Here is a 57671-nt window from a genome sequence, read left to right on the forward strand (position 1 = left end):
GTGCGTCTTGGAAGAGCTTTTGGCTCGCGGCGAGAGGTGGTTCCCCGAAGAGTCTACTTTCAGAGAGGATATGCCCAAGCTGTGGGGTGATTGGGGGGTTGTTGGGTGGATAGGTTTATCAGTTTTGCCGACAAACTGAGCGAAGTTACCGCGAAAATTTTTGCGTGGCTTATCATTCCTCTTGTGTTGGGATTATTCTATGAAGTTATTGCTCGATATGTCTTTAAAGCGCCTACAGTATGGGCCTACGACCTGACTTACATGCTTTACGGCACGATGTTCATATTGGGCTCTCCTTATGCCTTATGCAAGGACAAACATATAAGAATAGACGTGTTTTACCAACGATTCTCTCCACGTCAGAAAGGGATTGTAGATGTCTGCCTGTATTTGATACTTTTCTTCCCTGCCATTATTGTTCTCTTTGTCAAAGGGATAGATTATGCGGCCTTCTCATGGCAGATGAGGGAAGTGAGCAGTGCAGGTGCGTGGCGACCCCCTCTTTATCCGTTGAAAACTGTACTTCCCGTGGCAATGTTCGTTATGTTGCTTCAAGGAATAGCTCAGTTCATTCGTTCTTTGCGTCTCGCTAAAGGAGGTAAATAGAATGGGCACGGAGATCCTTGCTATCTTAATGTTCCCTGCCATAGCAGTAGGCATTTTTTTGGGCTTTCCTGTATTTGTTGTCCTCATGGGTGTCTCTCTTTGGGTGGGGCTTATCGGTTGGGGCTCACCTATTATGGATCAGATGGCCAGTGCTGCTTTGTGGGTTCTTATGAATGATGCGCTTCCGGCTGTCCCGCTATTTGTGTTCATGGGTTGTATGATGGAAAGGGCAGGTATTGCCGAGCGATCATTCCATGTTCTTCAAGTCCTTTTTGGTCCAGTGAGAGGTTCGGTTGCTTTGGCTACGCTTGCACTGTGTACGCTCTTCGCTGCCGCTACTGGCGTAGTTGGTGCTCCGGTTACCGTAATGGGCCTCCTTGCTCTGCCGGTGATGTTGAGGCGCGGCTATGATATTCCTATGGCTACAGGAACCATCCTGGCAGGTGGAACGTTGGGCATCCTAATACCTCCCAGCATCATGTTAGTGTTATATGGACCATTAGCAAACGTATCTGTGGCGAGGCTTTATGCCGCAGCAATTATTCCTGGGCTCATTTTGTCGGGCTTATATATGGGTTATGTAGCTGTGCGCTGTGCCATTAACCCTAAGATGGGCCCCCCTTTACCGCCAGAGGAGAGAGCTATGCCAAAACTTCAACTCTTCTACGCGCTGGTGGTGGATATGGTACCGTTTTTCTTGATTATTCTCGCGGTTTTGGGGTCAATAGTCTTTGGCTTAGCCGCTCCGACGGAAGCAGCGGCAGTAGGGGCTGTGTGCGGTATGCTCCTAGCGGCTGCCCATAGGCAGCTCAATCTTAAGAACCTAAAGGATGCAGTTTACGATACGATGATGGCCTCTGCCTTCGTGCTCACTATAACTGTAGGAGCAAACATCTTTACCGGAGCTTTTCTGGCTTTGGGCGGTGGCCAGCTCATAACGGATTTTCTATTCTGGTTGCCGGTGGGCCGGTATGGCGTGCTTGCCGTTATACTTTTGATTATCTTTATAATGGGTTTCTTTGTGGATTGGATTGCCATTTTATTGATTTTCATTCCCATTTTCGCTCCTATAGTACCAAAGTTGGGATTTGATCCCCTTTGGTTTGCCCTCTTGGTGTGCATATGCCTTCAGACCGCATTTTTGACGCCACCATTTGCGACGTCTATCTTTTATCTGAAGGGAGTAGCTCCGCCCGAAGTGAAACTGATGGACATTTATAAAGGTGTTATACCTTATATCGCGTTGCAGCTGATTGGTTTGACTTTATGCATTATCTTTCCGCAGGTAGTTTTGTGGTTGCCGACGTTGGCTTATGGCAAGTAAGGAGTTGTCTCCATGAGCGACAAGTGACAAAAAAGGGGGTGATTTGGGTATACAAAAGCAAAGGCGTGGCATGATCAGTTAAACAAATATCTTAAAGTAGGAGGTGCAAGAGCGATGAAAAGATCGAGTATGTGGATGATCGGAGTTGTGATCATCACGACCCTTGTTTTTGCAGCTTATACTATAGACGCAGCAGCGCAGGAAAAGCCGATAAAGTGGAGGACGCAGAGCACATTCGGAGTGGGATCATGGGACTTTATCCACGGAGAGAGGGTAGTTAAGCGCATCGAGGCAATAAGCCAGGGCCGGCTGCAGCTTGGGCCATTGCTCGCCCCCGGCACGATAGTTCCGGCCTACGAGGTGCTCGATGCCGTAAATAGAGGTATCTTGGAGGCTGGGCAAGGCTGGTCCGGTTATTGGGTCGGCAAAAATTCCGCTTTTACGTTGTTTTCGTCTGCTACAGGTGGTCCATTTGGTATGGATGCTTGGGACTGGGCGGCATGGCTTCTCTTTGGAGGCGGTTATGATTTATGGAAGGAACTGTTTGAAAGTACCGGCTATACCAATGTTGTACCATTTATGATCAAGGGGGAACTCCCAGAGCCGCTTGGATGGTTCCCAAAACCCATAACGAGTTTTGAGGATCTTAAAGGCCTTAAGATGCGGGTAGCTGGTATGGCTGCCGACGTGTTCAAAGAGGCGGGCGTGGCAGTCGTCAATGTGTCAGGAGGGGAAATCCTTCCCTTGTTGGAGAGGAAGACCATAGACGCAACGGAATACAGTGATCCACATAGCGATCTATTGCTTGGGCTACCTGACATTTTGAAATTCTACGAGATGCCTGGAATACATCAACCTAGCGGATGCACTGAATTATTGATAAACAAAAAGAAATGGGAACAATTATCTCAAGACCTTAAAGATATCGTAGAAGTGGTTTGCAACGAGATGACCTTGAAGAACAACTTTGAAGAATGGATATATGGGCAAGAAGCGCTGGAAAAAATTGAGAAGGAATATGGTGTTCAAGTGGTTAGGACTCCCGATGAAGTGTTGATTAAATTCCTTGAGGCGTGGGATAAGGTTGCAGCCAGAGAGTGCGAAGCTAACCCTATGTTTAAGAAGATTTACGAGTCGCAAAAAGCATGGGCATCTAAATATGTTCCATATAGGACGCGGATCTATCCACCTTATTCCTTAATCGCTGACTACTATTGGAAGAAGTAACTTAGGGAGTTTTTGCGGATCCGGCATTTACTCGCATGTCCAGCGCCGCCAATGAGGGTTGACAAAGTTGGCGGCGCTGAGTCATTTAATGGGTTACAATAAAGTTGATAACGGTTCTCGGGGCCAGAGTCCGGTTTTTTCCTCGCGTTGACTTAAAGCCGACTTAAATTGGAGGCGATATAGATGAAGGCAGTGGTGAAGTTATCTCGCGGCAAGGGCAACATGAGCCTTATGGAGGTGGATAAGCCTACATGCGGCGAAAATGACGTGGTGATCCGCGTCAGAGCCGTAGGAGTTTGCGGCACGGATTATCACATCTATACCGACGAATACGCCACAACTCCGCCTATTGCGGTGGGGCATGAGTTTTCCGGCGAGATCGTGAAGGTTGGGGGCAAGGTTAAAGGATTAGCGGTAGGCGATAGGGTAGTCAGCGAGCTCTCCGTAGAGAGCTGCGGCGTTTGCAGGCTATGCAAAAGCGGCAACCCTCATATGTGTCCTCACAGGAGGTCGCCTGGCACGTTCACCGACGGCGCCTATGCAGAGTATATAAAGCTTCCGTGGCGCCTCATCCACAAAATCCCCGACAATGTTAGTTTTGACGAAGCGGCTGTGGCGGAACCCTCTGCCGTTGTGGCTCAAGGGTTGCTTGAAAGGGCGAGAGTAGAGCCGGAGGATTTTGTTGTAGTCATGGGCCCCGGGCCGATAGGGCTCCTTGCGCTTCAGATGGCAAAATTGTACGGCGCGAGAGCGGTAATGGTCGTGGGAACGGATGCTGACGAGAAGGTTCGTTTGCCGCTTGCCCGAAAGCTCGGTGCTGACTATGTAGTGAACGCATCTAAAGAAGACGCGGTAGAAAAGGTCCTTGGCCTTACCGAGGGTTTTGGAGCAGACCTCGTGATGGAGTGTTCGGGTTCCAGACAAGCCATAAACGCCGGCATTAAGGCTTTGAGGAGGCAGGGGCGCATGGGCGTTATAGGCATCCCTGGCCCTGAGGAACTAAACATAAACTGGAAAGAGGCAGTGCTTAAGGCTATAAATGTGGTTTTTAGCTTCGCCTCGTCGCCTTTGAGCTGGAACATGGTCCTTTCGATGCTCGGCAGAAAAGTATTGGATGTCGAAAGCTTAATAAGCCACAGGGAACCTTTAGAGAACTGGCAAAAGGTTTTCGAGGAGATAGAGAAAGGCAACGTGGTGAAAGCAATCTTGTATCCTTAGGTGAACAAGTGCATAAGCATTGCTGCATACAACAAGGCTTTCTGTTTTAAAGACAAACCACGCCGCGTTCCCCGGTTAGCTAGGGAGCTGAGCGTAAAGGCTTTCTCCCTGCGGGTGGTTTACATCCCGATCTCTTCGGCGCTCGCTCACTTGGAAGAGATGTAAAACCTTGGAAACTTGCCCGAAAGCCTACGACGCTATCCGCGGGGAGTTAAGGCGGTGGTTGTGTTACCATATTCGTAAATCCAAAGAAAGCGAGTTGATATTGTCTAAATGGGCGATATTCTCAAAGAGCATCTTGTAAGGGCTGTCATATTCGACTTCGGTGGCGTGATTGCAGAAGAGGGGTTTGTCAACGGTCTGAAAGTCATAGGCAGGCGCTACGGCAAGGACCCCGACGAAGTCTTGAAGCTGGGAAGCTCGCTTTCCTATGAAACTGGTTTCGTCAACGGCAAGGCGACGGAACAACAATTTTGGGATGCCTTCAGGCATTATACGGGCATATCTGCGCCCGACGAGGAACTGCGGGAGGTTGTTCTCTCTCGCTTTGTCCTTCGCCCACGCGTGCTCGAACTCGCGAGATCGCTCAAAGAGGCTGGCCTTACAACTGCTATTTTAAGCGATCAGACGAACTGGCTTGAGGAGATCAACGAGCGCACGCCGTTCTTTTATCTTTTTGACAGGGTTTTTAATAGCTACAGGATGGGCATATCTAAACGCGATACGGCGATATTTAATATTGTGTTGCGGGAACTCGGCTTAAGACCCCCTCAAGCCATCTTTGTAGATGACAGAAACGAAAACGTGGAGCGAGCCGCCTCGGTCGGCATAAAGGCCATACTCTATAGAGACGAAGAAAGCCTGATCGACGAACTCCTTTGCTTTCTCCCGCAATTAGCGACGTTTGTCCAAGAAAAACGAACATAGTAGCTTGCTTAGTTTGCAGGATCTACATGAAAGTTGAAAAAGGGGGTGGTTTTGAAAAGAAAAAGCGATTTTTGAGACAGGAGTGGCAAAAGTACGAGGGTAGATCGAGAGGAGGGCGAGGAAGGTGAGTGTCAAGGGAAAGCGTTATTTCGTTGTGTTTTTGATTTTAGCGGCGGTGCTTGTCTTGCAGCCATTAGCAGCGGTTGTCTTGGCAAGTGAGGCGACTGCTGCAAAAGAAACGGCCGTAAGCTGGGTGAAAGAAAACGCGCAGCACTTCGGTGATGTCTCCAGAAAACTTTGGGAATATGCCGAAGTAGGGCTGCACGAGTTTAAGAGTTCAGACCTGCTGGTAGGCGAGCTTGAGAAAAACGGTTTTAAGGTAGAGCGTGGACAAGCGGGCATGCCTACGGCATTTGTGGGCACATTTACGCGGGGTTCAGGAAAACCTGTGATAGGCATAATTGCGGAGTTTGATGCCCTGCCCAACGGACATTCCTGCGGCCATAACTTATTTGGCGCCGGTAGCGTGGCCGCTGCGATCGCGACGAAGGTGGCGATGGAGAAAAAAGGGATCGACGGCACCGTTAAGCTCTTTGGCACGCCGACCGAAGACACTCACGGCGGCAAGGTTTGGATGGCCAGAGAAGGCGTATTCGACGGTTGTGACGCCATACTCATTTGGCATCCAGGCACAAAAAATGAGGCCAAATACGGTTCGAACTTGGCGGTGCAGATTTTAGACGTTACGTTTACTGGAAAGAGTGCCCATGCAGGCGCCGCGCCCGAAAAGGGGAGGTCCGCCTTGGATGGCCTTATGATCGCCTCCATGGCTATGGAGTTTTTGAGGGAGCACATGATAGAACCCATGAGGATACACTACGTGATCTCTGCCGGTGGACAAGCGACGAACGTCGTCCCGGACCTCGCTAAAATGTCTTTGGGCCTGAGGGGTCCCAAGATGGCAGACATAGAATACCTGCGCAGCCGAGAAGGAGGTATCGATGACTGCCTACGCGCCGGGGCGCTGGCGAGTGGCACGGACGTCACTGCTCCCGTCGTTGGAGCCTTTTACAACTTGATACCCAACAAGACCGGCGCGTATCTCTTGTATGAAAACATGAAGGCCATAGAGCCGCCCAAGTTTACAGAAGAAGAGCAAGAGATGGCCAAGTCTTTGGCTCAAAAGTATAATCTTTCCTTAGAAGGGCTCGACAGCACTGTTTATGAACCTTCCTCTGAAATGAGCAAGGGATCGGAAGATACAGGCGACGTGAGTTATATAGCTCCTGTCTTAAAGCTTTACGCTGCATGTGCGGCCGTTGGTTCTCCTGGACATTCTCCGGTAAACGTAGAGCAATACGGCAGCTCCATTGGGCAAAAGGGTATGGTTTACGCCGCTGAGGTTTTGGCCGCTACTGCCTTAGATCTTTTAACCGACAAAGATAAGTTAGAAGCCGTGCAGAAGGAATTTGAGGAAAACCTGAAAGGGGCTGAATATCACCCTGTCATAGCAGAAGACCGTTGGCCGCCCATACCTGAGCAGAATCCGCCAGACTTCAAAGGACCGGCTCCGCAGATTCGCCCCGCGCCCAAAGCGCCGGAGTCTCTTCTGTATTGGAAGAAAAAGTAGAAACGTTGCGCGCCGCCGGATGGCCTTCGGGTTTAGGCGGCGCGCAATTTCGAAGCGACTCGTCAACTCGCAAAACTTGAGGCGCGGCTTCGGCGACCACCTGCACTCTTGATGACGGAACGGATCTCGTCGATCTTCCTTCGAGCCTCTTCTCTTCCCGCTTCCACGAAAGATCGCCATTGATCGAAATCCATCCAGTGCGCATCCCCGAGGTCAGGCTGAAGGGTCACATCCGCCTGGGCGAGCTGCATCGCCGATAAGCATAGCCCTCTTATAAAGTCGGCCCTCTTCAATACCTCCGCCACATGAGGAGTCTCGAGCGGCTTGAGCTTGGTCGGTTCGACAGATACGGCGATTACCACATCTGCCGCACGCCTGGCGAATTCCACAGGGACAGGGGCTGAAACACCGCCGTCGACGAGCATCATGTCTTCAACCACTTCTGGAGGAAAGAAGCCGGGCACTGAAGCGGATACGCGGACGGCTCTGACGGTGCTGCCCTCTGTCAACGTGACACTCCTGCCGCTGTTGAGATCGGTGGCTATGGCCAAAAAGGGGATCTGGAGCTCCTTCATATCGCAGTCGTCGATGACCGAAGAAAGGGCGCGCTCAAGCCTCTTTGCCTTAAGCAGGCTCAAGCGCGCCTCTTTGAAGCCAGACGTTACTATCATCGTTGCTACCTCAGTTATCTGCTGCAAGAGCGAAATTGCGCCGTTATTTTGTCTTTTAAGGTAACTTAAACCAAGCGATTCTAACGCTTGACCATCCAGAGCCTCTTCAACCTTCTCCGTCAGGGTGCAAGCGTCCGGGGCCTGGGCATACATAGCACCTACCACTGCCCCCATTGATGTCCCAGCTATGAAATCGATGGGGATTCCCTCTTCCTCGAGCACGGAAAGCACGCCTACGTGGGCAAGCCCTCTCGCTCCGCCGGCCCCCAAGGCGAGAGCTACCCTTTTCCTGCGCGGATGTAAGACCTCAGCTCTTGTTTCTTCTATCGCGAATTTTGTCGGCGTCGTCATATGTTTTGTTATCGTGTGGCTCGCTCTCTGACCTTGTCCATCAGCTTATCTTTGTTTATCACCACACGCTCATGCTTTGCGCGGCAGAATTCGCCCGTATCGTCCCATCCCGTCATAGAGAAAAGCAGCCTATTGCTGTCGATTTTGTCGAGGGTGATCTTGAAGTTCACTGTGGAGCCCATCAATACGGGGGCGTGATGTGTGGTCTCCCAATAGCGTCCCACGGTTATGTATCCTGGGGGAAGCTTGGGATCCACCATTTCTACTGCTGTTTTGATCATTATGTTGATACATGCGTTGGTAGAAAGGAGCTGTTGAAGGTGTGTGGAGCTGGTGCCCACCGTGTCCTCTGGTCCCACCACCTTCGTGATGGTGACCTCCTCGCCTTGCTTGACGAAGTCTTTCACGTCCAACATCGCACCACACCTCCTCCCTCTTTTTACCACCCGTTCATATGGAGACAACCCTCGTCTATGCCGTGGTGCGGCTCTTTTGTCTCGGCAGGGTAGCCTATGCTCGCTATGCCGAGCACCCTTATGTGATCCGGCATGGAAAGAATGTTCCTTACGGCTTGCTCTCTTCCGGCGTCAGGTTGCACGCCGAGCCATACGGCTCCAAGTTCCAAGGCATGCGCTGCGAGCAATATGTTTTCCATTGCGGCCGAACAGTCGTCAACCCAATGACGATGGGCGAAGGGGCTTTTGGTCGGATCGCCACAGACGACGATGGCAAGGGGGGCTTGAAAGAGCATCTTGCCGTAAGGGTGAGCCTCGGCAATGGCGTTGAGCTTGCTCCTGTCGTCGACTACAATGAAGTGCCATGGTCGGCTGTTGCCTGCGCTCGGCGCGGCACAGGCGCACTCCAAAAGCATATTGACCTTCTCTTTTTCTACAGCCTTGGGCTGGTATCTGCGGATGCTCCTGCGGCCTAAGATGGCCTGAATTACTGGGTTATTCTTGAGCGTCATTTCGTTCACCTCCGATGCCTATACGTCTTAAAAGTATTGTAGCATACCAAAGGCAAGATTGCGATACAACGTTTTACGACGATTTGTTTTTGATTGCTCAAGTATCTTGCCCTCATACTTAAATGACGATGCTTGTATGGCCTCGGTTAGTAATTAACGTTCAGCGATCAGCGATGCATCGCTGCGCGAAGCGCCGAACGCACTTCATGCGTTCAATAAAAAGCTTTATGAACTTGTGAAGCAAATTCGGGGTTGCGCGAAGCACAACCCAGCGATCAACAATAAGTGATACTCATCACTCATCACTCCATCCCAAGTTTGCCCAACGTTCCCTTGTCTCTGGCAAAGTCGAACATGCGAGAGAGAAGCCACGCAGAAAGGGCCAGATATAGCAGGTTTAATCCCGAAGCCAAGAGGAGCTCGCCCGAGGGAAGGTTACCGTTTCGTATCACCGCCCTCATGCCCTCGAAGACGTAACTTGTAGGCAAAAGCGAGGCTATATTTTTGAGGGCAGACGGTAGTACTTCTATCGGATAAAAGACCGCAGAGACTGGCTGAATTAGGAAAGGCAAAGCCCATACCAACGCCTCGGCTCCCTGGCCAAAGCGAAGCATTACGGACACGGCGAAAAGTCCCATGGTGAGGCCGAAGACCAAGAGGTTTGCCAAAAACGGCAAGAGGTACAACCCCATATCGAAAACGTCGAAGCGATATAAGACGAGGGCAACGAACGACATGAGGATAAACGTGGCGCCCACCCGCATCAGGCCAAATATGTAGGTGGCTGTTATGTACTCGGAGAGGCGAAGCGGCGAGCAAAATACATTTAGCAGGTTTCTGGCCCATACGTCCTCAAGAAACGATATGCTTATACCTTGCTGGCAACGGTAGAGGATGTCCCAAAATATCATTGCCCCTATGAGAAAGGTTATGAAGTTCGGCAGCTCGCCCCCGGCGGTGCGTTGGATGAAGATCGTCACGTATCCCCACACTAAAAGGTCCATGGTCGGCCAAAAGACCATCTCAAACTGCCTTACCCAACTGCGCCTGTAAACGTAGAGATAGCGCAAGACTACGGCCAAGATGCGGCGCATCTTCAACTTGCCGCCACTCCTTCTTCTCGGACTATGCGGATGAATAGTTCCTCTAAGTCTCGGCTTTCGTAGCGCGCGATGAGCTCCTTTGGGCTTCCGGAGGCCACCAGGCGTCCCTTGTGGAGGAATACGACGCGGTGGCAGATCTCTTCCACGTCGTGCATATTGTGCGACGTGTAGAGTATGGTCGTCCCCTCCTCCTCGCAAAGCCTCTTCAACGTGGTTCGCACCTTCTCGGCTATATCTGGGTCCAGATTGGCCGTCGGTTCATCCAAGAGCAACAACTCTGGGTGATTTATGAGGGCTTTGCAGAGGTTCAAGCGCGTCGTCTCTCCGCTCGAGAGAGCCCCGGTGAGGGCGTTTTTGAGGTGGCTTATCTCCATCAGCTCCAAGAGTTCGTCCACCCTGCGCCACGGGTCATTTACGCCGTATAGGCGGGCGAAGGTGGCGAGGTTTTCCCAGACGCGCAGGTTCATGGGCAGGTTAACATTTATCGAGACGAAGTTCATCCGTCGCAGGATGTCTACCCTGTGATGCTCCAGGTTCAACCCGAAGACGCAGATGTGTCCCTTTGTCGGCCTCACGGCCCCCAAGAGCATGAGAAGCAACGTGGTCTTCCCCGCGCCGTTGGCCCCCAATATTCCGAGCGTCTCCCCCCGCGGCACGGCTATAGTGACATCGTCTACGGCGCATCTGTCTCCAAAGCACTTAGTAACGCCTTCTACGCGAAGGACAATCTCATGCTCCATGGTAAAAGTGTGCGCACCTCCGATGGCCTCTCTGTCGACGACCAAGAGCCATTATAGCCGAAGGTGCCCACTCCGATGAGCATGTGCGTCTCGCTCTTTGTAAAATTTGCCTGTGTCTCCGGATGTTTTGCTTCACCGTGTCTGCTTGGTTTGCTCGCTGGATGCGTTCAAAAGGCCTTGACTTTGATGTCGCAAAGTTCTATTTTTAGTAGCGCTTAAGCCTTTCTGGCAATATTTGGGAGGGCGACAACAAAATAGTGAGGGGAAGTTCTTCGGGAAGCCGGTTAGAATCCGGCACAGCCCCGCTACGGTAAGGATGACGACGCATGCACATGCCACTGGCAAACTGCCGGGAAGGCGCATGCCGAGGATGACTCCGAGTCCGGATACCGAACCTTCTCCAGGCGCTTTTTCCTCCGCGAGGGCCAGGGGGAAGGCGTTAAATACGTTAGGCCCAAGAGGGCCTATTTTTTTGGCCCCAAATCAGCTTACGGGAGGGGCAAGAAGTGAAAGGAAAAAAGAAAGCGGCTTTACTGGTTTTGGCGTTTGCGATGGCGTTGTTCGGGGCGAGCGTGTCCGCTGCGGAGGAGGGGGAAGAAGTCATAACTCTTGAACCGGAGATAGTTACGGGTTCGCGAATTTATACGAGCCTTGAGGAGGTTCCAGCACCGACCTATGTTATAAACCGCGAAGAGATAGAAAAAAGCAACGCAAAGAAATTAAGCGACATCCTCTCGAGCGTCCCAGGGATTTATGTAACCTCGCGAAGCGGCAGGACAATGGAAGACAACATCAAAATGAGAGGGCTGGTAACCGAAGTTCTTATTCTGGTCGATGGAGTACCTTACTATAACGCTACATACGGTGCCGGAGCTGCCGCTTATGACTTAAGGTCCATACCCGTGGACGATATAGAGCGGATAGAGGTCGTTAAGGGCGCGGGGTCGGCTCTTTACGGCTCCATGGCTGCAGCTGGAGTTATAAACATCATTACCCGTAAACTCGAAGGCGAAGGCTTTTCGATCCTCGGCGAAGTCGGAGCTGACGATTGGAGGCGTGGCACGGCAAGCGCTTGGACTGCAAGCGGAGATTTTGGTGTGAGGGTTCGATACTCGAAATCGGAAGAAGGGGAAGCGCCTCTGTCTTTAACTGACGGCATGCTCGACAAAAGCCTTGATTACGACGAGGAATCAGCCGGCCTGACGCTGCAAAAAGGCCCTTTTACTTTCAATGCCTCCTGGGGTGAATATAGCTCAAATTGGACTTCTTCTTGGAGTGGATGGTCTTATAACGACAAAAACAGACAGGAAGATGAATATTCCAGATTTAATCTAAAATGGGAAGAAGTATCTAATAAATTTATAATTTATTATCATGATCAAGAAAAAGGTTACTGGTACAATTTAAATAAATATTTCTATGATAGCGAAGCTTGGGGATCGGAGTTTTCGCAAAAAGTTGCGTGGGAAGACACGCTTTTTTCATGGGGGTTATCCTTCCGTAAAGAGGATATTTACTTTGACGAAGGCGTCCCAACAGATCGAACTCGCGAAAATTATGCCCCCTTTGTTGAATTGTCCAAACCCGTGGGTGATTTTATCTTAAACTTGGGGCTCAGGTATGAAATGTGGGACCAGGACGAAGCCGATGATTACGACGAGCTGATGCCTAAATTTTCGCTTCTCTATCAGACGCTTGGCGGAACTACCTGGTATCTATCGGCGGGGCGCTTTTTTGCCATGCCGAGTGTGTATGAGCTTTTTGGAGATGGAGCTTGGGTGGTCCCGAATGTGAACCTGAAGCCTGAAAAAGGCTACAGCTACGAAATTGGCGCAAAAGGATACAATGAATCGGAAGCTTGGAACGCCGGTCTTTTTTACATAACCATGAACGATAAAATCTTATACAATCTCAATACTTCCTCTTACGAAAATGCCGATGAATACCACGCCTGGGGCGTCGAAACTTCAAAAAGCTGGGCGCTCTCTCGCCTTTGGGATTTGAAGCTCAGTGCAAGCTGGATGCGAGCAGAGGAAAAAGAAAACGGCCTTTGGAAGAGGGCGCGTGTCCCAGAGTGGGATGTTGATACCTCCCTCCTTTATCGCAATGGTCCTCTCGAGGGAGGATTAACCATTAACTACTTCGGTAACCGCGAAGAGGGAGAAGGTGCCGAATCAAACGTCGCGACTGTTGACGCCTCAATTGCGTACCAGTTAAGTTCATTTAAGCTGCGCCTTTCCGTGTATAACCTCTTTGACGAAGACTTCTGGCAAAGCGAGGCAAACAATACCTATTATTATGCTCCAGAACGTAGGGTTTACTTCACCCTGGAACGCATCTTTTAACTCTGATTTTTAATTCATAGTAGTAGGATGGAGTAACGAAAGTCTCAAACTGCATCCGTTATGCTACGCAAGGAATCGAGCCTCCTTGCGTAGTCATTTTTTTAAGCACTATATGTTTCCTTTCTCCTCACAAGATCAAAGAAGTATGCGTGAACATAAAGAAGGTCTTTAAAAGGGCAGTCTTAGATCATTCATACATGATAGCCTATGCCAACAGGTGCGTGGGCTAAGCCAGGAGAAAAACAGGACACGCCACAAGGCTACTAACGTCTTTACGCGAGTGCCGACATCCTTTGGCCTACGGGACGTAGTAGTCTATGCGATGAAGGTGTTGCTGAGGCCCTTGCCACCGAAATATTGTCACGCTATATAGAGACGATCACCAGATGCTTGACGAAAGGGAAATTGTAACTACAATATAAACAGAGGTGTAATTCTTGCCTTAATTTTTTAACTGCAACAATTGGGATCTGTACTTTGTCAAGCTAAAATTATAGCCAATAGAGGTGTTATCATTGATCTTTGTTAACGTTATTTGCAATAAGTTATATTCTGTATGAAAAATACGAATTCATAGCAGGAATGCGTTCTTCAGCGTCGCCGAATTTAGCTCATACAAGATGTTTGATAGCTTTTCGCGGCCTATTCTTTTGAGTCCGATAGCAAGCATAAAAGAATGACGTTCTCAGTAGAGAGGTGAGGAAATTGAGGGATTGTTATTGTGTAAGATATAGGATAATGAATACAGAATATGTGTTTGAAGAGGCTCTATGTTGAGATATTTTAGTTTATTTATACCATTTGACACTTATCGACACTCGGGCAGCAAAAAATTCTGCTTAAAGATAGTTCTTGGCTATAACAACAGAGATGGTTGCTGTTAAGTAAGTTTCATTATACATTTAAATTAAAGTAGTAACAAATTTCTTCTGCATTTCAGCTAAGCCGTAATTTTAATAAAATATTCGCTACATAAGCAATAAATTTGCAGTATAAAAGGTAGCAAATGATTTTATAAACGGGAAACTAACTAAGATTTTAAATAAGCCGAGGAGGTGCACAAGGAAATGAGAAGAAGATTTTTGGCCATAATGTTAACTGTGGCGGTGGCAGCTGCCGTTAGCACAGGAGCGGCAGTAGCTAAGGATGTTAGTTATCCTGCTAAGCCCGTGACAATAGTTTATCACTCGCAGGCAGGTTCTGGAGGAGATATATTTCTAAGACAGTTGGCTAAAGCTATGGAACCACTCTTGGGCCAACCCATTGTTATAGAAAATAGGACAGGTGGAGGTGGCTCTAACGCCTGGACATATGTAAAGAACGCAAAGCCTGATGGCTATACTTTGCTTGGAATATCTTCTTCTATTTTAGCAGGGCCGCTCCAGACAAAGATGTCAGTAAGTTATAAAGATTTCAAGCCTGTTGCTCAAGTATTTTTTGATCCTACAGTAATCTACACCTCAGCAAATAGTAAATTTAAAACATTTGAAGATATTATTAACCATGCAAAAGCAAACCCGGGTCAACAGACATGGGGAGCTGGAAATCCTGGTAGTGCTGAAACAATGTGCATTGAAAAGATTGCTCGGCTTGCTGATATGAAAATAACAGTCGTTCCTTTTGAGGGTGGGGCGGATGTTATGGTAGAAATAATAGCTGGACGTATAGACGCAGCTATCGGCGAGTATGCCGAGATCGCCAGTCAAGTGGAAGCTGGAAACATAAAGCTTATCTGTAACCTTAACTCCGAGAGGATGCAAAGCTTGCCCGACTTGCCGACGCTGAAAGAATCCGGAATTGATTTTGTGTTTGAGAAAATGAGAGGCATCTTAGCGCCGAAGGGCACGCCAGACGAAGTTATTCAAGTATGGGTTGATAGGTTGCAAAAGATTTATGATGATCCTGCGTTCAAGAAATATTATGAAGAGAATAAACTTGTGCCTCGCTTCAGGCCTACCGATGAAATGCAAAAAGCAATGGACGAGCAATATGAATTCTTTAAAGAGATGAGCAAAGGGTTATACTAAGCTATAATATGAGTGTCATGATGAAGATTAATAAAATGTAAATGTAAATTAGCTTCATACTACCTTTGTGCCTAAAATCTAAAGCACAGAGGTAGTATGAAGCGACATAAGGGGATGACGGCTGTGGCCACCAAGAAATTATTGGGTAGAGTAGTTCTTAATCTGGCGTGGATAATAATTGCTACGGTATTTTATTGGGTTGCCATACCATATGCATCGGTCAGAACTTTTGATCCCGTAGGTCCACACGTATTTCCACAAATTGTATCTGTAATAATTATAGTTTGCGCAGTTGGGAATTTATTCATAGTATTTTTGAGCACAAAAAAAGACAAATCCCTTGTTATTGACATTAAGGAAGCGCAACAAACAGAAAGTACTGATTTTAGGAATTTAATGAAAGTAGTTTTAATCATTATTGTTTCAGGTATCTATATTGTAATTCTTAACTGGATTGGTTATTTATTTAGCACTATATTATTGATTTTTTTCTTAGTATTGATTCAAGGAGGAACCAAACTTAATAAAAATTTAATGATAAGTTGCGGATTTTCTTTGTTTCTTTATATTGTATTCTCAAGAATTCTTAATATTCTTTTGCCAGAGGGTTTATTGGGATTTATTTTTACGTAGTTGAGTGGCTTGAACTTCATCTTTGATGAATGGAGGTTAATGCGCAGTGTTTGTGGATTTATTGCAAAACATTATGCTTGGAACGAACATTGTTTTTACAATAGAAGGAATTCTTGCGATTACGATTGGGGTTATTGTAGGCACCATAGGAGGAGCTATACCAGGGATAAACGCTTCTATGACCATGGCCATTCTGTTGCCTTTTACCTGGGGAATGGACCCAATAATAGCAATATTAATGTATGTGGGAATTTATTGTGGGGGTCAATATGGAGGGTCGATCCCTTCGATACTTATTGGAACGCCCGGTACGCCTTCGTCAGCTGCTACTGTCCTTGACGGTTATCCGTTGCATTTAAAAGGCAAAACAGGATTGGCTTTAGGAATGTCGTTATATGCCAGTGTAACTGGAGGGCTAATCTCCAGTGTTGTATTAATGATTTTGGCGATACCCCTTGCAGGGGTCGCCTTAGCCTTTGGTCCACCGGAATATTTTGCACTGGCTGTAGTCGGATTGACACTTATTGCCTCTTTATCTGCAGATATTTTTAAAGGATTGATCGCCGCTTCTATAGGGCTTTTGCTGGCTACCGTAGGGCTTGATCCTTTCTCTGGGATAGTAAGATTTGGTTTTGGTACCGAACAGCTAATCCAGGGGTTTGAGTTGATACCATTTTATATGGGAATTTTTGCTTTAAGTCAGGTCTTATATAGCGTCTATAAAAAAATAGAGCGAGTTGCAGTCGATTACAGTGTTAGCTCAAGATATCCTTCTTTTGCTGACTATAAAGGCTGTTTTCTTGCCATGTTAATAGGTTCAATTATTGGCGTTTTCGTGGGCGTTATGCCAGGGGCTGGAGCATCAATAGCTTGTTGGATTGGATACAATGAAGCCCGCAGATGGTCGAAACATCCAAAAGATTTTGGAAACGGTGCACTTGAAGGAGTTGCTGCACCTGAAGCTGCTAATAACGCAGTTACCGGTGGGGCGATGGTTCCAATGTTATCCCTCGGCATTCCAGGTTCAGGTTCTACAGCTATTATGTTAGGAGTGCTGATAATTCATGGACTCAGGCCTGGACCGATGCTTTTTGTTACAAATCCAGATGTTCCATACTCGATTTTTGTTTCTCTATTTGTTGCCAATATAGTGATGATATTTATTGGTTTAGCTTTTATTAGGTTGTTGGCGAAAGTAGTCAATATACCTGAATCCATAATGAATGCGTGTATTTTAGCGATAATATTCGTTGGAGCTTTTTCTGTTAACAATAGCATATTTGATGTATTTGCAGTTTTACTTTTCGGAGTATTGGGATTAATACTTAAGGTCCATGATTATCCTGTAAGCGCTACTGCGTTAGGATTCGTTCTTGGATATCTTGTTGAAACAAATTTCAGAAGATCGTTAACGGTGGCCAAGGGCAACTGGATGATATTCTTCCAAAATCCGATTTCCCTCGTTCTGATATGCATAGCAATTATCAGCGTAATATATTCAATTTATAGTAATTATTTCAAAGGTAGAAAAGAAAGTGTATAAATATGAAATAACTGAGAAAATCACCAAATTTACTTCCACTTGTCCGTAGCCTGCTTGAGGAATTAAAATAATTAAGATAATGCTCGGATACTTTTGCAGGTTATGTTATTAATACTAAATTTGATTATAACATAATAAGAAATGACAATCGAATTCTGTAGATCAAATTAAAGGAGAGAGGCAAATTGGCGCAATACAAAATTGGAATTTTGCAGGGTGATGACATAGGACTCGAAGTAGTGCCTGTGGCAGTTGAGGTGCTAAAAACTGCTATTGAGAAATATGAAAGCGTCAAAATAGAATGGCATGAGCTTCCGATAGGTTATTCATCTTATCTTGAAAACGGAGAAACTCTTCCAAAGAGGACTTTTGACGGCCTATTTGACCTTGATGGTTGGATTCTGGGCCCCATAGGACACATGGCTTACCCAAAAGACGATCCTAAAGCTATCAATCCTCATCCTATTTTACGAAAAAGCTTCGATTTGGTGAGCAATATACGTCCGGTGAAATCGTACGAGAATATCCCAAGTCTCCATAGGGACGTTGATCTTGTGATTGTCAGGGAAAATAACGAAGGCTTCCAGCCTGACAGAAACATGTATAAAGGCAAGGGTGAGTTCATGCCCACTCCGGATATAGCTTTGTCTGTCAGAGTTATTACAGAGCGCAATTCCAAAATGGTTGCCGGAACAGCTTTTGAGTTAGCACGCCAGAGAAATAGAAAAAAGAAAGTAACTGCAATTCATAAAAATACAGTATTTAAGCTAACCTGTGGCTTGTTTGTTGATAGCTGTAAAGAGAAAAGTAAGGAGTATCCTGACATTGAATTTGATACTATGATAGTTGATACATTTGCAATGAATTTAGTGATGCGACCTCAAAAGTTTGATGTGATTGTTACGACAAACATGTTTGGAGATATTCTTTCCGATGAAGCGGCAGGACTTGTCGGTGGCCTTGGAATGGCGCCGGGATTGTGCGTGGGTCCCAAATATGCCATGGCTCAAGCTACGCATGGCTCTGCTCCAGATATAGCCGGCAAACACGTTGCAAACCCTTACGCCATGATAATGTCTGCCCAAATGTTACTTTCTTGGTTGGGAAACACGAAAGGCGATGCCGATGCCATCAAGGCCTCAAAGGATATAGAGTTTGGGGTAAACAAAGTGCTTTATGAGAAAAAACATCTTACACCTGATCTTGGTGGTATATCAACCACTGAGGATATGGGCAGAGCCATTTGTGATGCCATAAAAAATATCTAATTCTAATATTTTGTCAATAAAAATATACTTTAACAAGTGTTTTAGACAAAAATACAAAGGAGATCAATATAATGAGAATATCAATACCATATGGGAGGAATTTGTTAAAAGCAGAAGTACCCAATCTCATAGCTACTCTTGAGCCACCCTATGTAAAGGAACTTGATGATCCAAAGGCTGTTTTAATGGATAAACTAGAAAACCCGATAGGCTCTCCCTCTCTTCGGTCTTTGGCGGAAAACAAAAAGGACGCCGTAATCGTAATTAATGACATTACGAGACCATGCCACTCCGAAATACTGGTGCCCGGCATAGTCAAGGTTCTGAATGAGGCTGGCATTAGCGACGAGAGAATTAAATTGTTAGTTGCGACGGGGAATCATAGGGGTAACACAAAAGAAGAGCTCGAAGGTATGGTTGGATCAGACATTGTGAATCGGATTGGGATTTATAATCATGATGCTATGGATAAAGAAAGTATAGTGTATTTGGGGACGACGAAAAGGGGAATCCCTGTATACATAAACAAGATATTTGTCGAGGCTTCTCTAAAAATACTGACAGGGATCGTTTCCCCCCACCACTCGGCAGGTTTTGGGGGAGGGAGAAAAAGCGTGTTGCCCGGTATCGCAGGCATCGATTCTATTCGCCCTCATCACTCTTTTCCGATAAGACCATTTGAGCCCTCCATGGGGTGGATTGATGGAAACCCTATGCACGAAGAGTCTCTCTCGGCAGCTAAGATGGCAAAAGTAGATTTCATAGTTAATGTGGTGAATAACATAGAAGAAAAGATCGCCGGCATTTTTGCCGGCGATCTTGATCAAGCACATAAAGCTGGTGTAGATATGTGCAATAAGGTCCATCGGGTAAAAGTTCCCAGAAAAGCTGATGTGGTTATCACAAGCCCAGGGGGATTCCCCAGGGATTTTGATTTGCATCAGTCTCAGAAGGCCGTTGTGCCTGCTGAGATGTGTTGTAAAAAAGGCGGAGTGATTATATTGGTTGCGGAAGCTTCAGATGGCATAGGCAAATTTGGTAATTGGCTGAAAAGTGCCAAAGAGCCGAAAGACGTTATTGATAGGTTTAAGAAAGAGGGGTTTACACCAGAGTCATCCAGCAAGGCACTCTATTATGCCAGAGCCTTGTCCAACTTTAAAGTAATAGTCGTCACGAAAGGGGTTTCAGATAGGGATTTAAAAGAAATGTTTTTCATTCCGATTTCAGACATACAACAGGCGATTGAAGAAAGCATTAAGATAATGGGTCAAGATGCAGAATTTATCTTTATTCCCCATGGAAGTGATATCATACCCGAACTGGAATCATGAGACAAGATCTTTAAAAGAAACTTCGCTGCACAAATTTGCAACAGCATGAGTGGTACTATTGAACCCAAAGCCATATTTGAGCTTAAGCGGCCGTTTTTAGCTAAATACCTGTGCCTGTGTTAAGATAACTTAAGTATCGACTGGAGAGATATCGCTAAAGTTAAGATTAAAAAGTACGATGCCCTCGAGCTATAGGCAGTTGTAGCAATATCTTCTATATCGCGCACCGGCGTAATCATATTTTAATCACATATTTATAGATAGCAGGAGGAGGAGGAGCTTTTAGATGAAGGAAAACAAACTGAGGGAGCTTTTGAGAGCTGGGAAGCCTTCCTTGGGCACCCGCGTGTTGAGCCAGTGGCCTATGGTCGTCGAATACGTTGGTACCAGCGGAAATTTCGACTATATTGAATACGTTGCCGAATACTCTCCTTTCGATCAATATGACCTTGAAAACATAGCTCGCGCCTGTGAACTGCACAACATGGGGTCTATGATCAAAGTCGATTTCCAGAGCCGCGAGTATGTCGCTCAGAAAGCGATTGCCTCCGGCTTCCAGGCGATCCTCTTCACGGACCACAAGACTCCGGATGAGGTCCGCGCCTCCGTAAAAGCCGTAAAGGCGGACGAGCCGGCTACCGGTGGACGCTTCGGCTTCCCGAACCGTCGTTATATCGGTTGCCAGCCCTACATCTCCCAACTGGAGCATATCAAACGCGTAAACGACATTGTCCTTTGTTTCATGATAGAGAAGAAAGAAGCTATGGATAACATCGAAGAAATCTGCTCCATCCCCGGCGTCGACATGGTTCAGTTCGGGCCATCCGATTATTCCATGAGCATGGGCAAAAACAAGGCCGACGCGGCCGAAGAGTGCAAAGCCGCAGAGCGCAGGATGATCGAAGTTGCCTTAAAACATGGAGTGCAGCCCAGGTGCGAAATATATGGAAATCCTGACGACGTTAAATACTATCTGGATCTCGGCGTCAGACACGTATGTTTCGGCGACGAGATGAACGTCTATTCCAAATTCCTGCGCAAGGAAGGCGGCTACATGCGCGGAATCGTCGACGGCATCAAGTAGTGTTAAGTTCTCTGAACGATGACAGTTCTGTAAGTCCTTAATAAGAGGGGGATATGTCGTTGGTAAAGGCCGATACGTTGGTAGTGGTATGGAGTTCGAGGGACAGAGATGTGGCCCTAAATACGGTCTTCATGTATACAAAGAACTCCAAACTCAAGGGATGGTGGAACAACGTCAAGCTGGTGGTCTGGGGTCCTTCGGCGAAGCTCGTATCCGTGGACCAAGAGCTTCAGGCGGAGTTGGCCGAGCTAAAGAAAGCCGGCGTCGAGTTGTTGGCGTGCAAGGCCTGTGCGGACAGATATGGGGTATCCAAGCGATTGGAGGAGTTAGGGATCGAAGTGATTTACATGGGAGAACCGCTGACTGGATATCTTAAAGATGGTTATGCGGTCTTGACGTTTTAGATCGCAAACCTCAAAGTGGTGCCTTTATATAACGGCGTAACGGCAGAGCTCAGATGGAGTCTTGGACAAAAGGGTGAGTGAACATCTGGGTAAACCGAGAAACCTCAGCTTGGATCTGCGGAGCCTTAGCGCGGCTGTCCTTTGAAGTTGCCTTAATAGCTCATGTAAAAATGTAGGCGAAGCTGACAGATGCTTCATGTAAAATTCCAAGCGAAAACAGGTTGCTTGTTTTATCTTCAGTGAGGCTATATAATGCTGCTTGTTAGATTGCCAAGAGTTATGGGAGGGGAGATGGAGGTATGAAATACGTATGCACGGTTTGCGGCTATGTTTATGATCCTGCCAATGGCGACCCCGATTCGGGCATTGCTCCGGGCACGCCCTTTGAAGAGCTCCCTGATGATTGGGTTTGCCCCGTCTGCGGCGTAGGGAAGGACATGTTCGAGCCCGAGGAGTGAAGCCAACCCCGATCGGCAGTTATGAAGGATTTTTGAGCTGTTGAATGGAAGTAGATGTGTTCCAGGTTTGTATGGTTTTGATATATGAGGATCAAAGTTCGATTTAGATCGCCGATGAACGACGGCCATTTAACGTCGTGAGATGCTTTGTGATTTAAGCTTTAAATTATTGCGATGAAGGGGAGAGTAATATCGGTACGAGCGCTTCAGAGAGGGGGCCAAAGGTGCGAGGCTCCTGCGCTTGTCGATGTGAAGACCACCCCGGAGCTGTCGTCGAAGCCTTAGTCTTAGGATAAGGCGGCGGGGTCCGCCCCAAACAGCGGATTTCGAGCGCCGGGCCCAGTGCCCGGAAGAGGAGTGGAACCGCGGGATCTTGCCCGTCTCCTTGTGGGGGGTGGGCAAGATCTTTTATTTATTTGGAGGGATAAAAATTGATTGGTCTGCTCGAGCGCTATGAGGATCTCTTTCCTCTCACATCCGCAACCCCGCGCATCTCGCTGGGAGAGGGAAACACGCCGTTTTTGCCGTTGCGAAACGTAGGCAAAAGCTTGGGCGTAAAGCTGTACGGAAAGGTGGAAGGCGCCAACCCCACCGGTTCTTTTAAAGATAGGGGGATGGTGTTGGCCGTGGCTAAAGCCTTGGAAGGCAGGGCTCGCGCCGTCGTCTGCGCTTCCACTGGCAACACTTCCGCCTCGGCGGCTGCTTATTCTGCGGCGGCCGGTCTCCCCTGTTATGTGATCCTTCCCGCCGGCAAAGTGGCGAGGGGCAAACTTGCCCAAGCCTTGATCTACGGTGCCAAGGTTTTGGCGGTGCGCGGCAACTTCGACAAGGCTTTGGAGTTGGCGATGGCTGCATCCGACGAGTGGCGGTTGGCCATCGTGAACTCCGTGAACCCGTATCGCCTCTGGGGCCAGCGCAGCGGCGCTTGGGAGATCTGCGACGAACTGGGTAGGGCTCCAGATTGGTGCGTTCTTCCCGTTGGGAACGCAGGAAACATCACCGCCTACTGGGCGGGCTTCGTCCAGTATCGGAGGATGGGGAAGTGCCAGGGCGTGCCGCGAATGGTGGGCGTTCAAGCCCAGGGGGCATCGCCTCTCGTTAGTGGCGTCGAATGCGACAAACCCGAGACCGTCGCTACGGCGATTCGCATAGGTCGGCCGGTGAACGCCCAAAAAGCGCGCGCTGCGGTTAAAATGAGCGGCGGATTCTTCATGGCCGTGAGCGACGAGGAGATACTCGAAGCCCAAAGCCTTTTGGCTTCTCGCGAAGGCGTCTTCGCCGAGCCTGCCTCCTGTGCTCCGCTGGCGGGCCTGATGAGGCTCAAGCGGGATGGCAAATTGCCGCAGGCGACGACGATCGCGATGATACTGACAGGAAACGGCCTAAAGGATCCGGACACAGCCATGTCCAAGGCCGGTGAGCCCGTCGAAGTGGATGGGACCATGGAGGCCCTGCGGAAGGTGATGGCGCCATGATCTTGCGAGTGAAGGTGCCTGCGTCGAGTGCAAATCTTGGTTCGGGTTTCGATACTCTTGGCATGGCCCTTTCTCTCTACAATTTTTACGACCTCCTTTCGCTTCTTCCCAGCGGCAGCTACGAGATAGAAGTTATTGGCGAGGGGGAACACGAGCTCGAAGATCCCATTGGAAATTTGCTCATCAAAAGCTATGAGCGCGCCGCGGGGGAATTGGGGATCGAAGCTCCCGGGCTCAAGCTTCGATGCCTCAACGCCATTCCCTTGCGCAGAGGGCTTGGAAGTTCGTCCAGCGCGGTCGTCGGCGGGGTGCTCCTCGCCAATGCCATGAGAGACAACCCCTTGGATAAGGATGAGCTGCTCGCCTTGATGGTTGCCATTGAAGGACATCCAGACAATGTGGTCCCGAGTTGTTTGGGCGGCATGGTCGTCAGCTCGTGGGATGGCCGGGAGCTGCGGTATGTCAAGCTCCCTTCCCCTCCTCGGGATATAGTCGTGGTTGTGGCTGTGCCCAATGTAGAGGTGAGCACGAGCGAGGCCCGTCAAGCTTTGCCTGAGCAAGTGAGCTTGAGCGACGCAATTTTTAACGTGAGCCGCGTGGCGCTGCTCGCCGCTTCGTGGGCGACCGGACAGTGGGACCATTTGCCGTGGGCCATGGAAGACCGACTTCACCAGCAATTCAGGGCTCGCCTCTTCCCCGGTGGAGAGGAGATTTTGGAAAGGGTAAGGTCCGTTCCCGGGTGTCTCGGTGTGGCGATAAGCGGCTCAGGCCCGAGCGTCATGGCCTTTGCGAGAGGGAACGTGCAAGAGGTCGCCGAGGCAGCCTGCCGCACGTTCATGGAAAAGGGGGTTCGTTCCCGCTTTTTTGTCCTCGACATAGACGAAAACGGAGCCGTTGTAGAATATACAGAGCCTTCGCTCGACAAGGAGGAGATACAACATGTCAAAAGCGGCCGATGAGCCCAAGGCCTTTGGCGGTCAAACTGTGGACTCCGTGACCTGTGATCACAATGTAGCAAAGGTGGCAATTTTGGGTGTGCCGGATGTGCCCGGCATAGCAGCTCGCCTCTTTTCGCGCTTGGCCGAGCGCGACGTTAAGGTCGGAATGATCATCCAAAGCATCATGAGGGGTGGCGTGAACGATATAGCTTTCTTAGTCAGGAGAGATATCCTGGGCAAAGCTATAGAGGCTTGCCGTGAAGTGGCGAAGGAGATAGGCTCTCAGGGCGTGACGTTCGACGCCGAGATCGGTCGCGTTACGGTAACCGGCCCCGGAGTGTCCGAACGGCCCGAGGTTCCATATCAAGTGTTTTCGACCCTCGCGCAAGAGGGCATCAACATAGACATGATCTCATCCACTAATGAATCGATTACGTGTGTCGTAGAATCCAGCGATGTGGAGCGCGCCGTGGAAGCCCTGCGCAGGTGCTTCCTCTCCTGAGATGGGATAAAATAAAAGGCGAGTTCTTTTTAGGTGGTGAAGCGCGTGAGAAAGATCATAGGGGCATTGTTATGCCTCTGTCTTTGGACCGCAGTTGCGGCGTCTCAGGAGACGGTGACGTTGAACGCCGAGAGCCTGTATTATGATCCCTCGACGGGCCAAATCAAGGCCTCCGGCAGCGTGGTGATCCGGGAGGCGGACGTCGTAATAGAGGCCGATGAGGGCGAAGGAAGGTCTGACGGCAGCACTTTCCGCCTTTATGGCAACGTGCGCGGCCACTTCCAAAAGGATGGAATTGACTTAGTCTGTGACGAATTAGTGGTGCAGCAGCGCGAAGAGGGAAGAATAGCCACAGCTAAGGGAAACGCTAAACTGCTGCGCGGGGAAGAGCGCATAGTTGCCGATGAACTCGAGTGGCCCTGGGGTTCTCCGGATAACTATGTCGCCCGGTCGAATGTGGACGCAGTTACGAGCGCTTACGCAGTTCAGGCTCAAGAGGTCGGCCGTCGGGGGGGTCGTTTTTGGGCTAAGGATGCGAAGCACTTTGAAGATAAGGCCAAAGGGATCACGCTTTCCGCCAGAGAAATCGAGGGTAACATTGAGGGCGAAGAGATAAAGGATTTAGTGGCCGTGGGTAACGTGATTGCCAAACAGCGCACCTCCCAAGAGGAGACGACACTCTCTGGAAACAGGGCTGTCTACTCCAAGGATCGCGGCACTATCACCGTGACTGGCAAAAAGGCGGTGGTATTTCAGAAGGACCGCACGATACGGGCGGACACACTCATCCTGTTTTTGGAGAGCAGGAGAGTTGAAGCTCACGGATCTCCTCAGATCGAGTTCTTGAGAGAGCAGGAGAAAAAGTAGAATGGCCCAAACCCTGCGAGCAGAGGGGCTTGAAAAGAGCTTTCGAGAGCGCACCGTCGTGTCGTCGGTAAGCCTCAAGGTGAAGCGAGGGGAGATAGTCGGCCTGCTGGGCCCGAATGGCGCAGGTAAGACCACCACCTTTTATATGATCGTCGGGCTGATCTTTCCCGATAAAGGCAGAATTTACCTCGACGGCTTGGATGTGACGCCTATGCCTGTGTATAGGCGAGCGCGCTTGGGGATAGGATATCTTCCTCAAGAGCCCTCCGTGTTTAGAAATCTCACCGTTAGAGAGAACCTGGAGCTCGTCCTCGAAGAACGGGGTTTGGATCAAAAAGGGCGGAAGGAGATAGTCGATCATCTCATCGAAGAGTTCGGCATCGCCGAGATAGCTCACGTGCACGGCAACTCTCTGAGTGGCGGGGAAAGACGGCGTGTGGAAATAGCCCGCAGTTTGGCTACGATGCCTGACTTCATCTTGTTGGACGAGCCGTTCAGCGGGATAGATCCTATTGCAGTTTACGACATCCAACAACTCATCATTAATCTAAAGTCAAAAGGATACGGCATATTGCTCACCGACCATAACGTCAGAGAGACATTGGCCATAACGGACAGGGCTTGCTTGATCCACAACGGTAGTATAGTAATTGAGGGCTCTCCCAGAGATGTCGCCGCGAGCGACATGGCGCGCAGATTTTACTTGGGCGAGCGCTTTCGCTGGTGAAGGCGCGGTATTTTTTGCCAAGTGCCGTTGAGGATTATGTTTATGACGGCAGAAGCTGCACGGCGCACGGCTGGAGATAGGTCGAGAGACGGTGAGAGTTGTTCGGGTTGTATGCCTATCGCCGTCACCGTTAACCACTCCAAGTGAGGCCCCAATATGAGAGGCAGGGTTATTCCGTGAGTTTCAAAAACGGCTTCTGCGAGGTCGTCGAGCGTAAGGCGTCTTACGCTGCCGGCTTTGAGGCCCATGTTCGCCGCATCTACTACGACGAGCTCTTTGGGACGGTCGCGCAAAAGCCACGGTGTGAAGTTTTCGGGCACCGTTTCGCAAACCACTACACGCATCCACGGTGGTGCTATAGGTATGAGCGATTCTGCTATGCAGACGCCGACGCCATCGTCTCCCCTCAGTCTGTTGCCCAACCCCCAGAGGTGTACTTCAAATGACGAAAACCCATTCTCCATCTTCGCATTCCTCTCCTGACCTTTTTGTCTCCAAAATGGTGCGTCATTCGCTGCGAATGACGGCTGGAACACTTGCGAGCCGTATCCTCGGCATGTTAAGGGAGATCCTCACGGCAGCGTTTTTTGGCGCCACACGGGAGCTCGATGCCTTCTATGTGGCCTATACGTTGGCAAACCTTTCCCGACAGCTCTTGGCGGAGGGGGCGCTCTCTGCCACCTTCGTCCCCGTCTTCTCTCAAGCCTTGGCGAGAGACGGCCTCGATCGCGCCGAGAGGCTTGCGAAAGAAGCCGTAACGCTCCTTCTGGCGATGGGAGCGCTCTTCGTCACAGCGGGCATAATCTTCGCGCCTTACCTGGTCTTTCTTATAGCCCCCGGCTTTAAGGGGCAGGATGCCGTCTTGGCGACGAACTTGACTCGCCTTCTCATGCCCTATTTAATATTGGTTTCCCTCGCTGCCTTGGCCATGGGAGCGCTCAACAGCATGGAGAGCTTCTTGGTGCCCGCTATAGCCCCTGCAGTGGCCAACTTGGTTTATATAGTGGCCATATCGTTATTATATTGGAAAATGGGAATATGGGCCCCTGCCGTTGCGGTTTTGTTGGGCGGATGTTTTCAGATGGGCCTGCAGTGGGCGTGGTGCGCGGGCAAAGGTTTGATGCTCATTCCAGCCATGCCCGGAAGGGATCCGGAGCTCTGGCGTATGGTTCGCCTGTTTTTCCCTTATGCCGCTGGGCTTTCCTTGAACCAGTTTCACCCCATCATAAACCGCATCCTCGGATCCTTTTTGGAGGATGGGGCCATTTCCGTGCTCAACTATGCGGATCGCCTTATTCAGCTTCCCCTCGGCCTTTTCGTTATAGCCGTCTCTCAGGCTGTGCTTCCCCTCTTTTCCAGGGCTGCCCTCGAGGACGAAGTTGCCTTTGCCGACATAGGGCGAGATGCCCTGCGCTTCACGCTCTTCATTGTTTCACCTATAACCTTATGCACTCTCTTGTATGCGAGCGAGGCAGTTCATCTGTTGTTCTACCGTGGCGCCTTCGGCGACTGGGCCTGGCGCGCTACGAGCGGTGCCCTCTTCTTTTATGCCCTTGGACTTCCTGGCATGGCCTGCAACAACGTTACATTGAGGGCGCTTTACGCTCGTCGCTTCCCCAAGGCTGCGTTTTTCGTAGTAGTTACGAGCGTTTTGGCCAACCTCGCCTGTAGCGTGGTCCTCATGCGATTCCTCTCATACAGGGGGCTTGCGCTATCCAGTGCTATCGCCTTCACGTCTGCGTCTCTCGTCGGTGGGCAGTTCTTGCGCACCTCACTCGGCAGGCCGATCGGGCTTTTCGATATACCGTGGGTGTCGAGGCTCGCTTTGAGTTTGGCGGCTACGGGTGGAGCTTCGATGTTCTATAAGTTTTTCATACCCTATCCCTTGGGTGCTGGATTGCCCTTGCGGGCCCTTTGGATGTGCGGCGCCTTCGCCGTCGGTGCTGCAAGTTATATAATAACTGTGCGGCGCCTCAAGTGTGCGGAGTGGGGATGGGTGGCAGAAGCGATAAGGCGGGATAAAGCGAGGGTGAAAAGGGATGAATAAAATAGGGGTTATCATCGCGATTTTGCTGTGTTCGTTCGCTTCGGCGGCAATAGCGGATGAAGAGGCATTGATCCAGGAAAGGATGGTCTCCATACGAGCAGAAGGGAAGCAGTTGGACGGCCTCGTCATAGGCGCTCAGGCGAGGCTCGATTTCATATACGTGGACGCTGCCCTTGTTGAAGCGCTGAGGACCCCGAGCGAGTTTCCCGACTGGCTGCGTTGGCATGCCAAGGATTTCGCGAGCGAAGAGCTAAAAAGGGGTGTCCTCTTTGTGCTGCGCATCGAGACATATAATCCGTGGACGTTCGACCCGATGAAGATTTCTGTCGCCGATTACGCGCTAAAGGAGGAGGACATCCTCACAAAGCCGGCGTATGTCCCGAAGGGAGATCTGCCGAGCCGCTTTGAGGGTAGCCTTTCCTTTCGTGTCCCAGGTCTAAAGCTGAAACCCGGCCAGGAGATAATCATCTCGTATGGAGAAGACAAGGCTACCTTTCGCGTCCCGAAGGGGAGGTGAAGCGTGATGCATAAATATCGCTGCGTTGCTTGCAGTAGGGAATTCGAGGTGGAAGATCCCGTAAACCGCTGTCCCTTCTGCCGCGGCAAGGTGCTCTTTCACCTCGAGGGAAGACCCATTAGAAAGAAGGCGAACTGCGGCGGGAATTGCTCCGGTTGCAGTGGGTGTGCAGCGTGAGTGATGCCTCCTTTTTGACTTTAGGCATCGAGACATCGTGCGATGACACCTCCCTGGCCGTACTTTCAGGGCCGAGGGAGGTGCTCTCTTCTGTGGTGTCCAGCCAAGTGGATTTACACGCTCCTTATGGCGGGGTATTGCCTGAACTGGCCTCTCGCAAGCATCAGGAGGTGATAATTTCTCTCCTTCGCAAAGTTTTATCGGACGGCGGAGTCTCAAACCCTCATCGCGACATTGACCTCGTCGCCGTGACGAGAGGTCCTGGTCTCATGGGGTCGCTACTGGTGGGCGCGATGACGGCTAAGGCCCTCGCTCAGACCTGGGAAGCTCCGTTGATCGCCGTAAACCACCTGGAGGGGCATATATTCGCCAATGTATTGTCTCATCCCTCTTTAGAGCCTCCGTTTTTGTGCCTGATCGTTTCGGGTGGCCATACCGAGGTCATCCTGGTGCGGTCTTTCGGCGACTATTTGCTCTTGGGGAAGACGCGCGATGATGCTGCTGGCGAGGCCTACGACAAGGTAGCTAAGCTCTTGGGTTTGGGGTATCCAGGAGGGCCGGCGATAGATCGCCTGGCCAAGGAGGGTGACCCGAAGGCATTTACATTCCCGGTACCGCTCGGGCACACCAGAAATGTGGAGTTCAGCTTCAGCGGCCTGAAGACGGCGGTCCTTTGGGCTGTGCGCCGCTTGGAGCAGGAGGGTGCTCCCATCCCAGTAGCTGATATATGCGCCTCATTTCAGCGCGCTGCCGTGGAGGCGCTGATGTCCAAAATGCGCCTGTCTGTGGAGATGACGGGCGTCGAGAGGGTAGCTATATCGGGAGGGGTGGCGGCGAACAGCGCCCTCAGAGAAGCTGTGGCGTCTCAAGATGCATGGGAGGTGTATATTCCCCCTCGAGAACTCTGCACGGATAATGCTGCAATGATCGCTGCGGCCGGTTACGATGCCTACGCGCGCGGCTTGCGGTCTGACATCTCCTTTTCTCCCGATCCTTCCTTGGTGCTCGCCGAGTAATTCAAAGAAAACGAGAGAAAAACGGCGAAAAACAGCGCTTTCATAAGAATGAATACCATTATGGCCATTATCCTTGAATAAACGCCATTAACCACGATTATTGGATGTTGAATATATTGGCGCTTATCGCTATCCTTATTCATGGCTTGATTAGCACTCCTTCATATTGAGTGCTAACACAATTTTCGATTAGGAGGGATTCGAACATGAAGGTGAAACCGCTCGGCGATCGAGTAGTGGTCAAAGTTCTCACGCAGGAGGAGAAGACGAAGGGAGGTATCGTGCTTCCCGATACGGCCAAAGAGAAGCCGCAAGAGGGAGAGGTCATAAGCGTAGGAAGCGGTCGTGTCCTCGATAACGGCCAAAAGCTTCCACTTGAAGTTAAGGTCGGAGACCGCGTAATCTTCAGCAAGTACGCCGGTACGGAGATCAAGATCGACGGAGAAGAATATCTTATTCTCAGCGAGCGCGACGTGCTCGCTGTAGTTGAGCGATAGCGCAAGATTACAAAAAGGAGGGTGTACGAGAATGGCTAAAATTCTCATGTTCGATGAAGATGCACGCCGAGCTTTAGAGCGAGGAATGGATAAGGTGGCCAGCACTGTGGGTGTGACGCTCGGCCCGAAGGGTCGGAACGTGGTATTGGAGAAGAAGTTTGGCTCGCCTACCATCACGAACGATGGCGTCACCATCGCCAAGGAGATAGAGCTCGAAGATCCCTTTGAGAATATGGGCGCCCAGCTCCTGAAAGAAGTCGCCTCCAAGACCAACGATGTTGCTGGTGACGGCACTACTACCGCTACAGTGCTCGCTCGCATAATGGTTCGCGAGGGCATGAAAAACGTTGCAGCCGGCGCCAACGGCATGGTGATGCGCCGGGGGATCGAGAAGGCCATTGACGTGGTCGTGGACGAGCTCAAGAAGATGTCGATCCCGGTCAAGGACAGAAACAAGATCGCTCAGGTAGCCGCTATCTCCGCCAACGACAAGGCCATAGGCGAACTCATAGCCGAAGCCATGGAGAAGGTAGGAGAGGAGGGCGTCATCACTGTCGAGGACAGCCAAAGCGTAGGCACCACGTTGGAGATGGTGGAGGGGTTGCAGTTCGATAAGGGTTACATCAGCCCTTACATGATAACCGACCCAGAGCGCATGGAGGCCGTCCTCGAAGATGCATACATCCTCATCAATGACGGCAAGATCAGCAATGTAAAGGATCTCCTTCCCATCTTGGAGAAAGCTGTGCAGACGGGCAAGCCCTTGCTCATCATAGCGGAAGACGTTGAGGGCGAAGCCCTCGCCACGCTGGTGGTGAACAAACTGCGCGGCATACTCCAGTGCGTCGCGGTGAAAGCTCCCGGCTTCGGCGAGCGCAGAAAGGCCATGTTACAAGACATCGCCATTGTGACGGGTGGCCAGGTTATAAGCGAGGAGCTCGGCATAAAGCTCGAGAACGCTGACCTCTCGATGCTTGGCCGCGCCAAAAAGGTGCGCGTGACCAAGGAGGAGACCACCATAGTAGAGGGCGCTGGCGATCCCGAGGCCATCCGCAAGCGTGCCGCTCAGATTCGCGCCGAGCTCGAGGAATCCACGTCTGAGTACGACAAGGAAAAGCTCCAGGAGCGGTTGGCCAAGTTGGTCGGCGGGGTGGCGGTCATTCAGGTGGGTGCCGCTACCGAGACGGAGCAGAAAGAGCTCAAGCACCGTATAGAAGACGCGCTCTCTGCCACAAGGGCGGCCGTGGAAGAGGGGATCGTAGCTGGTGGCGGTGTGGCCCTGCTCAATGCCCTACCTGCGCTGGATAAGTTCATCGAGACCCTCGAGAGCGACGAGAAGATCGGGGCTCAAATCGTGCAGAGGGCCATGTCTGAACCTCTCCACCTCATAGCCGAGAACGCCGGCTTCCAGGGAGATGTGGTCGTGGAGAAGGTCAAAAGCCTTCCCAAAGGCCATGGCCTCAATGCCGCTACGGGCGAATACGTAGACATGGTGCAGGCGGGGATCATCGACCCATTGAAGGTTACGAGGAGCGCACTCCAGAACGCCGGCTCCATCGCTGCCATGGTCTTGACGACCGAGGCACTCGTGGCGGATAAGCCCGAGAAGAAAGAGCGCACTCCCGTCCCTGAGATGCCGGAGTATTAAACTCAAAGAGTCAAACAAAAGGGCCTCGCATGAGGCCCTTTTTTAGTGCCTCGACTCTTGTCTTTTATAACCCGCGTCTTTGTGAGGTTTATTTTGCTAAATATCTTTTAGTATGGTAAAATACTTGGTAAAGATGGGTGCCAGGCTCTGGGTTTAGATCACCTAAGGAGGAGGATGCGAAATGCCAAAGAGCCCTTACGAGGCGTTCCTGGAGCAGGTGGATGAGGCGGTTCCGTATCTCAAGGTCGAGCCCGAGTATGTGGATATGATCAAGGAACCTAAGGAAGTCCTTGAACTTACGATACCCCTGCGCATGGATGACGGCTCCGTCCAGATGATCAAGGCGTGGAGGAGCCATCATAACAACGCCCTCGGCCCATACAAAGGCGGAGTTCGCTATCATCCGGACGTAACGAGGGACGAGGTAGTAGCGTTGTCGGCGTGGATGACCATTAAGTGCGCCGTAATCGGTCTACCTTACGGTGGCGCCAAGGGCGGCGTACGCTGCACGCCTTCGGCCCTATCGCGTGGGGAGCTTGAGAGGCTCTCTCGGGCTTATGCCTTAGGGATATCCCGCTTTATGGGCACGGATTACGATATCCCCGCTCCGGACGTCAATACGAATCCGCAGGTGATGGCTTGGTTTACCGATACTTATGAAAAGGTGATCGGGAGAGGCGAACCATCCGCTTATACCGGTAAACCCGTAGAGATGGGCGGATCCCTTGGAAGGAGTACAGCTACATCTAGGGGCGGTGTGTTGTATATCCTTCGCGAGACGCTCAAGGAGATGGGCCTTTGGGGTAAGGATTTAACGTGCGCTTTGCAGGGTTATGGCAATGTGGGAAGTTTTGCCCACATGTTTTGTTCGGAGCTGGGCTTGAAGGTTGTGGGAATCGCAGACGTTGAAGGAGGCATTTATAACCCCAAGGGTTTCGATTACGCCAGCGTGAAAGAGCATGTCATGAAAAGAGGCACCGTGGCCGGCTTCCCCGATGCCGAGCCCATCTCTAACGAGGATCTGTTTGCCTTGGACGTCGACGTGCTGATCCCGGCGGCCCTTGAGGGCGTCATAACGGAGGCCAACGCCGGTAAGATAAAGGCAAAGGTCGTGTTAGAGCTCGCCAACGGCCCCACTACGCCTGAAGGAGAGGCAGTTTTGACCGACAAAGGTATACTGGTTGTCCCTGATGTATTGGCCAATGCGGGCGGCGTTGTTGTGAGCTGTTTTGAGTGGATTCAAGGCAGGACCGGCGATTACTGGACCGAAGAACAGGTCAACAAAAAGCTTGACGAAAGGATGACTCAAGCCTTTCATGAGATTTGGAGACTTAAGAAAGAGACGGATATTACAATGCGCCAAGCGGCTTACGTGCGCGCTATTGGCCGTGTGGTTGCGGCCATGAGATTTCGCGGCATTTGGCCGTAAAACCTACCGAACGTTTTTACGAGGGGGGGAAAGCCCCCCTTTTTTATTTTTCCAACGGCGGCATGAGATTATTCAAAACAAGCCTTGCCCCACTAAATGAATTATAATGGGGAACATGATATGTTTAACCTCTGCACATGCCTTTAGCTTTTGCTTTGGCGCAGGGAGGTCGAAAAAAAGGAGATGCAGTTTCCCCGTTTAATATTGGCAGATGAAGAAAGAGAAGAGGTCGTCCCCCCCACTATTGGCCAGAAGGCATCTCGGCGAAAACATCATCCGTTGCCGACAGGGCTGGGTGGGGAGTGTGGGACGTAGAAGACCAGACTCGCCTGAGCGATGATGGTTTTATCGTAGGGCGATCTGTAGCTACACAGATGCGCCTTGAGCCGTGGAGTGCACCGAATGTCTTTCACAGGTGGTTGAAGTCGCTTTGAGGAGGTAGTTCATGGAAGAAGAACAAAGAGATAACATACTAAGTTCGCTGTTATCGGACGAGGCGGAGGAGATTTCGCAACAGGTTGTGGCGTGGCGAAGGGAGTTTCACCAGTTTCCGGAGTTAGCTTTTGACGAGCGGGTGACGGCTGCCAGGATCGTCCAGATCTTATCGGACCTCGATGGGATGGAGGTAATAACGGGTCTGGGGACGAGCACTTCGGTTGTCGGCCTGTTGAGAGGGGATTTGAGAAAACCCGCCTTGATGCTGAGGTCCGACATGGACGCTCTGGCCTTGGAGGAAGGCACAGATCTTCCCTTCGCCTCTTGTATGCCCGGTCTTATGCACGCCTGTGGTCACGATGCCCACATGGCTACGCTCCTTGGGGCGGCCACGCTCCTTTCGCGCCATCAGGACGACCTCACCCGACCCGTAGTCTTCGTCTTCCAGCCTGCTGAGGAGGGAATGGGCGGAGCTAAGTCTATGGTTGAGGGAGGCCTGATAAAGCGGTTCGACGTGGGAATGGCCCTCGGGTTTCACTATTGGCCTCATTATCCATACGGCAAGCTGTTTACCCGTCCGGGTCCCATGACGGCGATTTCCGACCAAATGCATGTTGAGATGCAGGGTGTGGGCGGACATGCGGCAGAGCCCCACCTTGTGGTTGACCCCATCATCGCTATGGCGCAGCTGCTTTTGGCGACGCAAAGTCTGACAAACCGAGAGATAAACCCCATGAAGGCTGCGGTGATCTCTTTCGGCAGGGTTGAAGCCGGCGAGGCCTACAACGTGATACCGGAGCGGGTGCACCTATGGGGTACGGTGAGGGCTTTTGACACTGATACGCGCGATTACTTGCGGAAACGGCTTGAGGAGGTTGTGCCGACCATCTCTAAGGCCTTTCGCGTAATGGGCACCATGGAGTATATGCCCTATTGCCCTCCCACTATTAACGATGAAGCCTTGACCGAGCGTGTCTTAACACTTTCCAAATCCCTTTTGGGCGAGGAAAATGTCATGATTATGGAAAGGCCGCTTTTTGCCGGGGAAGATTTTGCCTTTTATTCTCAGCTCGTTCCCTCGTGTTTCTGCATAATGGGGACCGGCGTCGAGTATGGCCTTCATCATCCCAAATACGATGTTCCCGAGGACCTCTTTCCGCTGGCCGTAGCCTGGGAGGCTTATATGGGATTGCTTTTGGATCTGCAAGAGGTGAGATAATGCAAAAACGAAACCTTGTGCCATCGTGTACCGTGGCCATAGTGGGCGACGGCATGGTGGATCATTATATATGGGGGAAAGCGACGAGATTGTCGCCCGAGGCGCCGGTGCCGATCGTGGCAGTGGAAGGCGAAGAGCTCAGGCCGGGCGGCGCTGCCAACGTCGCCGCTAATGTCTCTGCGATGGGGGGCGTGGCGAAACTCCTCACCTTTGCGGGCGATGATGCCCTCGGCAGGGAGTTTTTGAAGCTCATAGAAGCGCGCGGCGCCTCGGTGATAGGCCCTTTCTTGAGGAAAAACCCCACGACCAGAAAGACCAGGATAGTGGTCCAGAACCAACAGGTTGTGCGCGTGGATTGGGAGAAGGTTCATCCTCTTGCTCCCGAAGAAGAGGAAATGATTATCGCTGCGCTTGAAGCTATAGAGGCCGATGTCTTCGTCCTCTCTGACTATGCAAAGGGGGTCGTTACGCCCAATGTGGCGAAGCGCTGCATAGAGATAGGTAAAAAGAAAGGTGTGCCAGTGGTGGTGGATCCTAAACCGCAACACAGGGAATTTTATCGTGGTGCCACCGTGATGACCCCTAACAGGAGCGAGGCGGAGGCGCTCGTGGGTTCCCAACTTGTTGTCATCGAGGACCAGGCGGCCGCAGCGATGAAGCTCAGAGAGGAGTTTGAACTCGAAGCGCTGATAATGACGTTAGGAGAAGACGGGATGATTTTGGCCACAGCGAGCAGGTGGCGTCACTTTCTTGCCAGGTCGCGGGAGGTCTTCGATGTCTCGGGCGCCGGGGACACGGTCGTCGCGGCTGTCGCGCTGTCCTTGGGGTCTGGCTGGAGTTGGGAGGCATCTTGCGAGTTGGCTACGGTGGCCGCCGGCTTGGTCGTGCAAAAAAGGGGGACCAGCGTGGTATCTTGGGAGGAGATAACAAAAAGCCCCGATTGGCCCTTTGTGGAGCTTCACCTGGATCGCATGAAGCCCAAAGAGACGAGGGCGCTCTGAACGTCGGGGAAGTGAAAAGGGTCGTCTTTTAAAAAGGGACCTATGGCGATGAATCTTCCCCGGCCGAAGCGTCGAAGCGACTCTCTGTCGCTTTCCGCGTCGCCAAAGTATAGCGGGTTCGATAGGGAAAGCCTCTCGCATAGCAACTCGAGCCCCTTGGGAGAAGGCTTTAAGGCTCCGTCATCCAAAGTCACCATATGGCTACGAGGCAGATCTTCCCAATTTAACAACCTCAAAACCAACCTGCACTCCGATAAGGGACGGCCGGTGTATATGCCTACCGGCAAAGGTAAAGCTCTCCAGTGAAATTGAACCAGCGGCCGCTCCAGGCGATAGAGCCCTTTTATCCTTACAAATCGCGGCTCCTCGCCGAGGATCTCTTTCATGTCCTTTTGGCCGAAATACAGCTCCTGGCACAGCCTTCTCATGGATTCCCTGGGCATCGCTTCGCCGAAGCGCTCCTTGACCCAAGAAGCGATATCGTCGCCGCGAAAGCGTGCGAGCTCTTCTTCCCATTTTTTTGGCGATGGGAAAGCTACCCTTAAGCTCTCTTCGCCTGTGGAGGCCGCGGCGCAGAGCAGGGCCCAAGCTGTGTCGTAGTCATCGTTGAAAGCCGGGTGCCTCTTGGAAATGAGAAGGTGTTCACCTCTAAAGGCCGTTTTATCCACCCGGCGTCCCAAAAGGAAGCGCCAAGCCCACTGTATGGCTGTCCTTATGACCATAGGGTATGACAGGCTCACGTCCACGAGGACGCCGTCGATGTCAAATATCAGGCCGTCCGCTTTATCGCGCGTCATTTTTCTCCTCCTCGCCCTTCAGGTGCGATGATTCCAATTCCCTTAAATAGAGTTTCCATACGAACAGGGCTACTATGGCCGTCGCTGTGCCTCCCACCAGGCCATAAGCGATCATGAAGGGCCTCCCGTCTCCCCAGAGGTACCCGCCAAGACCGGCTATTGCATGACCGTATAATACTAAAGTCCCTATAGAAAGAAGAAGGACTGCCAATCTCTTCATGTTGGCATTATATACTATCATTTATGAGCGCGGACATGGCCTAACAGTGATAATAGATCAAGAGATACAGGCGGAGGTGGAGGTCGTGAAAGCATCAACCGAAAACAAGACAGCACAACGCGTTCCATCCCTCGATTTGAGGCGCAACTACGCCAGGATCGAGAAAGAGATAAAAGAGGCAATAGATGGAGTCTTAGCCTCTCAGGCCTTCATCTTGGGCCCAGACGTGGAGGCCTTCGAGGAAGAGGCGGCCATGTATTTGGACGTGCCTCATGCGGTGGGATGTTCCTCCGGGAGCGATGCCCTGCTTTTAGCTCTTATGGCCTTAGACGTCGGCGAGGGTGACGAAGTCATAACGACGCCTTATTCTTTTTTCGCTACAGCCAGTTGTATCGCAAGGCTGGGGGCCAGGCCGGTATTTGTAGACATAGATCCGAGGACTTATAACATCGATGTCGAAAGGGCTCTTGAGCGCGTTTCTTCACGCACCAAGGCTTTTATCCCGGTTCACCTTTTTGGCCAGATGGTCCCCTTGGAGGCGGCCATTCCTCGCTTTCGAGAGCGCGGTGTAGCTCTCGTTGAGGATGCGGCTCAAGCCTTCGGAAGTTGGCGCAGGAGCGATGGGGAATACTTTAGGGCCGGGGCGGCGGGCGACTTCGGCTGCTTTTCTTTCTATCCCACAAAGAATTTGGGCTGCTATGGCGATGGAGGAATGGTCACATGCAAGAAAAGCGATGCCGCAAGCAGGCTTCGCCGACTTAGGTTTCATGGAGCCGACCACGCCTACCTGCATGAAGAGATGGGCTTAAACAGTCGCCTCGACTCAATCCAAGCAGCTGTCCTGCGCGTGAGACTGCGTCATCTGGAGGAATGGAACGAAGAGAGGCGCCTTATCGCGGATCGCTACGGCATGCTGCTGGCGGAGAAGGGCCTTTTGGAAGTCGTAAGATTGCCCGAGGTCCTCGAAGGCAATTATCACATATTTCATCAATACACAGTTAGAGTGAGGGGGAGAAACGAGCTCCAGCGTTTTTTGGCGGAACGAGATATTGAGACCAAGATCTATTACCCGCTTCCTCTCCATCTGCAGCCGTGCTTCAAATATTTGGGTTACAGCGAAGGGGATTTCCCAGAGGCCGAAGCGTTGAGCAAGGATAGCTTGGCCCTTCCTATTTTCCCAGAGCTAACTATTGACGAGCAGGAGAGGGTTGTAGATGCCATAGCTGCCTTTTATGCCATTAAACGACAGAAGGGGTAGGGGCAAGCTTTGATATTTGCCCGGTTTTCATAGGTATTGAAGTGTCGACTCCTGCGCGGGCTGCAAGATTCGGCAATTTGGCCGGTGTTGCATGTGCAGGCTATGTCGGCTACAATAATTGTGCCCTTGGGCATCTGCGGAAGTGGAGGTGTGAATAGAGATGTATTACCCATTTTTCTTCGACCCAACTTTTGTATTGCTGATACCAGCGCTGATATTGGCCATTTGGGCTCAGACTAAAGTTCATGGCACATTTCAGCGCTATTCGACCGTCTACGCTCGGCGTGGCTTACGGGCGGTAGATGCGGCCAAGGCGATCCTCGATCGCTTTGGACTACACGATGTGGCCATAGAGCGGATACCTGGGAATCTCACCGACCATTACGATCCAAAACAAAAAGTGCTGCGCCTGTCGCAGTCAGTTTACGACAGCCCCAGCATCGCCGCCATCGGCGTCGCAGCCCACGAGGTTGGGCATGCCGTACAGGACGCTTCTTCTTATGCGCCGCTGAAGATCAGGAACGCCATCGTGCCAGTAGCCAGTTTAGGGTCGGGGCTCGCCTTTCCCCTGTTTTTCATAGGATTGCTCTTTAGGTCGCCGCTCCTGATGGATGTGGGGATCCTCTTCTTCTTGGGCGTGCTCGTATTCCACTTGGTTACGCTGCCCGTGGAATTCGATGCGAGCAATCGAGCGCTGCGCCTGCTTTCTGACTCTGGCGTCTTGATGGCTGACGAAGTAGGGGCTGCCCGCTCGGTGTTGAGCGCAGCGGCCCTGACGTATGTGGCTGCCACCGTGATGGCTGCCGCCCAACTCATGCGCTTGTTGGTGTTTAGGGGCATGGTGGGCGGAAGGGACAAATGACGCCTCCTTTCGCCCAGCAGTTGGGAAGGCCAGTTGAGGGGTGGCAGGAGCCACCCCCTTTCTTCTCTGCCGAACGAATCAGAGAAAGGAGCGTTAAATAGACCTATGCCGTTTTTTATCCTCCTAATTTTGTTGCTCCTTTTCGCTCCGTGGGTTGGGTTCCTCCTCGTGCTCTTCTTTTTGGTCTTTCTCTTCGTCTTTGTGCCTTTGGGATTTGCGGCGCACTCGCTTTTGTGGTTGGTCTTGGGGCCGGGACAACTGTTAAAGGTGCTCTTCAACCGGCGCGTGAGGAGAAACCATGCGCTCGAACATGCCACGGTCAATGTGATAGAAGAGCGTTTTGGCACCACAAATGTGGCAGGGTTGGCTTACGATGAAGGGTTTTCCCTCAAGGGCATAGATGATCCATATATAGTTTTGGCAGCGGCGAGAGAGGGCCTTGAGCGCCTTAAAAACGGCGAGCGGGACCTGGCTGTACACCCACGCTGCGGTACTACCATCGTGGTGACCAATACGCTTTCGGCTGTGACATTTATCGTCCTGCTTTTGGTCACCGGTTATCTGAGCTGGCTTTCGGTGCTGATAGCGCTGCTATGCGCTCACCTATTCGGTACCGTCTTGAGCAAACTCACGCAGCGGTACCTTACGACGGATCAAGATGTCTCTGGCATGGAGATCGCCGGCGTTGAACTCAGGACGATGCCTGTATATCGTTTTGGCCTTCGCCTCCTGCTTCCTCAAGAGATCTTTGTCCGCACCAGACAGCCCGGCGAGGTCCTCATGACAGAGGTAGTCAGTCCGTGAGGGGAATAGAAGCTGCCTGTAAAGCTTGGAGAGCCGCAGGGGAGGGCGAATTCCTCAGTGAGGCCCTTCGTAAAATCACTGTTTCCGTGCAAGACGAAGAGAGAGAATTGGCAGCTACACTTTCTTATGCCGCTATGAGACGTCGCTCTCTGTGGGTGCACCTGGTTAAAAAGTGCCTTCGCAAGCCCTTCGAAAGCCTATCTCCCGAGGCCAGGGACATTTTAGTAGTAGGCACGGCGGGGATGTTCGAACTTAAACACTTCGCCCTTCCTTCGCTGGCCAATGCCCTCGTTTCCATCGCTAAGGTGGAGTGTCCTTCAGAAGCCGGGTTGATAAATGCCGTGCTTCGCCGCGTCTCGGAGGTCGGCAAGGGAGAGATGGCGAGGCTTGAAGCCAGCGCCGAACTGGCAGATCAGGCGCTATTGAGCGGCATGCCGCTGTGGTTGGCCAAGATGTGGGCTGACGAGATAGGTATCCCAGCCGCCAAGAAGCTCCTGAAGATGATGAACATGCGATCGTATCTCTCTTTGCGCCTTTCTCCTTCAGCGCAGCCGGAGTCGGTCATCGCTTCCTTCTCTTCGGTCGGACGCAGGGTATGGCGTTCGCCGCTTTTTTCGTATTCCTTGAGGACGGCCTTCACGGCTCACCCGCCGTCCCTTCCGGGCTACAGGGAAGGGTTTTGGACCCTTCAGAGCGAATCTTCTATGGCGGCGATCGACGTGGCCGGCTGTTTTTGGAAGGGCGGCAGGGTGCTCGACATGTGTGCCGGCCGCGGCGTGAAAATGGGGCAAATGTTGCAGCGATGGGACGGGGTTTTCGTCGAGGGGTGGGATGCTTCTTTAGCCAAGGTGAGAGCAGCCGGCGAAGAGCTCGATAGGCTCGGCGTGTCAAACTCGGCGTTCAAATTGAAAACGGGGGATGCGCTATATCTTGAACCGGAGGAGACGCCTCATTTGATCGTCTTGGATGCGCCGTGCTCTGGGAGCGGCACGTGGGGTCGCCATCCGGAGGGTAAGTGGCGCTTAACGCGCAGACGACTTGGAGAGATTGCGGCGCTTCAAAAGAGGCTTCTCGATCGGGCCTTGTCGCTAATTCCGCCCGGCGGAACGGTCGTTTACATAACCTGCAGCCTCCTTCGCGCCGAGAATGAGCAGGTGGTAGGCGATATAATGACATCTCGTTCGGATGCCGTAGAGTTGGAAGTGATCCGAGAAAGCCTGCCCTTGAGGCGCGGCCGCCCCTGGGGTTACTATATATTGCCGACGCTCCCGTGGCTCGACGGATTTTATATTGCTATAATCATGAAAAGATGAGGGGGGATAGCATATGGGGCGAATAGTCAACTTGTCATTGTTAATCATCCTCCTTGTCCTCGTCGGTTCCGGTTTAGCTTCGTTTTATGCGATCTTTATCGGCGGTAGGAACGTGGAGGTGCCCTCCTTAGAGGGACGTTCTGTGGCGGAAGCCTTAGATGAGATTCAGAGGCTTGGCCTTCTTTCTCGCGTTGACGAGATCGACTCCTCGCTTCCAAAGGGGGCAGTGATATCACAATGGCCGGAGGCCGGAGCTGAAGTGCGCAAGGGGAAAGTCGTCCTTCTCAAGGTCAGCAAGGGGGGCAAGCAGGTTCCTGTGCCTGATGTGCGCAACCTCGATTACGAAAGGGCGTCGCAACAGCTCAGGGAGGCTGGCTTTGTGGTGGGCGATGTGCTTAGGATAAGAGACAACAAGGCTCCAGCCGGCACGGTGATTGCTCAAAGCCCTGCGGCGCCGGCTTTGGTGCCGGAAAATGCCAGAGTAAGCCTTTTGGTGAGCTCCGGCTCGGCGGGGGGTAGCGCATCTACGGCCACGGTGCCTGATGTGAGGGGCAAAGGAGAAGACGAAGCGCGCGAGATATTGCGCAGCGTGGGCCTTAGGGTCGGCGGCGTATCTTATGTATATAATGCTATGACCGCTCCTGGCATCGTTATGGAGATGCGTCCCGCGCCGGGAACTACCATTCCTGCAAATGGCGCAGTGTCGTTGATTGTGGCCACAGACCGCAAGCCTCAGACTCAGGAGGTTGCATCTTCGCCCAAGCCCGTCATACCCGGCCAGGCTCCTCAAGTCAAAGTCGATTCCAAGGAGGCGGATTTGGCGCCGAAACCGTCGCCCGAACCCAGGCCAGAGCAAAAGCCAGAGCAAAAGCCTGAGCAAAAGCCTCAGGAAGAAGCCGGTAAGATTGCCAAAATTCGCTATGTGGTACCTCCGCTTTCCAAGCCGTTGACCTTGAAGATGGAGATGGTCGACGCGCGTGGAACCCGAACCTTGCTGGATAGGGAGGTAAAGGGAGGAGAGTATATAACGTTGGATACTCTTTACGCTAAAGAAGCCGTGGTGACGATCTACCTGGGAGGCGAGTTCGTATGGCAGGAGAGATATTTTTGAGGCGTGATAGCTGTCCACTCCTCGCTCCCTCGCTTCTCTCTGCGGATCCGCTCAACTTGGCCAAGGCCATAGAGGCCATGGAGGGCGAGTATGACTGGCTCCATGTGGACGTGATGGACGGTCACTTTGTGCCGAATCTCTCGTACGGACCAGCGCTGGTCAAGGCCTTGAAGCGGTCTTTTGCGCAAGACGTAATAGACGTGCATCTCATGGTTGAGTCACCCGAATCTTTTATAGAGCCCTTCTTGGAAGCCGGCTCAGACATCATCTCTATACACGTGGAGGCTACGCCTCACGTCCATCGCGTCCTTCAACGCATAAAGGCAGAGGGCCTCAAGGCTGGGGTTGCCTTGAATCCCGGCACGCCGGTGGAGTGGCTTCGTCCTGTGCTGCATCTGGTGGACCTCATCCTCGTGATGTCGGTGAACCCCGGCTTTGGAGGCCAGAGGTTTCTGCCAGAAGTGCTGCCTAAGCTTCACAGGCTGTGTCAGTGGAGGGCCGTCGATGAGCTTTCCTTCTTGATAGAGATGGACGGTGGTTTGGGGTTGGACAACGTGGAGACGGTAGTCCGGGCAGGCTGCGATGTAATGGTGGCCGGTAACGCCGTGTTTTCCTCCTCTGAGCCAGCCGTGGCGATCAGGGAGATGCGCCGTTTGGCTGAAAGGGTGGTGCACTGTGGATCGTCGTGAGATGACCGTTGAAGAGCTAGGCAATATCCTGGTTCAGCGCAGGGAAGAACTGGGCAAGAGCATAAACGACGCCGCCAGGGAGACCAAATTCAGAGTCGACTACCTGAAGGCGCTTGAGAATGGACAAGTGGATCAATTGCCCGATCGCGTTTTTGCGAGGGGCTTTGTGAGGCAATACCTCCATTATTTACGGGCCGAGGACCTTTGGCCCCAATATAACGTGCTTCTGCCTTTGAACGAGGAGACGACGATGACGGCGCCTCAACCGCTCGGAACCTATCTGCCGCCTCCCAAGGGTTTTCGGCGGACCTCGCGATGGTGGCTTTATCTTCTTCTTCTCGTTATAGTCGTTGTGGCGTTTTATTTGGTGTGGACGCAGCGCGAAAACATACGCGCCTCCGTTGAGATGCGAATCTCTATGGACGAGGACAAACAAGCTGCTTTTGTGACGCCGGCCCCTAAGAGCGAAAGCCAAGCTCCGACTGTGCAAATTCAAGGGCAAACGCCGACCCGCGAGGAGGCGGCGTCAATGCCCGCAAGCGCGGACGTATTGGGCAACATTTCGTCGGTGCTGGAGAAAATAGAGTCCGAAGCTAAAAAAGATGTCGAGACTGAAGGGCCGATTGCATCGCAGGGAGAGCTCGTGATTACGGCGTCGAGAGGGCGGTGTTGGGTAAGGGTGCGCCAGGGCGACCGCGTTATCTTTACGGGCACTCTTATGCGTGGCGATTCCAAGACTTTTACCGTCTCTGGTGATGTTGAGGTGCGCTACGGCAACGCCGGAGCGGTAGACGTATCTTGGCTGGGCGAGAGGCTTGCGTCGCCAGGTGCGCCGGGCGGCGTGGTTACCGTCGTGTACAAAATGGATGGATCGGCGGAGGCGCAAAGGTGAAGATTTGTCTCATAAGCCTGGGCTGCGCAAAGAATCAGGTGGACAGCGAAAACCTTGCAGGTAGCCTGAGAGAGGCCGGACATGTCCTTCAAGACGACGTCGAGGGAGCTGACTGGGTCGTAGTCAATACGTGCAGCTTTATCGAGGCTGCTGTGAAGGAGAACATAGACATCATCTTGGACCTCGAGGAGCTAAAAAAGGAGGGCGTGGTCTCACATATAGCCGTGGTCGGTTGTCTTTACAATCGCTACGATGGCGACCTCGTGAGGGAATTTCCGACCGTCGATCTGTGGGCTCGTGCTTCCGATTGGGATAGAGTGCTTGCGGCCTTGGGCTCCGGTTTTAAAAGGGCCCGAGCCCTGCTTCCGGGCGATTCGCCGTGGAGCAGGTATCTCAAGATTGCAGAGGGGTGCGACAACCGATGTTCCTATTGCATGATACCCTCTATAAGGGGGAGATTGCGCAGCACGTCTCTGAGGGCGGTTGTCGAAGAGGCGGAACGCCTGGTTGCATCCGGAGCCAAGGAGCTCTGCCTCGTGGCCCAGGACTTGACGAGCTACGGTATGGATTGGGATGGGAATTCGCATCTGCTCGAATTGCTGAGGATCCTCAAGCGTGATCTTCCCGACGAGACGTGGCTCAGATTGCTTTATTTGCACCCTGCTCGCCTCGATGAACCACTCCTTGAAGCCATTTTGGAGGAAGGGCTTGCCCTTCCGTATCTCGATATCCCAATTCAACACGCGGACGAAGCGGTTCTTGCGCGCATGAACCGCCGCGTGAGCGAAGAGGGATTGAGGCGCATATTTTCGTATGCCAGGAGGTTGAATCCAGACGTTGCCCTGCGAACGACGGTGATGGTCGGCTTCCCGGGCGAGAGCGAACAGGGCTTTCTTAAACTTTTGGCCTTTCTAAAGGACATGGAGATAGACCGTGTTGGGGCCTTTGTCTTTTCTCCCGAGGATGGCGCAGAGGCATCCAAGATGCCCGGGCAAATAAACGCGCACATCAAAGAGGAGCGCCTTCAGAGGGTGATGGAGCTTCAGGCTGAGATATCGCTCCAGCGGCAAGCGCGCATGGTCGGGCGCTGCCTTAAGGTTCTGGTTTTAGAGCGCGACGATGATGGAACGATTTTGGGAAGGTCTTACAGGGATGCACCTGAGGTTGACGGCATAGTGGAGCTTATTGGGGAAGGGTTAAAAACCGGGGAGTTTGTGACGGCTCGCGTCGTAGAGGCCTTAGAGCACGATCTCGTAGCGGAGGTGGTGTAGATTGAGCAGTTCCTTTGAGAAGAGGGGTTGGTACGAGTGGGTGGTCACGCTCGGCGGGCTGGGGCGCATAGTGCCCATGCCGGGTACTGTGGCATCTTTGGCCGCTTGCCTTGTGGCTTCCGTGGTGGCGATACCTTTATGGGTGGTCGGCATAGTGGCCGCTCTGGGGCTTTTTACCGTATATCTGTACATCAAGGAGACCCAAGGTGTTGACCCCAAGGAAGTGGTGATAGACGAAATTGTTGGATCGTGGATAGCCGTGTGGGGGCACGGCCTGAGTTATGCCCTCCCAGCCTTTTTGCTGTTTAGGATATTCGACATACTGAAGCCGATGCCAGTCTCTACCGTGGAAAAACGCCTCCCCGGCGCATGGGGTGTAATGGCAGATGATGTGGTGGCAGGATTTTTATCTAATGTGGTGCTGTGGCTGCTTAGATGGGCCTTCGGTTTGGGAGGATGAAGGCATTGCCATACCGCGCTGTGATGGCGGCAGTTGGCGACGAGCTTTTAAGGGGTATAGTGCGCGAAGATAATGCCTCGTGGTTAGCAGCCGAGCTCTTTAAGCTTGGCTGGCAGCTCGAGGTTATAGAAGTCCTTCCGGACTGTGAAGAGGCCTTGCTCGATTTTTTGCGCCGATGGATGGGTAAAGTGGATTTGGTTTTCGTTTCAGGAGGGCTCGGCTCAACCCCCGACGACAAGACACGCACGGCGATTGCGCACTACCTGGGCACTCCCTTGGTTTTGTGCGACGATCTATTTGATCAAATTGTCCTGCGACATCCAGAAGAAATGCGGTATTACCTCGAAAGCGTGCGCGCGTCGCAAGGGGCTGTGCCCCAGGGCGCAGAACCTGTGTTTAACCCTATAGGCACGGCATTGGGGATGTGCTTCAGCCGCGATACGACGACTGTAATTGTCCTGCCAGGTATACCGTGGGAGTTTAGGGCTATGGCCGAAGAGTTTTTGAAGCAGTTTCCGCGGGGGGATCGATATTCGGCGCAGATAGTCGTGGTGGGTTGGTTCGAAATGGACCTCAAAGAGAAGATCGCCGAGCTTCTCGTCGGACGCGAAGAGGGCTTTTCCTTCCTGCCTGCCCCAAATAGCGTTACTCTCGTCATAAGCGGCAAAAGAGAAGATGTCGAAGACCTCGAAAAGAAAGTGCGGTCCCTCGTCGGGGAGGATTGTCTCCCCCCTGGTGTTTTCTCATTGCCACAGGCCGTTATCGAAGAGGCCGCGTCTAAAGGTTTTATGATAGCGTCTGCTGAATCGTGCACGGGCGGCATGGTCGGCGAAGTCATAACCGAGATTCCAGGCTCTTCGCAGGCCTTTCTGGGCAGTGCGGTTTGTTATAGCAATGAATCGAAAGAGAATGTCTTGGGGGTGTCGCGTGAAATCTTAGAGCGGGATGGAGCCGTAAGCAGGCCGTGTGCGCTTTCGATGGCCATCGGCGCGCGAAAAATTTATAAGGCTCGTCTGGCTGTGGCCATAACTGGGATAGCAGGGCCCGAAGGGGGCAGCCGTGAAAAGCCGGTCGGCACGGTATGGTTCGGCGTATCCGGTCTCGGTGAAGATAAAGCCGTAGAGCGGCACTTTTCCGGAGACCGCCAGACAATCAGGCGTTTGGCGACGGCGACGGCCCTGGAGCTTTTTTGGAGGAGGTTAAAGGGGGCTTAAACCTTGGAAGGGGAGAAGGGGATTCGCTCCTTTTTGTGCGTGGAGTTGGACGAGGCGACGAAAAAGAGACTTGCGCGTTGGGTTAAGGATTTAAGTGAGAAGATGTCGGAACTGAGGTGGGTTGATCCTGAAGGGTTGCACGTGACGCTCAAGTTTTGCGGCGAGATATCGCCCGCCCAGGTTGAGAGCATAAATCTCGAACTATCCCGTCTCAAAGGTCGCATGGTGTCGCCTTTTGAGCTGACATTGGCAGGGGTGGGCGCCTTCCCTCACTTGCGCCAGCCGCGGGTGATTTGGCTCGGCGTTGCGGGAGAAGTTCAGGCACTGCATTCGCTATGGAGACAGGTGGAAATGGCGACTAAGAGGGCTGGTTTGCCTCCCGAAGGGCGACCGTTTCATCCCCATTTGACGCTCGCTCGAGTTAAAAACCCGAAAGATGTGCCGCTCTCGTTCCTGCTAGAGTTATCGCAAGAGGATGCGAGTTTTGGCCCTTGGACTGTGGAGGCGCTGACTTTCATGCGGAGCACGTTGACGCCGAAAGGTGCCAAGTATTCGCCATTGGCTCGTTACAAATTGGGAGGTGAATGTTAGAAATGGCCAAAAGAGGAGTTCCATTGACAAGAGAGGACGTACTTGAACAGGCCGTAAACGACATAAGGAGCAAGTTCGGCGATGGAGCCATAATGAAGTTAGGAGACAGGGTTCAAGCCTCGATCGATGTCATTCCAACCGGAATCCTCCCACTGGATGTGGCTTTGGTAATAGGGGGGCTTCCGAGGGGAAGGGTCGTCGAAATCTTTGGGCCTGAGGGCTCGGGCAAGACCACGGTAGCCCTCCATGCCGTGGCTGAAGCGCAGAAGATGGGAGGTATCGCTGCGTTCATAGATGCCGAGCACGCTCTGGATCCTGGGCTTGCGGCCAACGTGGGCGTCGATGTGAGCTCTCTCTATCTCTCTCAACCCGACAGCGGCGAACAGGCTCTCTATATCCTCGATACGCTCGTTCGCAGCAGCGCTGTGGACATAATAGTCGTGGATTCCGTGGCGGCGTTGACGCCGCAGGCGGAGATCGACGGCAGGATAGGCGACACGCAGGTGGGCCTTCAGGCGAGGCTAATGTCTTACGCCATGAGGCGCCTTACGGCCGGCATATCGAAGAGCAACACGACGGTGGTATTTATCAATCAATTGCGGGCTCAAATATCGACCTTCGGTTATGGCGCCCCTCAAGAGACGACTACGGGCGGAAGAGCGCTCAAGTTCTATAGCTCGGTCCGTATAGAGGTGAGGCGCGGTAAGTCTGTAACCAAAGGAGACGAAACGATAGGGCACGAACTGTGGTTTAAAGTCGTCAAGAACAAACAAGCCCCACCTTTCCGCAAGGCTCATGCCACCCTCATTTATGGCAGGGGTGTTCCGAAAGAGATGGCCGTCTTGGACATGGCCTTAGATTATGAAGTGATCAAGCGCAAGGGCTCATGGCTTTATTACAAAGGGGAGAGCCTTGGTCAGGGCAAGGAGAGCGTTTCCGCCTACCTCAAGGAGCACCAGGATTTGATGGAGGAGATCTGCCTTGAGGTCAAAGGACAAGCCGCACAAGGTTTTGGCTTCCTGCCCTCTCCTGAGGTTGAAGCGGCGCAAGAAGAAGAAGTGATCGAGGAAGCGATAGATTTGAAAGAGGAAGAAGGGGACAGAGGAGAGGACGAGCTGCCGCTATAATCCGCCGAGGGCAATATGGGTTGGTTGTGTCACGAGGGTGAAGGTTTTTTGGCGAAGTCTTTTAGCGATTGCAACTCTGTCCGCGTGATGTTTGGCGACATGTATCCGCAGTAAGCTGTGTTGTTTTGATACAGAGGCTCTTCCTCTAAAACTGGAAGAAGTTTTGTGCATTCTTTGAACATGGGCGTGCCGGGGATGGGTGAGTATTCTGCCAGCTTCACCGTAGCACCCAAAGACTTGACGAACCTGATCGCTTCAAGTGCGCCTTCGTAGGTTTGTCCAGGCAACCCCACCAGTACGTATGTTTCTATATCTTTATGGAGATATCCGGCCTCAAGTAAACTTTCTACGGCTTTCACGTATTGGCGCTCCTGGACTTTGTCAGAGCCTGCTTTTTGTATGAAAGGCTCGGTGCTTTCCAAACTGAGGCGTATCGTCTTAAAGCCCGTTTGGTAAAGGTAGCGCGCACAAAGTTTGTCGATCTCTCGCACGTGAAGCCCGTTCGGTGTATGGTAGCGTATATTGCTAAAGTTTTCTTTAAGCTTTTCGCATAGCGGATAGAAATGTTCTTCCTTGCTAACCAATAATGCGTCGTCGTAGAATGCAACGTCCTTTACGGTGGGAATGCTCGCTTGAGATAAAATTTCGTTTATTACTTCGTCGATCGAGCGCTTTTTGTGATACGGCCATAACCTTTTTGACGCGCAGTATTTGCAATGTAAGGGACACCCCATAGACGTGATCGTGATGCCGTATTCGGGATTTTCGTAAAGATCGATGGCTGGGCGAATACATGGGAGATAGAGGGGTTTTGTTTGAACCCCATCGGCACCGAGCGTTTTAGCGTGATCGGGACAAAGCTGAGCATATATTCCTCCCAACAACACGGGAGTTTTCGGTAAGAATTTTTTAACTATATCGATGCACCATTTGACGCCCAAATACCAGTAGGTCATGCCCGATGTTATTAGAATTAGATCAGGCTGTTCTGTCTTAGAGAGTCTGTCTTCAAACGCTTCTTTTGTCATGCCAAAGCGATAAAACTTCCTGGGAATGTTTTTATATGGTAAGGGTTTTTCGATTTCCATTTTTTTGATTTTGTATCGGCCAAACGTTTTGGGTTTATCGCGTCCTTCGTAAACGCAGTCGATCAGGTTAATATTGTTCCCGCGCCGACGCAGATGTTCCAAAATGTATAATAAACCCAAAGGTTTGGCCCAAAAATCAAAGAAGGCGAAGTCAAAAACGGGAGGGTTAATCCCCACTATCTTTTTGTTGTTTAAATTGTCAAATAAAGATGCGAAATCATTCATGCATTAAAGTATATCAGATCACAACAGGTTTTATCAGCTTATGGTGTATTTCTTCTTTTGGGAGGTCCGAGGTCTATTTTGCTTGCATCCGAAACCGGCTCGCCTGTACGGTTTTGGGTGTACCTATTAAGGTTGTCCAGTCAACGAGGCCCTTTATTCAGCGGAGGATTATGTTTAGCCTCGCGGCTATAGGCTAAATATTGTTGCAGCAGTAGGGAAAGGATATAAATGGTGTATCGGACAGGCTGGAGGCTGTCACCTTATACATACTATTCGTTAGCTTTAGTATCGTAAAGAAACTAAAAGAAGATATTGACACTTGTTTTGCGGCGGATTAATATTATCGTCGCCCTCGCAAGAGGGGCACAACAAGATAGCACATTGACAAGTTCATAGTTGGCAGGAAGGAACAAATAAGCAAGTATAGGACCATTCTCATGGAGAGTTTGATCCTGGCTCAGGACGAACGCTGGCGGCGTGCCTAACACATGCAAGTCGAGCGGTCTCGCCTATAGCAAAAGGCCTTCGGGCTTCGAGCAAAGGCGAGATAGCGGCGGACGGGTGAGTAACGCGTGGCTTATCTGTCCCAGGGAGGGGGATAACGTCTGGAAACGGGCGCTAATACCCCATATGCCGGTGAGGTAAAAAGGAGAAATCCGCCCTGGGGTGAGGCCGCGTCCTATCAGCTAGTTGGTGAGGTAACGGCCCACCAAGGCTATGACGGGTAGCCGGCCTGAGAGGGCGGCTGGCCACACTGGGATTGAGATACGGCCCAGACTCCTACGGGAGGCAGCAGTGGGGAATATTGGGCAATGGGGGAAACCCTGACCCAGCGACGCCGCGTGGAGGAAGGAGCCCTTCGGGGTGTAAACTCCTGTTGTAAGGGAAGAAGACAGTGACGGTACCTTACGAGGAAGCCCCGGCAAACTACGTGCCAGCAGCCGCGGTAACACGTAGGGGGCGAGCGTTGTCCGGAATCACTGGGCGTAAAGCGCACGCAGGCGGATGCGCGCGTCGGCTGTGAAATGCACCGGCTCAACCGGTGCACTGCGGTCGATACGGCGCGTCTGGAGTGCGGGAGAGGGAAGCGGAATTCCCGGTGTAGCGGTGAAATGCGTAGATATCGGGAGGAACGCCGGTGGCGAAGGCGGCTTCCTGGCCCGCAACTGACGCTCATGTGCGAAAGCCAGGGGAGCGAACCGGATTAGATACCCGGGTAGTCCTGGCCGTAAACGATGGACGCTAGGTGTGGGCGGTTTATCCGTCTGTGCCGAAGTTAACGCGTTAAGCGTCCCGCCTGGGGAGTACGATCGCAAGGTTGAAACTCAAAGGAATTGACGGGGGCCCGCACAAGCGGTGGAGCGCGTGGTTTAATTCGATGCAAACCGAAGAACCTTACCTGGGTTTGACATGCAGGTGGTACGAGCCCGAAAGGGTGAGGACCGCACCTTCGGGTGCGGAGCCTGCACAGGTGCTGCATGGCTGTCGTCAGCTCGTGTCGTGAGATGTTGGGTTAAGTCCCGCAACGAGCGCGACCCCTGCTTCCAGTTGCCATCAGGTCAAGCTGGGCACTCTGGAGGGACTGCCGGCGACAAGTCGGAGGAAGGCGGGGATGACGTCAAGTCATCATGGCCCTTATGTCCAGGGCGACACACGCGCTACAATGGCCGGCACAGAGGGAGGCAAGCCCGCGAGGGTGAGCAGATCCTGTTAAAGCCGGTCTCAGTTCGGATCGCAGTCTGCAACCCGACTGCGTGAAGCCGGAATCGCTAGTAATCGCGGATCAGCCATGCCGCGGTGAATACGTTCCCGGGCCTTGTACACACCGCCCGTCACACCACCCGAGTTGGGTGTTCCCGAAGCCGCTCTTCCCAACCCGTAAGGGAGGGAGGCGTCGAAGGAATGCCTGGTGAGGGGGGTGAAGTCGTAACAAGGTAGCCGTACCGGAAGGTGCGGCTGGATCACCTCCTTTCTAAGGAGCTTCCTTCCTGCCAGCTATGTTTTGGACCTTGAAAGGTGAATATAGACGTGTTTTGAGGTTAAGGTATGAAGGGCATGCGGTGGATGCCTTGGCACTGGCGACCGATGAAGGGCGTAGCAAGCTGCGATAAGCCGCGGGGAGCTGCAAGCAAGCTTTGATCCGCGGATTCCCGAATGGGGCAACCCGCTTGAGTGAACCTCAAGCATCCGGATCTTCCGGAGGGATACCCGGCGAAGTGAAACATCTCAGTAACCGGAGGAAAAGAAATCGAAAGAGATTCCCTCAGTAGTGGTGAGCGAAAGGGGAAGAGCCTAAACGCTATTGCGCGCGCCATCAGGTCTGCGGGCCGATGTGCGCATAGCGGGTTGTGGGAGCGCGCAACTGGTCCGTCCGCAGATGGGCCGGGAAGTCACAAAGGAAAAGCTTAGCCGAACTGTGTTGGAACAGCAGGCCACAGAGGGTGAAAGCCCCGTAGGCGAAAAGTTTTTCCCTTCCCTATAGCGCGCCTCCCGAGTAGGGCGGGGCACGTGGAATCCCGTCTGAAGCTGGGCCGACCACGGTCCAAGGCTAAATATCGCCAGTGACCGATAGTGGAGCAGTACCGAGAGGGAAAGGTGAAAAGCACCCCTGGCGGGGAGTGAAATAGACCTGAAACCGCATGCTTACGAGCAGTCGGAGCATCTCCTCCTTTTCCGCAAGGGAGAGGAAGGAGGTGTGACGGCGTGCCTCTTGGAAAATGAGCCGGCGAGTTGCATTGCGTGGCGAGGTTAAGGGCGGACACGTCCGGAGCCGCAGGGAAACCGAGTCTTAATAGGGCGTTTAGTCGCGTGATGCAGACCCGAAGCCGTACGATCTACCCATGGCCAGGATGAAGTCCGGGTAATGCCGGATGGAGGTCCGAACCAGTTGGTGTTGCAAAACCTTTGGATGAGCTGTGGGTAGGAGTGAAAAGCTAATCGAGTACGGTGATAGCTGGTTCTCCCCGAAACGCATTTAGGTGCGGCCTCGAGGGAAGAAAGTGGCGGAGGTAGAGCTCTGGATGGATGAGGGGGGTTGTGGCCCTACCGATTTCAACCAAACTGCGAATGCCGTCACTGGATCCTCGGGAGCAAGACCGTGTGGGAGAAGCTTCACGGTCGAGAGGGAAACAGCCCAGATCGCCAGCTAAGGCCCCAAATGTCGGACTAAGTGTAGTAAGGATGTGGGAAAGCAAAGACAGCCAGGAGGTTGGCTCAGAAGCAGCCATCCTTTAAAGAGTGCGTAACAGCTCACTGGTCGAGCGCTCCTGCGCCGAAAATGTAGGGGGCTCAAGTCCGAAGCCGAAGCTGCGGGCTTTTTCTGAAAGAAAAAGCGGTAGGGGAGCGTTCTGCGTGGGAAGAAGTCGCGTCGTAAGGCGCGGTGGACTGCGCAGAAGTGAGAATGCCGGCATGAGTAGCGTTAAGGCGCGTGAGATTCGCGCCCGCCGGAAGCCTAAGGTTTCCTGGGGAAGGCATTCCTCCCAGGGTTAGGCGGGACCTAAGGCGTAGCCGAAAGGCGAAGTCCGATGGACAGCCGGTAGACATTCCGGCCCCACCCTGATGACGTCATTACCGATGGGGTGACGCAGGGGGCTAAGCGCGCTGGGCGATGGAAGTCCCAGTCCAAAGGCGTAGAGGGAAGGCCCAGGCAAATCCAGGCCTTCGGTAACCTCGAGACCCTACGGGGAGCCCCTACGGGGGCGAAGGCGCTGACGCCGCACTGCTAAAAAAAGCCTCTAGGGAGGAGTCAGGGTGCCCGTACTGCAAACCGACACTGGTAGGCTGGCTTAAAAAGCCAAGGCGCACGGGATAACCCTCGCTAAGGAACTTTGCAAGTTGACCCCGTAACTTAGGGAGAAGGGGTGCCCCCATTAGGTGAAAGAGCTTGTCCTTATTAGCCGAAGGGGGTCGCAGAGTCAAGGCCCAGGCGACTGTTTAATAAAAACACAGGTCTCTGCTCAAGGCCAAAAGCCTATGTATAGGGACTGACGCCTGCCCGGTGCTGGAAGGTTAAGGGGACCCGTCAGCGCATCTTGTATGCGCGAAGCGGGGAACTGAAGCCCCAGTAAACGGCGGCCGTAACTATAACGGTCCTAAGGTAGCGAAATTCCTTGTCGGGTAAGTTCCGACCCGCATGAATGGCGTAACGATCTGGGCGCTGTCTCGGCGGGGGACCCGGTGAAATTGTGGTACCGGTCAAGACGCCGGTTACCCGTGGTGGGACGGAAAGACCCCGTGGAGCTTTACTGTAGCCTGATGTTGGATCTTGGCGCGACATGTACAGGATAGGTGGGAGGCTGTGAAGCCGAGGCGCCAGCTTCGGTGGAGCCGCCCTTGGGATACCACCCTTGTCGTGTTAGGGTTCTAACTGCGCACATGCGCAGGACAGCGTCTGGTGGGCAGTTTGACTGGGGCGGTCGCCTCCTAAAAGGTAACGGAGGCGTGCGAAGGTCACCTCAGGGCGTATGGAAATCGCCCGCAAGAGCGCAAGGGTATAAGGTGGCCTGACTGCGAGAGTGACGGCTCGAGCAGACACGAAAGTGGGCCCTAGTGATCCGGTGGCTCCGTGTGGAAGGGCCATCGCTCAACGGATAAAAGCTACCCCGGGGATAACAGGCTGATCTCGCCCGAGAGTTCCCATCGACGGCGAGGATTGGCACCTCGATGTCGGCTCATCGCATCCTGGGGCTGAAGCAGGTCCCAAGGGTTGGTCTGTTCGCCCATTAAAGCGGTACGTGAGCTGGGTTTAGAACGTCGTGAGACAGTTCGGTCCCTATCCACCACGGGCGCAGGGAGTTTGAGGGGGGCTGCTCCTAGTACGAGAGGACCGGAGTGGACGCACCTCTAGTGTTTCGGTTGTCTCGCCAGAGGCAAGAGCCGAGTAGCTATGTGCGGATGGGATAACCGCTGAAGGCATCTAAGCGGGAAGCCTGCCCCAAGATGAGACTCCCCACTGGGTAAACCAGGTAAGGTGCCCTCGAGAACAGGGGTTTGATAGGCCGGAGGTGTAAGCCCTGTGAGGGGTTGAGCCTACCGGTACTAATGCACCGAGGCCTTAACCTCAAAAACTATATATTCGCCTTTCATAGGTCCAATTGACCTTTAGAGAGGATTTTGGTGGCAATAGCGGAGGGGAAACACCCGGTTCCATTCCGAACCCGGCAGTTAAGCCCTCCAGCGCCGATGGTACTGCAGGGGGTACCTGTGGGAGAGTAGGTCGCTGCCAAGGTCCTCTCTATTTTTTTATGCCGTCTCTCTTTTGAGCGTTTCAGGCGGGCTTACCCTTCAATAGATTGAAGTCAGGGCTTTACTTTGGGGCTTTTGATGTTTTATATTCATCAGTGTGTTTATTTGTAGGATCCGAAAAAGACAAGAGGAGGTGGAGGTGATGAAGCGTTTCTGGGGGACAAGTTTAATTGTGGCGTTCCTCTCCGTTTTCCTTGCTTTGGGGAGTGCGGTTGCAGCTTCTCCTGGCGTGCCGGAGGGCGCGCCTTCTCCCTACACCGGAATGGTCTCGACAGCACATCCGCTCGCTTCCTTGGTCGGCGCCAGAGTCCTGGCTTCGGGTGGCAACGCAGTGGATGCGGCAGTGGCTACGCAGTTTGCCCTCAATGTGGTAGAGCCGCAGATGTCGGGCATAGGCGGAGGCGGCTTTATGATGATTTATCTGGCAAAGGAGGGCAAAGTGATTGCCATAGACTGCAGGGAACAGGCCCCTGCGGGTGCCACGCCGCAGATGTTTCTCGATGATGGCGGCAAGCCTCTTTCCTTTGAAGTAGCGCTACAAAGCGGCCATGCCGTTGGGGTGCCAGGGACGCTCAAAGGGCTCGTCACTGCGTTAGAAAAGTATGGCACGATGACGCTATCCTCTCTGATCGAACCGGCCATAGAACTTGCCGAAAGAGGCGTGGTGGTGAACGCGCCGCTCGCGCAGCATATCGCCGAAAACGCATACAAGTTCAACGACGCCGCCAAGAGCGTCTTTATGCCCGGTGGCGAACCGCTACCAAAGGGTGCACTCTTGGTGCAGTCTGATTTGGCGAAGACGTTCAAGTTGATCCGGGATGGCGGCCCAGGCGTCTTCTACAACGGAGAGGTCGGACAGGCCCTTGTCAATGCCGTTCGAGAAAAGGCTGGCACAATGTCGATGGAGGACTTGACGGGTTATGAGGTCAAATTCCGTGACCCAGTTAGGGGAAATTATCGAGGTTACGAGATAGTGAGCATGGGGCCTCCCAGTTCGGGAGGTTTGACGCTTCTCCAAATGCTCAAAATCCTCGAAGGCTACGACATCAAAGCCTTGGGTCACAATACGCCTCAGACGCTTCACCTCATGATCGAGGCCATGCATCTGTCTTATGCCGATCGCGCCAAATACCTGGCTGATGCGGACTTTGTGGACATCCCCTTCAAGGGTTATCTGGATGAGCGTTACATCGCAGAGCGCCGCAAACTTATAGACATAGTGCATGCCACCCCAGATGTCACAGCCGGCGACATCTGGGAATACGAAGGAGAAGGCCCGCAAGCTCTGCGTGCCGGAGAGGCGGAGAAAGATCGGGGGGAGACCACGCATTTTACGGTCATGGACAAATGGGGCAATCTCGTTTCCTATACGACTACCATAGAAGACGTATTCGGCTCCGGGATTATGGTGCCGGGCTACGGCTTTATGCTGAACAACGAGATGACCGACTTCGATTTCACTCCCGGCGGTGTCAACGAAGTGGCGCCGGGCAAGCGACCGCGTAGCAGCATGACGCCTACCATAGCCTTTAAAGATGGCAAATGCGCGTTCAGCGTTGGGTCTCCCGGTGGTGCCACCATAATAACTTCGGTCATGCAAGTCATCATGAATATGATTGACCACGGCATGAACGTACAAGAGGCTATAGATGCCCCCAGGATCTACAGCTCAAGTTTCCCCAAGGTGCGCTGGGAGGCACATCTGCCCGAATGGATCAGAAATGCCCTCAAGCTGCGAGGACATGTGATGGAAGAGAAGCCATCCGTCATCGGCAGCGTCCAGAGCATCGTCATAGATCTGGAAACCGGCAAGCTCTACGGCGGGGCCGATCCTCGCCGTGAAGGCACCGTGATCGGGGTCCGTTAGCGACACAGGATTAGTGCCTTTGATCGGTTCACGCTGGGTTTTTTTGCGTATGCACGCGTAGGGGGAGGCGAGCCTTCATCAGGAAGGCCGCCTCCCCATCGCTGTAATATCGCCTGAGTCTTTTCGCCTTGTAAAAACCAAAGCGAGTATAGAGCGCCTGTGCTCCATAATTGGATTCGCGGACCTCTAATGCCATCTCCTTGCATCCCCACAGCTTGGCCATCTCTTCCATGGCGATAAGGAGTTGCGAGGCCACACCTTGCCTCCTGTACTCGGGAAGGACGGC

53 protein-coding genes, 3 rRNA genes, 1 riboswitch and 1 other annotated feature (1 of these 58 running past the window's edge) are annotated in these 57671 nt (G+C 52.2%); of the genes, 46 read left to right on the top strand and 10 right to left on the bottom strand.

Annotation, left to right across the window (positions count from 1 at the left end; all coding sequences use genetic code 11):
- Positions 1 to 105 precede the first annotated feature (105 nt).
- The 6 genes from EZM41_RS01695 (at position 106) to EZM41_RS01720 (ending at position 6932) form a co-directional block, all read left to right on the top strand.
- On the top strand, positions 106 to 606 hold the full coding sequence (locus EZM41_RS01695; RefSeq protein ID WP_198468775.1) for a TRAP transporter small permease subunit: 501 nt from the start codon (positions 106 to 108) through the stop codon (positions 604 to 606).
- Position 607: 1 nt separating this feature from the next.
- Entirely contained in the window at positions 608 to 1930 is a 1323-nt protein-coding gene (locus EZM41_RS01700; RefSeq protein ID WP_198468776.1) for a TRAP transporter large permease, read from the top strand.
- Between the two features lie 114 nt (positions 1931 to 2044).
- Positions 2045 to 3157 carry a TRAP transporter substrate-binding protein gene (locus EZM41_RS01705; protein ID WP_198468778.1) on the top strand — a complete coding sequence of 371 codons (1113 nt, stop codon included), beginning with the start codon at positions 2045 to 2047 and terminating at the stop codon, positions 3155 to 3157.
- A gap of 183 nt (positions 3158 to 3340) precedes the next feature.
- Positions 3341 to 4375 carry a zinc-dependent alcohol dehydrogenase gene (locus EZM41_RS01710; RefSeq protein WP_198468780.1) on the top strand — a complete coding sequence of 345 codons (1035 nt, stop codon included), beginning with the start codon at positions 3341 to 3343 and terminating at the stop codon, positions 4373 to 4375.
- Between the two features lie 273 nt (positions 4376 to 4648).
- The gene (locus tag EZM41_RS01715) at positions 4649 to 5302 is read left to right on the top strand and encodes an HAD family hydrolase (protein ID WP_198468782.1); all 654 of its coding nucleotides are present in this window, start codon (positions 4649 to 4651) and stop codon (positions 5300 to 5302) included.
- A 124-nt stretch (positions 5303 to 5426) separates the two neighbouring features.
- The gene (locus EZM41_RS01720) at positions 5427 to 6932 is read left to right on the top strand and encodes an amidohydrolase (RefSeq protein ID WP_198468784.1); all 1506 of its coding nucleotides are present in this window, start codon (positions 5427 to 5429) and stop codon (positions 6930 to 6932) included.
- A gap of 62 nt (positions 6933 to 6994) precedes the next feature.
- On the opposite strand, the gene EZM41_RS01725 is transcribed toward EZM41_RS01720, so the two are convergent.
- From EZM41_RS01725 to EZM41_RS01745, 5 genes are all read right to left on the bottom strand, one after another.
- Complete coding sequence (locus tag EZM41_RS01725; RefSeq protein ID WP_198468786.1) at positions 6995 to 7954, bottom strand: patatin-like phospholipase family protein; 960 nt, start codon at positions 7952 to 7954, stop codon at positions 6995 to 6997.
- Positions 7955 to 7962: 8 nt separating this feature from the next.
- Entirely contained in the window at positions 7963 to 8370 is a 408-nt protein-coding gene (locus tag EZM41_RS01730) for a thioesterase family protein (protein ID WP_198468788.1), read from the bottom strand.
- Between the two features lie 23 nt (positions 8371 to 8393).
- On the bottom strand, positions 8394 to 8921 hold the full coding sequence (locus EZM41_RS01735) for a nitroreductase family protein (protein ID WP_198468790.1): 528 nt from the start codon (positions 8919 to 8921) through the stop codon (positions 8394 to 8396).
- A 302-nt stretch (positions 8922 to 9223) separates the two neighbouring features.
- Positions 9224 to 10015: an ABC transporter permease gene (locus EZM41_RS01740; protein ID WP_232618965.1), complete on the bottom strand. Its 792-nt coding sequence runs from the start codon at positions 10013 to 10015 to the stop codon at positions 9224 to 9226.
- 2 nt (positions 10016 to 10017) lie between these two features.
- The gene (locus tag EZM41_RS01745; protein WP_198468793.1) at positions 10018 to 10764 is read right to left on the bottom strand and encodes an ABC transporter ATP-binding protein; all 747 of its coding nucleotides are present in this window, start codon (positions 10762 to 10764) and stop codon (positions 10018 to 10020) included.
- 224 nt (positions 10765 to 10988) lie between these two features.
- Positions 10989 to 11177, top strand: a riboswitch (cobalamin riboswitch).
- A 93-nt stretch (positions 11178 to 11270) separates the two neighbouring features.
- On the opposite strand from EZM41_RS01745, the gene EZM41_RS01750 reads away from it, so the two are divergent.
- From EZM41_RS01750 to lptB, 14 genes are all read left to right on the top strand, one after another.
- Complete coding sequence (locus EZM41_RS01750) at positions 11271 to 13109, top strand: TonB-dependent receptor domain-containing protein (RefSeq protein ID WP_198468794.1); 1839 nt, start codon at positions 11271 to 11273, stop codon at positions 13107 to 13109.
- Between the two features lie 1067 nt (positions 13110 to 14176).
- Positions 14177 to 15136 (top strand): Bug family tripartite tricarboxylate transporter substrate binding protein, encoded by a 960-nt coding sequence (locus EZM41_RS01755; RefSeq protein WP_198468796.1) that lies wholly within the window; start codon positions 14177 to 14179, stop codon positions 15134 to 15136.
- A 123-nt stretch (positions 15137 to 15259) separates the two neighbouring features.
- Entirely contained in the window at positions 15260 to 15769 is a 510-nt protein-coding gene (locus tag EZM41_RS01760) for a tripartite tricarboxylate transporter TctB family protein (protein WP_198468798.1), read from the top strand.
- A gap of 46 nt (positions 15770 to 15815) precedes the next feature.
- Complete coding sequence (locus tag EZM41_RS01765; protein WP_198468800.1) at positions 15816 to 17312, top strand: tripartite tricarboxylate transporter permease; 1497 nt, start codon at positions 15816 to 15818, stop codon at positions 17310 to 17312.
- 185 nt (positions 17313 to 17497) lie between these two features.
- Positions 17498 to 18580, top strand: coding sequence for an isocitrate/isopropylmalate dehydrogenase family protein (locus EZM41_RS01770; protein WP_198468802.1), 1083 nt, complete (start codon positions 17498 to 17500; stop codon positions 18578 to 18580).
- A gap of 71 nt (positions 18581 to 18651) precedes the next feature.
- Positions 18652 to 19911 carry a nickel-dependent lactate racemase gene (gene larA, locus EZM41_RS01775; protein WP_198468804.1) on the top strand — a complete coding sequence of 420 codons (1260 nt, stop codon included), beginning with the start codon at positions 18652 to 18654 and terminating at the stop codon, positions 19909 to 19911.
- A gap of 286 nt (positions 19912 to 20197) precedes the next feature.
- Entirely contained in the window at positions 20198 to 20995 is a 798-nt protein-coding gene (locus EZM41_RS01780) for an HpcH/HpaI aldolase family protein (protein WP_198468806.1), read from the top strand.
- 53 nt (positions 20996 to 21048) lie between these two features.
- The gene (locus EZM41_RS01785) at positions 21049 to 21399 is read left to right on the top strand and encodes a DsrE family protein (protein WP_198468808.1); all 351 of its coding nucleotides are present in this window, start codon (positions 21049 to 21051) and stop codon (positions 21397 to 21399) included.
- 299 nt (positions 21400 to 21698) lie between these two features.
- Positions 21699 to 21857 (top strand): rubredoxin, encoded by a 159-nt coding sequence (rd, locus tag EZM41_RS01790; protein ID WP_198468810.1) that lies wholly within the window; start codon positions 21699 to 21701, stop codon positions 21855 to 21857.
- Between the two features lie 165 nt (positions 21858 to 22022).
- Positions 22023 to 22245: a binding site (T-box leader), on the top strand.
- 46 nt (positions 22246 to 22291) lie between these two features.
- Entirely contained in the window at positions 22292 to 23332 is a 1041-nt protein-coding gene (thrC, locus tag EZM41_RS01795) for a threonine synthase (protein ID WP_446697802.1), read from the top strand.
- Complete coding sequence (gene thrB, locus EZM41_RS01800; protein ID WP_198468814.1) at positions 23329 to 24291, top strand: homoserine kinase; 963 nt, start codon at positions 23329 to 23331, stop codon at positions 24289 to 24291. The genes thrC and thrB overlap by 4 nt, the downstream gene beginning before the upstream one ends.
- Positions 24272 to 24772 carry an ACT domain-containing protein gene (locus EZM41_RS01805; protein ID WP_198468816.1) on the top strand — a complete coding sequence of 167 codons (501 nt, stop codon included), beginning with the start codon at positions 24272 to 24274 and terminating at the stop codon, positions 24770 to 24772. Before thrB ends, EZM41_RS01805 begins: the two co-directional genes overlap by 20 nt.
- A gap of 45 nt (positions 24773 to 24817) precedes the next feature.
- On the top strand, positions 24818 to 25639 hold the full coding sequence (locus EZM41_RS01810) for an LptA/OstA family protein (RefSeq protein ID WP_198468818.1): 822 nt from the start codon (positions 24818 to 24820) through the stop codon (positions 25637 to 25639).
- Between the two features lies 1 nt (position 25640).
- Entirely contained in the window at positions 25641 to 26366 is a 726-nt protein-coding gene (lptB, locus tag EZM41_RS01815; RefSeq protein WP_198468820.1) for an LPS export ABC transporter ATP-binding protein, read from the top strand.
- On the opposite strand, the gene EZM41_RS01820 is transcribed toward lptB, so the two are convergent.
- Entirely contained in the window at positions 26339 to 26830 is a 492-nt protein-coding gene (locus EZM41_RS01820) for a hydrogenase maturation protease (RefSeq protein ID WP_198468822.1), read from the bottom strand. The two genes, lptB and EZM41_RS01820, sit on opposite strands and share 28 nt — an antisense overlap.
- Between EZM41_RS01820 and murJ the strand changes: the two genes are divergently transcribed.
- The 10 genes from murJ (at position 26809) to EZM41_RS01865 (ending at position 36352) form a co-directional block, all read left to right on the top strand.
- Positions 26809 to 28413, top strand: coding sequence for a murein biosynthesis integral membrane protein MurJ (murJ, locus tag EZM41_RS01825; RefSeq protein WP_198468824.1), 1605 nt, complete (start codon positions 26809 to 26811; stop codon positions 28411 to 28413). The genes EZM41_RS01820 and murJ overlap by 22 nt on opposite strands.
- The gene (locus EZM41_RS01830) at positions 28406 to 28930 is read left to right on the top strand and encodes a hypothetical protein (RefSeq protein WP_198468826.1); all 525 of its coding nucleotides are present in this window, start codon (positions 28406 to 28408) and stop codon (positions 28928 to 28930) included. Before murJ ends, EZM41_RS01830 begins: the two co-directional genes overlap by 8 nt.
- Positions 28931 to 28936: 6 nt before the next feature.
- Positions 28937 to 29107 carry a hypothetical protein gene (locus EZM41_RS01835; RefSeq protein WP_198468828.1) on the top strand — a complete coding sequence of 57 codons (171 nt, stop codon included), beginning with the start codon at positions 28937 to 28939 and terminating at the stop codon, positions 29105 to 29107.
- On the top strand, positions 29104 to 30123 hold the full coding sequence (gene tsaD, locus EZM41_RS01840; protein WP_198468830.1) for a tRNA (adenosine(37)-N6)-threonylcarbamoyltransferase complex transferase subunit TsaD: 1020 nt from the start codon (positions 29104 to 29106) through the stop codon (positions 30121 to 30123). The genes EZM41_RS01835 and tsaD overlap by 4 nt, the downstream gene beginning before the upstream one ends.
- A 206-nt stretch (positions 30124 to 30329) precedes the next feature.
- Positions 30330 to 30620 (top strand): co-chaperone GroES, encoded by a 291-nt coding sequence (gene groES / locus EZM41_RS01845; protein ID WP_198468832.1) that lies wholly within the window; start codon positions 30330 to 30332, stop codon positions 30618 to 30620.
- 31 nt (positions 30621 to 30651) lie between these two features.
- Positions 30652 to 32268 carry a chaperonin GroEL gene (gene groL, locus EZM41_RS01850; RefSeq protein ID WP_198468834.1) on the top strand — a complete coding sequence of 539 codons (1617 nt, stop codon included), beginning with the start codon at positions 30652 to 30654 and terminating at the stop codon, positions 32266 to 32268.
- A 181-nt stretch (positions 32269 to 32449) separates the two neighbouring features.
- The gene (locus EZM41_RS01855; protein WP_198468836.1) at positions 32450 to 33697 is read left to right on the top strand and encodes a Glu/Leu/Phe/Val family dehydrogenase; all 1248 of its coding nucleotides are present in this window, start codon (positions 32450 to 32452) and stop codon (positions 33695 to 33697) included.
- 302 nt (positions 33698 to 33999) lie between these two features.
- Positions 34000 to 34131: a hypothetical protein gene (locus EZM41_RS14140; RefSeq protein ID WP_269778840.1), complete on the top strand. Its 132-nt coding sequence runs from the start codon at positions 34000 to 34002 to the stop codon at positions 34129 to 34131.
- 11 nt (positions 34132 to 34142) lie between these two features.
- Positions 34143 to 35351, top strand: coding sequence for a M20 metallopeptidase family protein (locus tag EZM41_RS01860; protein ID WP_198468838.1), 1209 nt, complete (start codon positions 34143 to 34145; stop codon positions 35349 to 35351).
- Entirely contained in the window at positions 35351 to 36352 is a 1002-nt protein-coding gene (locus tag EZM41_RS01865; RefSeq protein WP_198468840.1) for a bifunctional heptose 7-phosphate kinase/heptose 1-phosphate adenyltransferase, read from the top strand. Before EZM41_RS01860 ends, EZM41_RS01865 begins: the two co-directional genes overlap by 1 nt.
- Here EZM41_RS01865 and EZM41_RS01870 read toward each other — a convergent pair.
- Both EZM41_RS01870 and EZM41_RS01875 read right to left on the bottom strand, forming a co-directional pair.
- Entirely contained in the window at positions 36310 to 37149 is an 840-nt protein-coding gene (locus EZM41_RS01870; protein WP_198468842.1) for an HAD family hydrolase, read from the bottom strand. The genes EZM41_RS01865 and EZM41_RS01870 overlap by 43 nt on opposite strands.
- Positions 37136 to 37369: a hypothetical protein gene (locus EZM41_RS01875; RefSeq protein WP_198468844.1), complete on the bottom strand. Its 234-nt coding sequence runs from the start codon at positions 37367 to 37369 to the stop codon at positions 37136 to 37138. Before EZM41_RS01875 ends, EZM41_RS01870 begins: the two co-directional genes overlap by 14 nt.
- Positions 37370 to 37454: 85 nt before the next feature.
- Between EZM41_RS01875 and EZM41_RS01880 the strand changes: the two genes are divergently transcribed.
- The 12 genes from EZM41_RS01880 (at position 37455) to recA (ending at position 48961) form a co-directional block, all read left to right on the top strand.
- A complete protein-coding gene (locus EZM41_RS01880; protein WP_342449201.1) occupies positions 37455 to 38627 on the top strand; it encodes a DegT/DnrJ/EryC1/StrS family aminotransferase in 1173 nt (390 codons plus the stop codon).
- A 160-nt stretch (positions 38628 to 38787) separates the two neighbouring features.
- On the top strand, positions 38788 to 39489 hold the full coding sequence (locus tag EZM41_RS01885; RefSeq protein WP_198468848.1) for a zinc metallopeptidase: 702 nt from the start codon (positions 38788 to 38790) through the stop codon (positions 39487 to 39489).
- Between the two features lie 105 nt (positions 39490 to 39594).
- On the top strand, positions 39595 to 40293 hold the full coding sequence (locus tag EZM41_RS01890) for a DUF6391 domain-containing protein (protein WP_198468850.1): 699 nt from the start codon (positions 39595 to 39597) through the stop codon (positions 40291 to 40293).
- Positions 40290 to 41606, top strand: a complete 1317-nt coding sequence (locus tag EZM41_RS14270; RefSeq protein WP_198468851.1) for a transcription antitermination factor NusB — start codon at positions 40290 to 40292, stop codon at positions 41604 to 41606. The genes EZM41_RS01890 and EZM41_RS14270 overlap by 4 nt, the downstream gene beginning before the upstream one ends.
- 13 nt (positions 41607 to 41619) lie before the next feature.
- Positions 41620 to 42717 carry a PASTA domain-containing protein gene (locus EZM41_RS01900; protein WP_198468853.1) on the top strand — a complete coding sequence of 366 codons (1098 nt, stop codon included), beginning with the start codon at positions 41620 to 41622 and terminating at the stop codon, positions 42715 to 42717.
- Positions 42696 to 43406, top strand: coding sequence for a ribulose-phosphate 3-epimerase (gene rpe, locus EZM41_RS01905; protein ID WP_198468855.1), 711 nt, complete (start codon positions 42696 to 42698; stop codon positions 43404 to 43406). The genes EZM41_RS01900 and rpe overlap by 22 nt, the downstream gene beginning before the upstream one ends.
- Positions 43393 to 44298, top strand: coding sequence for a RodZ domain-containing protein (locus EZM41_RS01910; protein WP_198468857.1), 906 nt, complete (start codon positions 43393 to 43395; stop codon positions 44296 to 44298). The genes rpe and EZM41_RS01910 overlap by 14 nt, the downstream gene beginning before the upstream one ends.
- The gene (rimO, locus tag EZM41_RS01915) at positions 44295 to 45569 is read left to right on the top strand and encodes a 30S ribosomal protein S12 methylthiotransferase RimO (protein ID WP_198468859.1); all 1275 of its coding nucleotides are present in this window, start codon (positions 44295 to 44297) and stop codon (positions 45567 to 45569) included. The genes EZM41_RS01910 and rimO overlap by 4 nt, the downstream gene beginning before the upstream one ends.
- A 1-nt stretch (position 45570) precedes the next feature.
- Positions 45571 to 46029 (top strand): phosphatidylglycerophosphatase A family protein, encoded by a 459-nt coding sequence (locus EZM41_RS01920; protein WP_232618961.1) that lies wholly within the window; start codon positions 45571 to 45573, stop codon positions 46027 to 46029.
- 5 nt (positions 46030 to 46034) lie between these two features.
- A complete protein-coding gene (locus tag EZM41_RS14145) occupies positions 46035 to 47243 on the top strand; it encodes a nicotinamide-nucleotide amidohydrolase family protein (protein WP_198468866.1) in 1209 nt (402 codons plus the stop codon).
- A gap of 3 nt (positions 47244 to 47246) precedes the next feature.
- Positions 47247 to 47834 (top strand): RNA 2',3'-cyclic phosphodiesterase, encoded by a 588-nt coding sequence (gene thpR, locus EZM41_RS01930; RefSeq protein WP_198468869.1) that lies wholly within the window; start codon positions 47247 to 47249, stop codon positions 47832 to 47834.
- Between the two features lie 2 nt (positions 47835 to 47836).
- On the top strand, positions 47837 to 48961 hold the full coding sequence (gene recA, locus EZM41_RS01935; RefSeq protein WP_198468871.1) for a recombinase RecA: 1125 nt from the start codon (positions 47837 to 47839) through the stop codon (positions 48959 to 48961).
- 29 nt (positions 48962 to 48990) lie between these two features.
- Here the strand turns inward: recA and EZM41_RS01940 are convergent, their stop codons facing one another.
- Positions 48991 to 49989, bottom strand: coding sequence for a B12-binding domain-containing radical SAM protein (locus EZM41_RS01940; RefSeq protein ID WP_232618962.1), 999 nt, complete (start codon positions 49987 to 49989; stop codon positions 48991 to 48993).
- Positions 49990 to 50708: 719 nt separating this feature from the next.
- Between EZM41_RS01940 and EZM41_RS01945 the strand changes: the two genes are divergently transcribed.
- From EZM41_RS01945 to ggt, 4 genes are all read left to right on the top strand, one after another.
- Positions 50709 to 52246 (top strand): 16S ribosomal RNA (locus tag EZM41_RS01945).
- A 65-nt stretch (positions 52247 to 52311) separates the two neighbouring features.
- A 23S ribosomal RNA gene (locus tag EZM41_RS01950) occupies positions 52312 to 55335 on the top strand.
- A gap of 50 nt (positions 55336 to 55385) precedes the next feature.
- Positions 55386 to 55501 (top strand): 5S ribosomal RNA (gene rrf / locus EZM41_RS01955).
- The 16S, 23S and 5S rRNA genes sit together here, the layout of an rRNA operon.
- Positions 55502 to 55660: 159 nt before the next feature.
- Positions 55661 to 57385, top strand: a complete 1725-nt coding sequence (ggt, locus tag EZM41_RS01960; protein ID WP_198468874.1) for a gamma-glutamyltransferase — start codon at positions 55661 to 55663, stop codon at positions 57383 to 57385.
- Between the two features lie 28 nt (positions 57386 to 57413).
- Here ggt and rimI read toward each other — a convergent pair whose 3' ends face one another.
- Positions 57414 to 57671, bottom strand: the 3' portion of a protein-coding gene (gene rimI / locus EZM41_RS01965; RefSeq protein ID WP_198468876.1) for a ribosomal protein S18-alanine N-acetyltransferase. It continues 222 nt past the right edge of the window; the window shows 258 of its 480 coding nt (coding positions 223-480); its start codon lies beyond the right edge, outside the window; its stop codon occupies positions 57414 to 57416.

This window comes from Acetomicrobium sp. S15 = DSM 107314, assembly GCF_016125955.1.
GTDB lineage: Bacteria > Synergistota > Synergistia > Synergistales > Thermosynergistaceae > Thermosynergistes > Thermosynergistes pyruvativorans.

Bases quoted from the DNA above. Each gene is read 5' to 3' on its own strand.
- EZM41_RS01870 (WP_198468842.1), bottom strand. From the start codon at position 37,149: ATGACGCGCGATAAAGCGGACGGCCTGATATTTGACATCGACGGCGTC.
- EZM41_RS01710 (WP_198468780.1), top strand. From the start codon at position 3,341: ATGAAGGCAGTGGTGAAGTTATCTCGCGGCAAGGGCAACATGAGCCTT.
- EZM41_RS01900 (WP_198468853.1), top strand. From the start codon at position 41,620: ATGGGGCGAATAGTCAACTTGTCATTGTTAATCATCCTCCTTGTCCTC.
- EZM41_RS01890 (WP_198468850.1), top strand. From the start codon at position 39,595: ATGCCGTTTTTTATCCTCCTAATTTTGTTGCTCCTTTTCGCTCCGTGG.
- larA (WP_198468804.1), top strand. From the start codon at position 18,652: ATGAGAATATCAATACCATATGGGAGGAATTTGTTAAAAGCAGAAGTA.
- EZM41_RS01805 (WP_198468816.1), top strand. From the start codon at position 24,272: ATGTCAAAAGCGGCCGATGAGCCCAAGGCCTTTGGCGGTCAAACTGTG.
- EZM41_RS01865 (WP_198468840.1), top strand. From the start codon at position 35,351: ATGCAAAAACGAAACCTTGTGCCATCGTGTACCGTGGCCATAGTGGGC.
- ggt (WP_198468874.1), top strand. From the start codon at position 55,661: ATGAAGCGTTTCTGGGGGACAAGTTTAATTGTGGCGTTCCTCTCCGTT.
- EZM41_RS01745 (WP_198468793.1), bottom strand. From the start codon at position 10,764: ATGGAGCATGAGATTGTCCTTCGCGTAGAAGGCGTTACTAAGTGCTTT.
- EZM41_RS01835 (WP_198468828.1), top strand. From the start codon at position 28,937: ATGCATAAATATCGCTGCGTTGCTTGCAGTAGGGAATTCGAGGTGGAA.
- EZM41_RS01830 (WP_198468826.1), top strand. From the start codon at position 28,406: ATGAATAAAATAGGGGTTATCATCGCGATTTTGCTGTGTTCGTTCGCT.
- EZM41_RS01700 (WP_198468776.1), top strand. From the start codon at position 608: ATGGGCACGGAGATCCTTGCTATCTTAATGTTCCCTGCCATAGCAGTA.
- EZM41_RS01860 (WP_198468838.1), top strand. From the start codon at position 34,143: ATGGAAGAAGAACAAAGAGATAACATACTAAGTTCGCTGTTATCGGAC.
- EZM41_RS01855 (WP_198468836.1), top strand. From the start codon at position 32,450: ATGCCAAAGAGCCCTTACGAGGCGTTCCTGGAGCAGGTGGATGAGGCG.
- EZM41_RS01940 (WP_232618962.1), bottom strand. From the start codon at position 49,989: ATGACAAAAGAAGCGTTTGAAGACAGACTCTCTAAGACAGAACAGCCT.
- EZM41_RS01730 (WP_198468788.1), bottom strand. From the start codon at position 8,370: ATGTTGGACGTGAAAGACTTCGTCAAGCAAGGCGAGGAGGTCACCATC.
- EZM41_RS01885 (WP_198468848.1), top strand. From the start codon at position 38,788: ATGTATTACCCATTTTTCTTCGACCCAACTTTTGTATTGCTGATACCA.
- EZM41_RS01820 (WP_198468822.1), bottom strand. From the start codon at position 26,830: ATGGAGAATGGGTTTTCGTCATTTGAAGTACACCTCTGGGGGTTGGGC.
- EZM41_RS01705 (WP_198468778.1), top strand. From the start codon at position 2,045: ATGAAAAGATCGAGTATGTGGATGATCGGAGTTGTGATCATCACGACC.
- thrB (WP_198468814.1), top strand. From the start codon at position 23,329: ATGATCTTGCGAGTGAAGGTGCCTGCGTCGAGTGCAAATCTTGGTTCG.
- EZM41_RS01875 (WP_198468844.1), bottom strand. From the start codon at position 37,369: ATGAAGAGATTGGCAGTCCTTCTTCTTTCTATAGGGACTTTAGTATTA.
- EZM41_RS01755 (WP_198468796.1), top strand. From the start codon at position 14,177: ATGAGAAGAAGATTTTTGGCCATAATGTTAACTGTGGCGGTGGCAGCT.
- groL (WP_198468834.1), top strand. From the start codon at position 30,652: ATGGCTAAAATTCTCATGTTCGATGAAGATGCACGCCGAGCTTTAGAG.
- EZM41_RS01715 (WP_198468782.1), top strand. From the start codon at position 4,649: ATGGGCGATATTCTCAAAGAGCATCTTGTAAGGGCTGTCATATTCGAC.
- EZM41_RS01785 (WP_198468808.1), top strand. From the start codon at position 21,049: ATGTCGTTGGTAAAGGCCGATACGTTGGTAGTGGTATGGAGTTCGAGG.
- rpe (WP_198468855.1), top strand. From the start codon at position 42,696: ATGGCAGGAGAGATATTTTTGAGGCGTGATAGCTGTCCACTCCTCGCT.
- rd (WP_198468810.1), top strand. From the start codon at position 21,699: ATGAAATACGTATGCACGGTTTGCGGCTATGTTTATGATCCTGCCAAT.
- EZM41_RS01735 (WP_198468790.1), bottom strand. From the start codon at position 8,921: ATGACGCTCAAGAATAACCCAGTAATTCAGGCCATCTTAGGCCGCAGG.
- recA (WP_198468871.1), top strand. From the start codon at position 47,837: ATGGCCAAAAGAGGAGTTCCATTGACAAGAGAGGACGTACTTGAACAG.
- murJ (WP_198468824.1), top strand. From the start codon at position 26,809: ATGACGAAAACCCATTCTCCATCTTCGCATTCCTCTCCTGACCTTTTT.
- lptB (WP_198468820.1), top strand. From the start codon at position 25,641: ATGGCCCAAACCCTGCGAGCAGAGGGGCTTGAAAAGAGCTTTCGAGAG.
- groES (WP_198468832.1), top strand. From the start codon at position 30,330: ATGAAGGTGAAACCGCTCGGCGATCGAGTAGTGGTCAAAGTTCTCACG.
- EZM41_RS01780 (WP_198468806.1), top strand. From the start codon at position 20,198: ATGAAGGAAAACAAACTGAGGGAGCTTTTGAGAGCTGGGAAGCCTTCC.
- EZM41_RS01740 (WP_232618965.1), bottom strand. From the start codon at position 10,015: ATGCGCCGCATCTTGGCCGTAGTCTTGCGCTATCTCTACGTTTACAGG.
- EZM41_RS01725 (WP_198468786.1), bottom strand. From the start codon at position 7,954: ATGACGACGCCGACAAAATTCGCGATAGAAGAAACAAGAGCTGAGGTC.